At 46.7% G+C, this 57,366-nt stretch carries 59 protein-coding genes and 1 pseudogene (2 of these 60 running past the window's edge); 29 read left to right on the forward strand and 31 right to left on the reverse strand.

Features of this window, described 5'->3' with window-relative positions; all coding sequences use genetic code 11:
• Positions 1–689: the 3' portion of a CapA family protein gene (locus tag AC4EHB_RS11225; protein ID WP_490981537.1), read on the forward strand. Its footprint begins 454 nt before the window's first position; only the last 689 of its 1,143 coding nucleotides appear in the window; the start codon falls outside the window, past its left edge; its stop codon occupies positions 687–689.
• Between the two features lie 85 nt (positions 690–774).
• Here the strand turns inward: AC4EHB_RS11225 and AC4EHB_RS11230 are convergent, their stop codons facing one another.
• From AC4EHB_RS11230 to AC4EHB_RS11240, 3 genes are read right to left on the reverse strand one after another with little or no spacing between them, the layout of a single operon-like run.
• A complete protein-coding gene (locus AC4EHB_RS11230; RefSeq protein WP_490981538.1) occupies positions 775–1,992 on the reverse strand; it encodes a dihydrolipoamide acetyltransferase family protein in 1,218 nt (405 codons plus the stop codon).
• A 25-nt stretch (positions 1,993–2,017) separates the two neighbouring features.
• Entirely contained in the window at positions 2,018–3,037 is a 1,020-nt protein-coding gene (locus AC4EHB_RS11235) for an alpha-ketoacid dehydrogenase subunit beta (RefSeq protein ID WP_490975969.1), read from the reverse strand.
• 23 nt (positions 3,038–3,060) lie between these two features.
• Positions 3,061–4,020: a thiamine pyrophosphate-dependent dehydrogenase E1 component subunit alpha gene (locus AC4EHB_RS11240; RefSeq protein WP_490976024.1), complete on the reverse strand. Its 960-nt coding sequence runs from the start codon at positions 4,018–4,020 to the stop codon at positions 3,061–3,063.
• Between the two features lie 369 nt (positions 4,021–4,389).
• Here AC4EHB_RS11240 and AC4EHB_RS11245 point away from each other — a divergent pair, with 369 nt between their 5' ends.
• Positions 4,390–4,929: a hypothetical protein gene (locus AC4EHB_RS11245; protein WP_490975968.1), complete on the forward strand. Its 540-nt coding sequence runs from the start codon at positions 4,390–4,392 to the stop codon at positions 4,927–4,929.
• 49 nt (positions 4,930–4,978) lie between these two features.
• Here AC4EHB_RS11245 and AC4EHB_RS11250 read toward each other — a convergent pair whose 3' ends face one another.
• The 4 genes from AC4EHB_RS11250 to AC4EHB_RS11265 form a co-directional block, all read right to left on the reverse strand.
• The gene (locus AC4EHB_RS11250; protein ID WP_490981755.1) at positions 4,979–5,179 is read right to left on the reverse strand and encodes an FAD-dependent oxidoreductase; all 201 of its coding nucleotides are present in this window, start codon (positions 5,177–5,179) and stop codon (positions 4,979–4,981) included.
• A gap of 224 nt (positions 5,180–5,403) precedes the next feature.
• Entirely contained in the window at positions 5,404–6,264 is an 861-nt protein-coding gene (locus AC4EHB_RS11255) for a PPK2 family polyphosphate kinase (RefSeq protein WP_490981539.1), read from the reverse strand.
• A 173-nt stretch (positions 6,265–6,437) separates the two neighbouring features.
• Complete coding sequence (locus AC4EHB_RS11260) at positions 6,438–7,022, reverse strand: MEDS domain-containing protein (RefSeq protein WP_490981540.1); 585 nt, start codon at positions 7,020–7,022, stop codon at positions 6,438–6,440.
• Positions 7,023–7,230: 208 nt separating this feature from the next.
• Positions 7,231–8,049: an alpha/beta fold hydrolase gene (locus AC4EHB_RS11265; protein WP_490981541.1), complete on the reverse strand. Its 819-nt coding sequence runs from the start codon at positions 8,047–8,049 to the stop codon at positions 7,231–7,233.
• A 622-nt stretch (positions 8,050–8,671) separates the two neighbouring features.
• Between AC4EHB_RS11265 and AC4EHB_RS11270 the strand changes: the two genes are divergently transcribed.
• The gene (locus AC4EHB_RS11270; protein ID WP_490981542.1) at positions 8,672–9,889 is read left to right on the forward strand and encodes an EAL domain-containing protein; all 1,218 of its coding nucleotides are present in this window, start codon (positions 8,672–8,674) and stop codon (positions 9,887–9,889) included.
• Between the two features lie 81 nt (positions 9,890–9,970).
• Here the strand turns inward: AC4EHB_RS11270 and AC4EHB_RS11275 are convergent, their stop codons facing one another.
• The 7 genes from AC4EHB_RS11275 to AC4EHB_RS11305 form a co-directional block, all read right to left on the reverse strand.
• Positions 9,971–10,354, reverse strand: a complete 384-nt coding sequence (locus tag AC4EHB_RS11275; RefSeq protein ID WP_490981543.1) for a hypothetical protein — start codon at positions 10,352–10,354, stop codon at positions 9,971–9,973.
• Positions 10,351–10,554, reverse strand: a complete 204-nt coding sequence (locus tag AC4EHB_RS11280) for a helix-turn-helix transcriptional regulator (protein ID WP_490981544.1) — start codon at positions 10,552–10,554, stop codon at positions 10,351–10,353. The genes AC4EHB_RS11275 and AC4EHB_RS11280 overlap by 4 nt, the downstream gene beginning before the upstream one ends.
• Positions 10,555–10,799: 245 nt before the next feature.
• Positions 10,800–11,252: a putative immunity protein gene (locus tag AC4EHB_RS11285; RefSeq protein WP_490975963.1), complete on the reverse strand. Its 453-nt coding sequence runs from the start codon at positions 11,250–11,252 to the stop codon at positions 10,800–10,802.
• 27 nt (positions 11,253–11,279) lie between these two features.
• Positions 11,280–12,026, reverse strand: coding sequence for a phosphatase PAP2 family protein (locus tag AC4EHB_RS11290; protein WP_490975962.1), 747 nt, complete (start codon positions 12,024–12,026; stop codon positions 11,280–11,282).
• Positions 12,027–12,089: 63 nt separating this feature from the next.
• On the reverse strand, positions 12,090–12,653 hold the full coding sequence (locus tag AC4EHB_RS11295; protein ID WP_490981545.1) for an MFS transporter: 564 nt from the start codon (positions 12,651–12,653) through the stop codon (positions 12,090–12,092).
• Complete coding sequence (locus tag AC4EHB_RS11300; protein ID WP_490981546.1) at positions 12,650–14,080, reverse strand: FAD-binding oxidoreductase; 1,431 nt, start codon at positions 14,078–14,080, stop codon at positions 12,650–12,652. The genes AC4EHB_RS11295 and AC4EHB_RS11300 overlap by 4 nt, the downstream gene beginning before the upstream one ends.
• A gap of 110 nt (positions 14,081–14,190) precedes the next feature.
• A complete protein-coding gene (locus AC4EHB_RS11305; protein WP_490981547.1) occupies positions 14,191–15,129 on the reverse strand; it encodes a hypothetical protein in 939 nt (312 codons plus the stop codon).
• Positions 15,130–15,281: 152 nt separating this feature from the next.
• Here AC4EHB_RS11305 and AC4EHB_RS11310 point away from each other — a divergent pair, with 152 nt between their 5' ends.
• Entirely contained in the window at positions 15,282–15,815 is a 534-nt protein-coding gene (locus AC4EHB_RS11310) for a DinB family protein (RefSeq protein WP_490981548.1), read from the forward strand.
• Between the two features lie 62 nt (positions 15,816–15,877).
• Here AC4EHB_RS11310 and AC4EHB_RS11315 read toward each other — a convergent pair whose 3' ends face one another.
• On the reverse strand, positions 15,878–16,150 hold the full coding sequence (locus AC4EHB_RS11315) for an RNA polymerase sigma factor (RefSeq protein WP_490975957.1): 273 nt from the start codon (positions 16,148–16,150) through the stop codon (positions 15,878–15,880).
• Between the two features lie 1,446 nt (positions 16,151–17,596).
• On the opposite strand from AC4EHB_RS11315, the gene AC4EHB_RS11320 reads away from it, so the two are divergent.
• Positions 17,597–18,463: a GNAT family N-acetyltransferase gene (locus AC4EHB_RS11320; RefSeq protein ID WP_490981549.1), complete on the forward strand. Its 867-nt coding sequence runs from the start codon at positions 17,597–17,599 to the stop codon at positions 18,461–18,463.
• 58 nt (positions 18,464–18,521) lie between these two features.
• On the opposite strand, the gene AC4EHB_RS11325 is transcribed toward AC4EHB_RS11320, so the two are convergent.
• On the reverse strand, positions 18,522–18,980 hold the full coding sequence (locus AC4EHB_RS11325; protein ID WP_490981550.1) for an SRPBCC family protein: 459 nt from the start codon (positions 18,978–18,980) through the stop codon (positions 18,522–18,524).
• A 672-nt stretch (positions 18,981–19,652) separates the two neighbouring features.
• Here AC4EHB_RS11325 and AC4EHB_RS11330 point away from each other — a divergent pair.
• A complete protein-coding gene (locus AC4EHB_RS11330) occupies positions 19,653–20,564 on the forward strand; it encodes a DMT family transporter (RefSeq protein WP_490975954.1) in 912 nt (303 codons plus the stop codon).
• A gap of 55 nt (positions 20,565–20,619) precedes the next feature.
• Here the strand turns inward: AC4EHB_RS11330 and AC4EHB_RS11335 are convergent, their stop codons facing one another.
• The 3 genes from AC4EHB_RS11335 to AC4EHB_RS11345 all read right to left on the reverse strand — a co-directional run bounded on the left by AC4EHB_RS11335 (position 20,620) and on the right by AC4EHB_RS11345 (position 22,192).
• Positions 20,620–20,775, reverse strand: a complete 156-nt coding sequence (locus AC4EHB_RS11335; RefSeq protein ID WP_490975953.1) for a hypothetical protein — start codon at positions 20,773–20,775, stop codon at positions 20,620–20,622.
• A 149-nt stretch (positions 20,776–20,924) separates the two neighbouring features.
• Positions 20,925–21,356 (reverse strand): VOC family protein, encoded by a 432-nt coding sequence (locus AC4EHB_RS11340; RefSeq protein ID WP_490975952.1) that lies wholly within the window; start codon positions 21,354–21,356, stop codon positions 20,925–20,927.
• Positions 21,357–21,592: 236 nt separating this feature from the next.
• Entirely contained in the window at positions 21,593–22,192 is a 600-nt protein-coding gene (locus AC4EHB_RS11345; RefSeq protein ID WP_490975951.1) for a YdcF family protein, read from the reverse strand.
• A 360-nt stretch (positions 22,193–22,552) separates the two neighbouring features.
• On the opposite strand from AC4EHB_RS11345, the gene AC4EHB_RS11350 reads away from it, so the two are divergent.
• Positions 22,553–24,367, forward strand: coding sequence for an LTA synthase family protein (locus AC4EHB_RS11350; RefSeq protein ID WP_490981551.1), 1,815 nt, complete (start codon positions 22,553–22,555; stop codon positions 24,365–24,367).
• Positions 24,368–24,421: 54 nt separating this feature from the next.
• Here AC4EHB_RS11350 and AC4EHB_RS11355 read toward each other — a convergent pair whose 3' ends face one another.
• Positions 24,422–24,868: an SRPBCC family protein gene (locus AC4EHB_RS11355; RefSeq protein ID WP_490975949.1), complete on the reverse strand. Its 447-nt coding sequence runs from the start codon at positions 24,866–24,868 to the stop codon at positions 24,422–24,424.
• 518 nt (positions 24,869–25,386) lie between these two features.
• Here AC4EHB_RS11355 and AC4EHB_RS11360 point away from each other — a divergent pair.
• The 4 genes from AC4EHB_RS11360 (at position 25,387) to msrB (ending at position 29,001) form a co-directional block, all read left to right on the forward strand.
• Positions 25,387–26,226: a DUF4097 family beta strand repeat-containing protein gene (locus AC4EHB_RS11360; protein ID WP_490981552.1), complete on the forward strand. Its 840-nt coding sequence runs from the start codon at positions 25,387–25,389 to the stop codon at positions 26,224–26,226.
• A 15-nt stretch (positions 26,227–26,241) separates the two neighbouring features.
• Positions 26,242–27,081 carry an alpha/beta fold hydrolase gene (locus AC4EHB_RS11365; protein ID WP_490975947.1) on the forward strand — a complete coding sequence of 280 codons (840 nt, stop codon included), beginning with the start codon at positions 26,242–26,244 and terminating at the stop codon, positions 27,079–27,081.
• Between the two features lie 258 nt (positions 27,082–27,339).
• The gene (locus AC4EHB_RS11370; protein ID WP_490975946.1) at positions 27,340–27,846 is read left to right on the forward strand and encodes a TlpA family protein disulfide reductase; all 507 of its coding nucleotides are present in this window, start codon (positions 27,340–27,342) and stop codon (positions 27,844–27,846) included.
• A gap of 18 nt (positions 27,847–27,864) precedes the next feature.
• Complete coding sequence (gene msrB, locus AC4EHB_RS11375; RefSeq protein ID WP_490981553.1) at positions 27,865–29,001, forward strand: peptide-methionine (R)-S-oxide reductase MsrB; 1,137 nt, start codon at positions 27,865–27,867, stop codon at positions 28,999–29,001.
• 187 nt (positions 29,002–29,188) lie between these two features.
• Here the strand turns inward: msrB and AC4EHB_RS11380 are convergent, their stop codons facing one another.
• Positions 29,189–30,091 (reverse strand): hypothetical protein, encoded by a 903-nt coding sequence (locus tag AC4EHB_RS11380; RefSeq protein ID WP_490981554.1) that lies wholly within the window; start codon positions 30,089–30,091, stop codon positions 29,189–29,191.
• 42 nt (positions 30,092–30,133) lie between these two features.
• Positions 30,134–30,319, reverse strand: coding sequence for a hypothetical protein (locus AC4EHB_RS11385; protein ID WP_490981555.1), 186 nt, complete (start codon positions 30,317–30,319; stop codon positions 30,134–30,136).
• Between the two features lie 596 nt (positions 30,320–30,915).
• Here AC4EHB_RS11385 and AC4EHB_RS11390 point away from each other — a divergent pair.
• Positions 30,916–31,314 carry a hypothetical protein gene (locus AC4EHB_RS11390; protein ID WP_490981556.1) on the forward strand — a complete coding sequence of 133 codons (399 nt, stop codon included), beginning with the start codon at positions 30,916–30,918 and terminating at the stop codon, positions 31,312–31,314.
• A gap of 141 nt (positions 31,315–31,455) precedes the next feature.
• Here AC4EHB_RS11390 and AC4EHB_RS11395 read toward each other — a convergent pair whose 3' ends face one another.
• Both AC4EHB_RS11395 and AC4EHB_RS11400 read right to left on the reverse strand, forming a co-directional pair.
• Positions 31,456–32,517, reverse strand: a complete 1,062-nt coding sequence (locus AC4EHB_RS11395) for a ketopantoate reductase family protein (RefSeq protein WP_490981557.1) — start codon at positions 32,515–32,517, stop codon at positions 31,456–31,458.
• A gap of 82 nt (positions 32,518–32,599) precedes the next feature.
• Entirely contained in the window at positions 32,600–33,100 is a 501-nt protein-coding gene (locus AC4EHB_RS11400; protein ID WP_490981558.1) for a VOC family protein, read from the reverse strand.
• Positions 33,101–33,584: 484 nt separating this feature from the next.
• On the opposite strand from AC4EHB_RS11400, the gene AC4EHB_RS11405 reads away from it, so the two are divergent.
• From AC4EHB_RS11405 to AC4EHB_RS11435, 7 genes are all read left to right on the forward strand, one after another.
• Entirely contained in the window at positions 33,585–33,929 is a 345-nt protein-coding gene (locus AC4EHB_RS11405; RefSeq protein ID WP_490981559.1) for a hypothetical protein, read from the forward strand.
• 273 nt (positions 33,930–34,202) lie between these two features.
• Positions 34,203–34,856, forward strand: a complete 654-nt coding sequence (locus AC4EHB_RS11410) for a hypothetical protein (protein ID WP_490981560.1) — start codon at positions 34,203–34,205, stop codon at positions 34,854–34,856.
• 192 nt (positions 34,857–35,048) lie between these two features.
• Complete coding sequence (locus tag AC4EHB_RS11415) at positions 35,049–35,948, forward strand: oxidoreductase (RefSeq protein WP_490981561.1); 900 nt, start codon at positions 35,049–35,051, stop codon at positions 35,946–35,948.
• A 158-nt stretch (positions 35,949–36,106) separates the two neighbouring features.
• Positions 36,107–37,000: an oxidoreductase gene (locus AC4EHB_RS11420; protein WP_490981562.1), complete on the forward strand. Its 894-nt coding sequence runs from the start codon at positions 36,107–36,109 to the stop codon at positions 36,998–37,000.
• Between the two features lie 148 nt (positions 37,001–37,148).
• Positions 37,149–38,036 carry a fructose bisphosphate aldolase gene (locus AC4EHB_RS11425; RefSeq protein ID WP_490981563.1) on the forward strand — a complete coding sequence of 296 codons (888 nt, stop codon included), beginning with the start codon at positions 37,149–37,151 and terminating at the stop codon, positions 38,034–38,036.
• A gap of 344 nt (positions 38,037–38,380) precedes the next feature.
• Entirely contained in the window at positions 38,381–38,824 is a 444-nt protein-coding gene (locus AC4EHB_RS11430) for a BsuPI-related putative proteinase inhibitor (RefSeq protein ID WP_490981564.1), read from the forward strand.
• 584 nt (positions 38,825–39,408) lie between these two features.
• Positions 39,409–40,146 (forward strand): YqcI/YcgG family protein, encoded by a 738-nt coding sequence (locus AC4EHB_RS11435; protein WP_490975932.1) that lies wholly within the window; start codon positions 39,409–39,411, stop codon positions 40,144–40,146.
• 77 nt (positions 40,147–40,223) lie between these two features.
• On the opposite strand, the gene AC4EHB_RS11440 is transcribed toward AC4EHB_RS11435, so the two are convergent.
• Positions 40,224–41,438, reverse strand: a complete 1,215-nt coding sequence (locus tag AC4EHB_RS11440; protein WP_490981565.1) for an aminotransferase-like domain-containing protein — start codon at positions 41,436–41,438, stop codon at positions 40,224–40,226.
• A gap of 412 nt (positions 41,439–41,850) precedes the next feature.
• On the opposite strand from AC4EHB_RS11440, the gene AC4EHB_RS11445 reads away from it, so the two are divergent.
• On the forward strand, positions 41,851–42,405 hold the full coding sequence (locus AC4EHB_RS11445) for a sigma-70 family RNA polymerase sigma factor (protein ID WP_490981566.1): 555 nt from the start codon (positions 41,851–41,853) through the stop codon (positions 42,403–42,405).
• The gene (locus tag AC4EHB_RS11450; RefSeq protein WP_490981567.1) at positions 42,402–43,382 is read left to right on the forward strand and encodes a DUF4179 domain-containing protein; all 981 of its coding nucleotides are present in this window, start codon (positions 42,402–42,404) and stop codon (positions 43,380–43,382) included. The genes AC4EHB_RS11445 and AC4EHB_RS11450 overlap by 4 nt, the downstream gene beginning before the upstream one ends.
• An 80-nt stretch (positions 43,383–43,462) precedes the next feature.
• Here the strand turns inward: AC4EHB_RS11450 and AC4EHB_RS11455 are convergent, their stop codons facing one another.
• Positions 43,463–44,077 (reverse strand): TetR/AcrR family transcriptional regulator, encoded by a 615-nt coding sequence (locus AC4EHB_RS11455; RefSeq protein ID WP_490975928.1) that lies wholly within the window; start codon positions 44,075–44,077, stop codon positions 43,463–43,465.
• A gap of 162 nt (positions 44,078–44,239) precedes the next feature.
• Between AC4EHB_RS11455 and AC4EHB_RS11460 the strand changes: the two genes are divergently transcribed.
• On the forward strand, positions 44,240–45,022 hold the full coding sequence (locus tag AC4EHB_RS11460; RefSeq protein ID WP_490981568.1) for a glucose 1-dehydrogenase: 783 nt from the start codon (positions 44,240–44,242) through the stop codon (positions 45,020–45,022).
• Positions 45,023–45,157: 135 nt separating this feature from the next.
• On the forward strand, positions 45,158–45,664 hold the full coding sequence (gene mug / locus AC4EHB_RS11465) for a G/U mismatch-specific DNA glycosylase (protein WP_490981569.1): 507 nt from the start codon (positions 45,158–45,160) through the stop codon (positions 45,662–45,664).
• 43 nt (positions 45,665–45,707) lie between these two features.
• Here mug and AC4EHB_RS11470 read toward each other — a convergent pair whose 3' ends face one another.
• On the reverse strand, positions 45,708–46,253 hold the full coding sequence (locus AC4EHB_RS11470; protein ID WP_490981570.1) for a DUF1697 domain-containing protein: 546 nt from the start codon (positions 46,251–46,253) through the stop codon (positions 45,708–45,710).
• Between the two features lie 31 nt (positions 46,254–46,284).
• Positions 46,285–47,238, reverse strand: coding sequence for an Abi family protein (locus AC4EHB_RS11475; RefSeq protein ID WP_490981571.1), 954 nt, complete (start codon positions 47,236–47,238; stop codon positions 46,285–46,287).
• A gap of 226 nt (positions 47,239–47,464) precedes the next feature.
• Here AC4EHB_RS11475 and AC4EHB_RS11480 point away from each other — a divergent pair, with 226 nt between their 5' ends.
• The 5 genes and pseudogenes from AC4EHB_RS11480 (at position 47,465) to AC4EHB_RS11500 (ending at position 52,749) form a co-directional block, all read left to right on the forward strand.
• Positions 47,465–47,980 (forward strand): DUF2798 domain-containing protein, encoded by a 516-nt coding sequence (locus tag AC4EHB_RS11480; protein ID WP_490981572.1) that lies wholly within the window; start codon positions 47,465–47,467, stop codon positions 47,978–47,980.
• A 391-nt stretch (positions 47,981–48,371) separates the two neighbouring features.
• A complete protein-coding gene (locus AC4EHB_RS11485; RefSeq protein WP_490981573.1) occupies positions 48,372–49,703 on the forward strand; it encodes a sigma 54-interacting transcriptional regulator in 1,332 nt (443 codons plus the stop codon).
• Positions 49,700–51,029: pseudogene (locus tag AC4EHB_RS11490) on the forward strand (aspartate aminotransferase family protein). Before AC4EHB_RS11485 ends, AC4EHB_RS11490 begins: the two are co-directional and overlap by 4 nt.
• Positions 51,026–52,390 (forward strand): YjiH family protein, encoded by a 1,365-nt coding sequence (locus AC4EHB_RS11495; RefSeq protein ID WP_490981574.1) that lies wholly within the window; start codon positions 51,026–51,028, stop codon positions 52,388–52,390. The pseudogene AC4EHB_RS11490 and the gene AC4EHB_RS11495 overlap by 4 nt, the downstream one beginning before the upstream one ends.
• A 152-nt stretch (positions 52,391–52,542) precedes the next feature.
• A complete protein-coding gene (locus tag AC4EHB_RS11500; protein WP_490975911.1) occupies positions 52,543–52,749 on the forward strand; it encodes a TM2 domain-containing protein in 207 nt (68 codons plus the stop codon).
• 108 nt (positions 52,750–52,857) lie between these two features.
• Here AC4EHB_RS11500 and AC4EHB_RS11505 read toward each other — a convergent pair whose 3' ends face one another.
• A complete protein-coding gene (locus AC4EHB_RS11505) occupies positions 52,858–53,154 on the reverse strand; it encodes a hypothetical protein (protein WP_490975910.1) in 297 nt (98 codons plus the stop codon).
• Positions 53,155–53,337: 183 nt separating this feature from the next.
• Here AC4EHB_RS11505 and AC4EHB_RS11510 point away from each other — a divergent pair, with 183 nt between their 5' ends.
• A complete protein-coding gene (locus AC4EHB_RS11510; protein WP_490975909.1) occupies positions 53,338–54,729 on the forward strand; it encodes a bifunctional metallophosphatase/5'-nucleotidase in 1,392 nt (463 codons plus the stop codon).
• A gap of 86 nt (positions 54,730–54,815) precedes the next feature.
• Here AC4EHB_RS11510 and AC4EHB_RS11515 read toward each other — a convergent pair whose 3' ends face one another.
• Together AC4EHB_RS11515 and AC4EHB_RS11520 are read right to left on the reverse strand one after the other, a co-directional pair.
• Positions 54,816–56,435, reverse strand: coding sequence for a glycoside hydrolase family 13 protein (locus AC4EHB_RS11515; protein ID WP_490981575.1), 1,620 nt, complete (start codon positions 56,433–56,435; stop codon positions 54,816–54,818).
• A 516-nt stretch (positions 56,436–56,951) separates the two neighbouring features.
• Positions 56,952–57,366, reverse strand: the final stretch of a protein-coding gene (locus AC4EHB_RS11520; RefSeq protein WP_490981576.1) for an SPFH domain-containing protein. It continues 575 nt past the right edge of the window; only the last 415 of its 990 coding nucleotides appear in the window; its start codon lies off the right edge, out of view — the gene reads right to left on this strand; it ends in the stop codon at positions 56,952–56,954.

Here is a 57,366-nt window from a genome sequence, read left to right on the forward strand (position 1 = left end):
AAGCAATCGAAAACGCGGTGACTTATTGGCATTCAATCGGCATCAAACACACCGGCTCATATCTGTCCGCTGCGCAACGCAATGAAATCACCACTATTACGAAGAACGGCATCACTTTCTCGTTCCTATCGTTTACGTACGGCACCAACGGCGTTTTGACGCCCGCAGGCAAAGACTACTTAGTGAAGCGCATCGATAAGAACGTTATCCAACAAGACCTGGCGCAAGCACGAGCCCAATCGGATGTCGTTGTCCTCAGCCTGCATTTCGGTGTCGAATATGAAAATATGCCGAACGCTGAACAAATTGACTTGGCGCATTTTTCAGCTGACAATGGCGCGGATATCATCATCGGTCATCACCCGCATGTTTTGCAGCCGGCCGAATGGATTGAGGCAAGTGATGGGCGGAAGGTATTCGCCGTTTACTCGCTCGGCAATTTCCTTTCCGGCCAGGACATACTCGAACGAAAAATCGGCGGCATCCTTCATCTGGAAGTCGAGAAGAGAGAGAACGCCGACGGAAAAATAATCACCTTGAAAGACCCGGCATTTACACCGACATTTGTGCGCAATACCAATTTGCAGGATTTCGAAGTTGACCTCCTGAAAAATGTCGATGCTAACTTGAATGGCGCAGCAAAAAAACATATGTCGATTTGGGTGCCGGAAATGAAATTCATTGAGTAATAAAGCAGCTGCGGCTGCTTATTTTTTTGGCATTTTATTGCTTCAGCCACATAAAAAAGCCGTCCAAGCGGACGGCTTTCTTCTACTATTCTTTTTTCTTCTCCAGAAACAACTTCGGTTTTTCCAGCAATGAAATCAATTCGTCCAGGAATTTCGCAGCCGGCGCGCCGTCAACAGCGCGATGGTCTACAGTCAAACTGAGCGGCAGCCGTTTCCGAACATGTACCTTGCCTTTTTCAAGCACCAAATGATCTTCAATCCGTCCGATGCCGAGAATAGCAATTTCGGGCGGATTGATGATTGGCGTGAAAAATTGGACGCGGTATCCGCCCAGGCTAGTGATGGTGAAGGTACTGCCGCTGCTTTCCGTGTTGACAAGCTTTCCGCCACGTGCTTTTTCCGCAAGCTCCACAAGTTTTGCATGCAGTTCAGCAGTTGGCATTTTATCGCTTTCCTGCACGACAGCCACTTGCAGCCCTTGCTCCGTATCGACCGCAAATCCAAGATTGATCTCACTTCTCGGCTCGATTTTATTGTCTGTGATATGGGCGTTCATGTGAGGATGTGCACTTAATGCTTGAGCAACCGCCTTCGCAAGGAGCGCGGTCCAACCGACAGCGTCGCCAAGCTTTTCTTTCTTGGACACCAGTTTAGTAACGTCCGCCCAAGCCGTTTCGGTAAGCTGCGCACTTTGCTGAAGGCTTTCCATCATCCGGCGCGCAATCGTTCCCCGAATTCCCGACAGCGGAATCGTACCTTCTGCCTCCGCTTTTTCAGCGCTCGCTTCTGCTGGCGGGCTAGCCGCATTGCGGATATCATCCCCGGTTATGTTGCCGTTTCTGCCCGTGCCGCTGACTTGGCCGAGGTCGACTTCGAGGTCCCTCGCCAATTTCCGGAGGCCTGGTGCGATACGCACCATCTTCGGCACTTCTTCACCAGCACCCTCTTCTTTTTGGGGCACCTGCTTCGTAATTTTTTGCACTTCCGGTTTCGTGCCTTTAGAAGCATCCTGCGCCTCCACTTTTTTCACTGCCGCTTTCTGTTTCACAGGAATCGGCTTTGGGCTGCCTTCCGTATCAATCAATGCCAGGACCTCACCCACTTTGGCCGACTCTCCGCGATTCACCATAATCTCTTTCACCTTCCCGCTCTCTTCCGCATCCAGTTCCGAGACCTCTTTTTCGGTCTGCACCTCTACCAGGCGATCGCCTTTTTCAACGGCATCACCTTCGGACACAAACCAGACGACGACCAGGCTCTCCTCTACATCATCCCTTAACTTCGGCAGCTTCACTTCAAACATCCCAACGCCTCCTGTACCTATGTTGTTATTCGTTCATCAAATCCTTCACTTGTTCATAGATTTTGTTCGCATTCGGCAGCACAAATTGCTCAAGTGGACGGCTGTATGGAATCGGCACATCCGGATTCGCCAACCGGCGGATCGGCGCTTCAAGTTCATAAAACGCTTCCTCCGCAGCGATTGCAGCTATTTCTGCTGTCATGCCGTATGATTTATAGTCTTCATCGACGATAAACAAACGGTGAGTTTTCTTGACCGAATCAATGATCGTCTCTTTATCGATTGGCGCAATCGACCGCAAATCGATCACTTCGGCGTCGATGCCATCTTCGGCGAGGCGTTCAGCCGCTTCCATAGCTTGATGCACCGTCATCTGAATGCCCACAATCGTCACGTCCTTGCCTTCGCGCACCACTTTTGCCTTGTTAAGCGGTACCGTGTAAGATTCTTCAGGCACGTGCGCCGCTGATACATCAAGCTGTTCCATCCAGCCCAGGCCCTGCAGCGATTTGTGGAACATGAACACAACTGGGTTGTCGTCTTGAATCGCCGAAGTCATCATGCCTTTTAAATCGTATGGATTAGACGGTGCGACCACTTTCAAGCCTGGCATATGGCCGAACGTCGCGTACAGCGTCTGCGAATGCTGCGCGGCATCGTTATAGCCGCCGCCTACTGCTGTCATCAGCACCATCGGCAATTTCACATTGCCTCCGGACATGTATTGGATTTTGGCCATATGGTTGTAGATTTGATCCATACAGACGCCAAAAAAGTCCACGAACATCAGCTCAACAACCGGACGCATCCCTTCCGCCGCCGCGCCGATTGCTGCTCCAATGAACGCGGTTTCGGAAATCGGGGTATCGAGCACACGTTCCTTTCCAAACTTCTCAATAAGGCCTTGTGTCGAACCGAAAATCCCACCGTAATTCCCAATATCTTCGCCTAGTACAAAGACTTTCGGGTCCCGCTCCATCTCAAGCGCGATTGCTTCAGCCATCGCCTTATTGCCCGTCAGTATTCTTTTTTTCGCCGTTTCCATTCGGAATAGACCCCTTTCTGAATTTAAGATGAGAACACATCATCCAGTGCGGCTTCAGGCGCTGGATAGTTGCTGTCGCGTGCAAATTTATAGGCTTCGTCCACTTCCTGTTTGACCCGTTTTTCGATTTTCTGCAATTCTTTTTCAGTTGCGCCTTTCGCTTCGACGAGGCTATTTCGCAGTTTCAATATTGGGTCCTGGTCACGCAACCCCGGCACTTCTGCCTTATCACGGTACAATTCCGGATCTCCTTGGAAATGGCCGAGGAACCGGTACGTTTCAATTTCGATAATCGTCGGTCCCTGTCCGTTGCGTGCTCGTGCCACAGCTTCTTCAGAAACTTTATACATTGCAATTGGATCATTGCCTTTGACATGTGCCCCTGCGATGCCATATGCATGAGCGCGAAGATCATTCGTTTCAACCGCGGTTGCCGCCTTTTTCGCCACAGAAATTCCGTAAGAATTATCTTCGATGACAAGAATGAGCGGCAAATTCCAGACAGCCGCCAAATTCAGCGATTCGTGGAACGCTCCGGCATTTGCTGCCCCTTCACCGATGAATGCGACAGCTACCCAATCCTTGCCTTGCATCTTCGCAGCCATTGCGGCTCCGACGGCATGCGGAATGCCCGCGGCGACAATTCCGCCACAGGAGAATTTCACGGCAGGGTCGAACAAATGCATGTGTCCGCCTTTCCCTTTGCCCAGCCCCGTTTCTTTGCCGAACATTTCAGCGGTCATTTTCTTCAGATCGACGCCTTTTGCGATGGCATGGTGGTGCGGACGATGCGGCGCGGTCACTGTATCCTCCTTCGTCAAGTGCACGCAAATACCTACAGCCGCAGGCTCCTGTCCAGTCGATAAATGCATTTCCCCTGGCACAGGTCCTGCACCGATATTAAAGACTGGCGTCTTGCCCTCAGTGTAGACTTCCACCATCTGATCTTCGAAATAACGGCTCTTTGCCATCATTTCATACATCCATTTCAATTTTTCCACAGACACGGCAGGCTGTTTTTCTTCGAAAGTAGTCAAATCTCTTCCTCCTTTTCAGATTAATGAGCCCTATTCCTTTAAAATCCGATGTCTTAGCCAAAGTTTTTTCTACTTAATATAGTAGCCTTTTTCACTATATTGTCAATATTCCGATAAAATGAAATGCTCATGCCATGCGCTTTACAAGATATTTCAGCTCTATCATTTCAATTAAAACAACTTTTTTTGCTTTTTTTTTAATTTTTATTGGCTCTCTGTAGTAATTATATGATAAGATAATAGTAATCTGAATCTTCGGAACTATCTAACGGTCCTTCAGGCACAGTTAATCAGGATTCCAAGGAGGCAACGATCATGGATAAAAACAACCCTTTCACAGATGAAAAGATTCGCCGGAGACGGCCATCTAAAATGGGAATGAAGATTCTGCTCGCCTCTTCTTTAATGTTCGGTATGAATTTCGCGGCTGAACCCGCAGCTGCGCATAACGGAGAAGGCAATTGGCCATCCCATCAAGTCCGCGGAATTTCCTGTGCAGGCGCTTATAGCAGCGGCAAGGGGATTGTACGGGCCTATACGCCAAGATCGGCAGTTGCGTGGGATGGCCGGTCCACTGATACGGTGTTTTGGAATCCAATTCTCTACCGCTTCAACGGCCAGCAATACGTCCAATGGTCATCGATGAATTATCCAGCATATGCTTACGTCACGCCTTACGGTTTTAATCCGAACCTGAAAGCCGGTTGGCGCAGCTCGTCGACCAATAACATCATTAGTTCAGTAGCATTCAGCAATTTGCCACCCGGCTCTTATAAAGTCCTGAACCAAATTCACTGGGCGAGCACTGGCATGACCCATGCCGAATGGGGACCCAATGCATGCGCCGTTAAATAACGCCAAAAGGCGGATCCAAGTCCTTGGAATCCGCCTTTTTCTATGTACATCAACGTCCGATTTTCAATAACCAGGCAAGCGGATTCGATCCACCGTGGAGCATGATGGCGTTGGAGTCTGGCAGCAGCCCTGTATTCGCTGAAGTGCGGCTGTGGCCGATTTTGTCCTTATCAATCAGCGCGAGTGAAAGCCCTTGTTTTTTCATCGTATACGCGCTGAGCGCTCCCGACATCCCGCCGCCGACTTTAATGACATCGAACTTAGCCGCTGGCTTTTTTTGTCGTTCTTGCGCATTTCTTTATATTCGGTCGTACTCCAATACATTTCTCCATTATGTAAGTTTACGCGATTTCCCCGTTTCATCGATTTCCTTTCCATTTACCTTCTTTATTCTCTATACAAAACCTACACAAAAAATTTACAGCAGCCAACAAAAAGCCACCGTATCCGAGGATAGGGCGGCAGTTCTCAAGCTTATTCCTGTTCCAGTTTTTTAATTGCTTTGTCCAACTTTTCACGCTCTTCGCCCGAAATTTCCGGGAATTTCGGATCGACGTTCTCCAATACCTTAACCATCGCTTCTGCGACAATATAGCGCGAAAACCATTCGTTGTCAGCAGGGAGCGCGTACCACGGCGCATGCTCGGTAGACGTATTGTTCAACATTTCCTCAAAAATGTTTTGGTAGCCGTCCCAATGCTCCCGTTCCTCTACGTCGCTAAAAGAAAACTCCCAGTTCTTTTCCGGATCCTTCATGCGTTCGAGCAATCGGTTTTTCTGCTCTTCTTTTGACATGTTGAAAAAGAATTTTACTACCGGGAAGCCATTTTCCGTCAAATATCGCTCAAAGTCATTGATTTGGCGGTAGCGCGTCATCCAGATATCATCGTCTATCAAGTCGTTCGGCAACGGGGTATCCCGCAGCAAATTGTGGACGCGCGGCGCAATCACTTCCTCGTAATACGAGCGGTTAAAAATACCGATCTGCCCTCGGGAAGGCAGCCCTTCGCGGAATCTCCACAAATAATCATGCGCCAGTTCCTTCTCGCTCGGCTTTTTAAAAGAAGAGACTTTCAGCCCTTGAGCCGTCAATTTTGAAAAAATGTACGTAATGGCTTCGTCTTTGCCGGCAGCGTCCATGGCCTGCAGGACAACAACAATCCCTTTCTCTTCCTCTGCGTGCATTTTCATATGAAGCTTTTTCATTTTCTCCAGTGTTTCCGGAATGAGGCGGTCGCATAATTCCTCATCGCTGAATCGCGTTTCTTCAGACGTCGGATATTGGGACAGTTCTACATTTTCGTTCTGTTTCACTAAGTATTTCTCTATATCCATGATCATCCTCCATTCTTCCTATATCCAAGTACTAATTAGTCTTGGCCGATGTATGCCTATAGACTAAATACCCCTTCTCCTCCCATACAAACGAACGGACCGCTGATAATTCAGCTTACATTTATGGACAGCCTTAAATTCGACATAAAAACACCTTTTGAAATCCTAAGATTTCAAAAGGTGTCCGATTTTTGAGTTCTATTCAAAGCCAGTGCATGCACTTTTTCATCAGTCATATACAATCCATGGACTGCCATCAATTTAGTCTTTAAAGAATCAGAGACTTTGGAAGCGTTGTACGCGCAAACGGACACTGCATCCTTCTCATTCACGATCGTGTCCAATTCTTTTTCGTATTCCACAATTTCACGTTCGATGTCTTCTTGCACACCCCATTCAATATGTCCCCACGTCCGGATTTCGTTGCCGCTTTCGAGCAGCGGGCCCGCTACTTCGTTGAAATGATTCATGATGGTCCGCGGATGGAAATTGTTGTTGCGCCAATAAAATTCGAAATTATCGATGTACAGCACCTTTTCTAGTTCCGCTATTGTTAGACGGTGTTCCAACTCCTTGCGGATCAGCGGGTAAATACGCGTATTTTCGACTAACAGCACATAATCCCCTTGTTTGATGCCAAAAACAATATATGAAATTGCATTCTCAACGTATTTATCCAAATCATTGGAATAATAAAATATGTGTCCAGTCTTTTTACGCTGCAATCCTTCGCTCATTTCTTTTGCATTTTCTTTCATAATCGAGGTCCTCCTCAGCTAGTCTCATAAGCTATTCACTTATGGGCATCAGAGAAATGCAAATAAGAAAAAAGCTCTTCATCACTATACAGGTTCCTCCTTGCTTATGATACTTTTTTGAGTTGGCGGTTTGAGAGCTGATGTTTTTTTGCCAGCCAGCGTCTGATTTAGACATAAATAAAAGGCAGCTAGTGAGCTGCCTTACATTTTACGCGACGCCGCTGCTTTTCAGGAACTTGATCATTTCTGAATTGAATTTGTCAGGTTCATCAGCGTTTATGCCGTGTCCGCTGTTTTCAAAAGGTACAAGTACAGAATTCGGAATTTCTTTTTGTAGGACTTCTGCCAGTTCGAACGCGCAAATTTTATCTTTTTTGCCATGGAAAATGGCTGTCGGCAAGGAGATGCCAGCGATTTCATCGCGCAGATCTTCATCCCGCAAGGAAATTGCAGAAAGGATAGTGGAATGCGCACCGGCTTCTAAGGCCAAGGTCTGGAACCAATGAAGAAACTCCGGTGTTTTTTTCTGTTCAAAAAACATGTCTGCAAATTTTGATATGAAAAGTGGGCGGTCAGTTTTCAGCTGCTTGATGATATCGTCTACACCTGAAGGGGGCATGCCGATTTTAAAATCGTCCCGTTGTGTAAACAACGGCGCTGCCGGACCCATCAATAGGAGCTTATCGACATTGTCCTGGCCATATTTCGTCAAGTAGCGGATTGCAATCGGCGCACCCATCGAAAATCCTGCTAGCACGAAATTGTCGAGTTTCAAATGATCGACGACCGCTTTGACGTCGCTTGCCGCGGTATCGTAATCATAACCGGACCAGGGGGTGTCTGACTTTCCGTAACCACGCAGATCGATGCCGATAAAACGGAAATTATTGACCGCCAGTTCACCGACTTGGGATTCAAAAGACTTGCTGTTTAATGGCCAGCCGTGGATAAAGACCACTGGCTGTCCTATGCCAATATCTTCTGCATAAACCTTTACGCCTGCTTCAACTTCAATGTAATGTCCCAATTTGAAATTCCTCCTCATTTTTTCACCTTGTTTTTATCAATTCCCTTGTCCGTTATTTTTAAACAATTCACTTTCTTCAGAAGTCAATTTTAATATCACCCGTTATTTCAGGATATACGGCATCTGTCACTTTTGTTTCCCAGTCCGTCCTCTTGCATAAGCTTTGTCGCAATGGCACAATTATTAAAATGCATATTAGGGAAAGGAGCGGAACAGATGGCACGGCGTTCAAATCCAGAACGGATAAGCCAGCCACTTTATACCCAGCAGCATCTTGCGAATGAACGCACCTACCTTGCCTGAATCCGAACGGGGATTTCCATCGTTGGTGTTGGATTTCTAGCGACAAGCCTTCATTTTACAATGAGAGTTATTCGCAACCAGTTTGTTGATCTCTTTACGATTGCCCTCGACATTTTTGCTTGTATTTTCGAGCTGGCAATCATCTTTTTCCGCTACCCAAAACTACAAGAAATAAAGTCTGCAAATTATCAATGAAAACTTTTATCCATCAAATCTGCACATTACATTAATTTTTTCTATGCTCGCTGTGATGATCATCAGGGTAATCCTTTACTTGTTCATAATCATGTAATGCCATTGCCGCAAAGGAGGATGCGATTTGGATCCACTATATATTATTGAGAATCCCCAAAAATTAAAGCCGGCTTTTCAACCTATCATCAGCGCAGTCACGCATGCGGTCATCGGCTACGAGTTGCTTGGCCGGTTTGAGGAAAATGACGAATGGCTCAGCCTTGCGGAATTTTTCAAAGACGCAGACGTGCCGGACGACTTCAAAATCGACGTCGACCGAAAGCTGCTCCAACAAGCAGTCGGCCAAATGCTCGAAGCCCGGTCTGACGGTGTATTATTCATCAACCGCAATGCGAAGCAGCTGCTGGCCAATGGCGGAGAGGATTTTCTCAACAGCCTGCATGAATTTGAAGCCAAAGGATTTCCAATGGACCGCATCGTGCTGGAAATCACCGAACACGACTTTGACGAGGATTTCGATGTGCTGAGCCATCTGCTCCTTTATTACAAAACCTATGGTATCCAAATTGCGGTCGACCACGTCGGCGCGAAAAGCTCGAACATCGACCGCATCCGGCAGCTGCGTCCGAATATCTTGAAAATCAATACCGGCATCACCCGAAATAATAATCCAGACATCTTTGAAGACATCATTTATTCGTTGTCGCTACTAGCCCGGCGCATCGGGGCGAAGTTGGCATATGAAAACATTGAGGATAAGAACCAGCTCTATTTTGCCTGGAAGCATGGCGGCCATTATTACCAAGGCTTTTATCTGGCAAAACCTTCTTTCAGTCCCCTTCCGACAGGTGCTTTGCAGCTCGATGTCGGAAACAATGTGTGGGAATTCGTTCAGCGTGAAAAATCACTGATCGAAGGCCGTTTCCGTTTCACCGCCGAATGTGAGGAAAAAGTGAAGAAGCTGCTGCCAAAATGGCAAGGGCCCGAACAATCCGAAGGGTTTATCGAATCGCTGCTCGAACCGTTCACTACAGAAAGTTTCCGTATGTACATCTGTGGCAGCGATGGCCTGCAAGTGTCTTCAAACTTCAGAAATCGCGGCGGCACTTGGGAAATCGAACCTCAAGTGCAAGGTGCAAACTGGGCTTTCCGCCCGTATTTCCTAGAGAACGTCATGCACATGAAGACTTGGCATAAAGGCATCTTATCTGACACCTATTCAGATATCGAGACAGGCCAAACTGTCCGGACATTCAGCTACCCACTGCCAGGCGACTATTTCCTGTACATCGATATCAGTTATTCATTCATTTATGAAAACGACTTTCTTTTTATGCAATAAAAGCGCAAAGGGCATCATGCCCTTTGCGCTTTTTCAATGTCAAAATAAATCGCCCAGTCTGCTGAAAAATCTGATCGATTCCTATATCTTGTTTGCATAAAAAATCATTGTTAACGGTATTGAAGTACACATAATGCAGAATAAAATAATCAAGACTTGTGCTGCTGTTAACACAACAGGTGCGAAAGAAGCCGTCAGAATAAATAATACCGTAATGGTACCGAATAGCACGAAGTAGTTTATACTCATGCTTTTGCCAATAATTTCAGTTGATCGCTCATCTTTAGGAAATAAATGCGGCGATAAATACGACATCATCAACGAACTCGTTCCCAAAAAGAAAATCATAATACTTTCCGGAAATGCCAGTTGGATTATATAACGATAGTTTAAATAAATGCCCATCGTGACCATCAATATGCCTGTAAATAAATAAGTGAGCTGATTTTCACGGGCTTTTTTCATTCTGCACCTCCTTCATATATAAAGATATCTTCAATGCTGCATTTGAAAACTTCGGCTAGTTTAAACGCAAGCATTATCGATGGATTGTATTTTTCTTTTTCCAACGATATGATTGTCTGCCTGGAAACCCCTAAAACTTCGGCTAATTGATCTTGAGTTAAACTATGTTTTACCCGTAACAATTTAATATGATTTTTCATTTAATTCCCACCCTGCCAGTAAATCTCGCTCCACTTAAAGTAAAGCATACTTTACATTACTTTCGAATGTCAAGCCTACTTTACATTACACCAAATTTTTAGCCTTTGTTAAAAACAATCAGTTCATATGCGAAAAAATGACGATCAAATTGATTTCTCAATTTGATCGTCATTTCCAAATAAATTTCTATTGTTTGCGATAGGAAAAGAGCACGCTGCAGCTCACAAGCTTTGCGCTTTTTCAATTATTTCTTTTGCAATTCAATCAAGCGGTCACGCTGCCAATTCCGTTCATCAGCAATGGCTTGAGCGTCAAATCCACTGGCACACGCCACAGATTTCACTGCATATGTAGAAGCATGTATAGCATGGCCAAACAGGTGGGCTGTTGAAATCGCTTGCCCTGCTGCACGCGCTGCCGCGATTGCCGCTTCATTTCCACTCATACGCGCTGCCGCATGGGTATCAAACGCTGCACTCCTGGCTTCACGCACATTAATACTGCCTGCTACCCAAGCGCGGCATGCCTGAGCGGCTTTTCTGGGGCGCTTATCTTGCGGATGCAGCTCTTCAAAATTCTTCAAAACGTGCTCTGCACAGTCCGCTGCCCAGCCGACAGCTGTTTGGTGATCTGTCTGCTCAAGCAACTTCTCAATTTCCTCTTTGGTTTCTGTATCTGTAAATTGTTGCTGTGACATATCCATTCCACCTTAGGATTGATTTTGTTATTTAAGGACATTGAATTTCTTCAATGTGCCTTTGAGCATTTTTGCCAGGAAATCCCGGATATCGTGTACTGGCCTCACCGAGCTCATACTTTGCCACTGGATCCACTCCAGCGCCAAGATGCTCAAAATCAGCCAAATGGCTCCGGCGATAAAGCCAGCCATTACGTCGCTCGGGAAATGCGCCCCAAGGTAAATGCGGCTGATGCCGATTAAAACGACGAGCACACCCATCATGCTAATGGCGAGCCCTTTGAACAGCTCGCTCTTCCGGCTCCGCAAAACCAAGTATATGACGAAGCCGTAAAAGATGACCGAGCCCATCGAATGGCCACTTGGAAAACTGAAACCAATTGCATCTATTTCCGGATTGATCGACGGCCGTTCCCGTTCGTATAAATTCTTTAGCAATTTGGTCAATAAGCCCCCGCCGCCTACCGCAATCAGGAAAAACAGAATCCCCCACTTATCTCGCTCCTTGAACCACAACAAACTGATCACTACTAACGAGAATGCCGTCAAGAACCACACAGATCCCATTTCAGTCGTGGCAATCATGGAGCCATCGAGTACAGAACTTTCAATTGACTGGAAAAAACCGATGATGGCTGAGTCGAATAGCCAGGTTTCCTGTTCCATCGCTTCTTCTGCTATTTCGGAAAACAACACGATAAATAAAGTTGAAAATCCAAGCCCCGCAGCAAGCAACAGCACCGTGATACCGATTTTCGTATTTTCATTTATCATCTGATCGCTCCTAAATTTTATGTGAACTGATTAGTATATACCCCGCCAGATAAGAGATATTCGTTATTTTTCCAAAAACGCCGGAGCCGTTTCAGCTGCTGGCATTTTCAACGCTAACAACCCGCTCAAAGCAAATGCAACCGAAGCGATATAAAATATGCTCGCGATGGTCATAAAGTCTACAAGATAGCCGGTTCCGATCACTGCAATAGCTGCCGCAATCGATGTCCAAGTATGATAATTGCCGATTTGTCTGCCCGCTGTCTGCTTATCGACATAGCGCGCCAAAATGGCCTTTTCCGAATTTTTCTGGACAGCTCCTAAAAGCCCCATCACCACTTGCAGTCCATAAACATGCCATATTTCTGTGGCCAGCGGGAAAAACAGCAGCGTTAGTGCCATTCCCCACGAATAGACACTAAGCAGTGTTTTGTCGCCAATCCGGTCGCCGGCTTTGCCAATTAGCGGATAACTGATAGCAGCTGTGAGCGCGAAGAGCCCGTAAGCCCAACCGAATTGGGCGTAGCTGGTGCCAGCATTTTTCAGCAGCAAGATATAGAACGGGAAAATCATGGTCGATGCCATGCCGACCATGCCTTGGTATTGAATAAATTTTTTATAGTTCATTGCCGATACTCCTCATAAAACATATTTAGGAAGCGGTGCTCCGGATCAAAGCGGTCTTTCAAATCAAAAAATTCTTCCGCCCGGGGATAGGAGCGCGCCATCTGTTCTTGGGTCGGATAGCCGTAATACGGCAAATAATAAGTTCCGCCATGGTCCAGCGTAAGGTCTATCATCTCGCGGACGACACGTCCCGTCTCGGCTATGCCTTCGGCGTCCACTTCCTGGTTGACCAGCAGCACCAGCGAGAACATGTCTTCCCTCGCATACGACAGCACGGCCTTATCGTTCTGGCTGGTATAGCGGATTGTGACATTGAGCAGATTGAAGTTTTCTTCCTGCTCGAGCAGTGTTTTCAGTTCTTCGATATAGCTGGCAAACTCGTCCACAGGCACAAAGTATTCCTGCAGAATCTCGGTTTTTGCAGAGTTGCTGTATTCCATGAATTCGGAATCAGAACGCATTGCATTATTGCGAGATATGAGTTTGCCATCAATTGTCCGGATATAAGTTTTTTGTGAATTCCAAAATAATTTCTTGCCTTCGCTATTCAAGCGGGAAATCCCGAGCAGCAGCTTCGGCGCTGCAATCAGCTTTTCCTCTTTCAGTGCGCTGTACTCCGAAAGTTTATCTTGTCCGTCAGCTAAACTGTAATTGATGGCATACATGTCTTCCATTAAGCCTTCAGGTGAAATCGAAATCCGCGCCAAGTGCATTTTGGTTGCCGGATTCCCCAGTACTTGTTGCTGAAAATAGCGATTGTAATCCTTGTAATCGAACAGTTCTGTACTGACCTCGTATAATTCGTCATCCACAAGCTCTAATGTAACATCAAGTATGACGCCGAACAGGCCGTAGCCTCCGATGACGGCTTGGAACAATTCCGGTTTTTCCGAGGCGCTCAATTCAATGATGTCGCCTTCTGCATTCAGCATCCGCAGCGATACGACCGAGTCCATCATGCCGCCATTACGGATATCGAGCCCGTGTGCCTGGACGCTTAGCGAGCCGCCAATGGTGAAAATGTTCTGCGATTGGCTGACTTTCAAGGACAGGCCGTGCGGATTGATGTGGTGCTGGATATCATTCCACGTCGCCCCGCTTTGGACGGTAATCGTCTTTGCCTTCTTATCAAAACCAAGGATCCGGTTATATGGTTTCATATCAAGTAGAATCCCATTTGGGTATAGCGTTTGTCCGCCTTGGCTATGCTGCATCCCCGCAATCGAAATCTTGTCGCCTTTCTTATTGGCGTCCAACACAATCTCGCGGATGCCTTCTTCGCTGGTCCCTGCTTTTACAGCTTTGATTTCGACCGGCAACAGCCGGTTATGGCTGCTGGTCTCCGTTCCTTGCAGGCCGCTGAAATAGATGAACGCCGACAAGCCGAGCACGCATAGGTAGATGCCGGCGATTAAATAAGTTTTCATGGTTGCTTCGACCGTCTCCTTCCCGCAAAATCCTTACTCTCTATTTTACACAAATCTCTACACCTTAGTTAAGGCATCAATAAAAAAACGGCATCTTGAAAGATGCCGTTTCAGTCCATAATCCATTTGTCCAGCTCTTGCAGCAGGCTTTCCGCCAGTTCCGCTGTTATAGCCGTATTAATCGCTTCGAAATCCGCTTCCAGCTTCGCCGTTATTTCCTTCGGCAATTTAGCTCCAAGCTTTTTTGGCAGCGTATACGCCTCGTAGCTGAGAAAAGCCAGTATAACGGGCAGCAGTACATAAGCCGCCGGAATACTCGCTGTCACAGCACCTACACCGATGATTACCGATAACGCCTTGGCGACAGCTGCTTTCGCAATGGCTGCGATTCCGACTTTCGCCAGCACTGCCAGCACAATCGGTTTGATGAAAGATACGATTCCCGATGAAAACACAGCCTTGCCCATATTTGCGATCACTGCCTTATAGGATGCTTTTTTCAATAGCGACAGCACTTGTTTGATCGCACCCGCCAATGACTCTGCCGAAAACTCGCCAAGCGCTGATTTCACGGTGCTGTCTGCCTGCCCAGAACCGCCGCGCAGCTCCATGACTTTTTGCATGTCCAAGTTGTCGTATAGACCATCATGCATTTTAAGTTCGTCCCGGATTTCGCTAAGCCGCTTCTCCATGCTGTAGAGCACCTCTCCCACCCTGCCGGCGTTTGAGTAAAAAGCGATGAATTCATCTTCTACAGTCTTTGTGATCAATGGCGTCAAAGAGCTGTCGATTGACAAGCCGTCCATTTCTTTATTCGCTATAAATGCCAGCAGCGCTTTAGCATACTTCTTGTTCGCTTTCGGCTGCAAGGCCTCTTGCACTTCACCGCCCCTCACACTATTGAGCATAAGCAAATCTTTGTGGCTAAGCCCCTCAAGCTGTGCCGCCAGCGATTGCTTGATCCCTTCGAACAGCAAATGCTGGTCTTTCGAATAAAGGCGGCTGATTTCATCCGTATCCACCAATGTGGCAAGAATCACATTCCGCATATTTTCCCTTCTCTCCGTTGCCATTTTCGGCAGCTAGGCATTCAAAGCCTGCTGCGATAGCCGCATGAAAAAATTGAAAAGCAATAGGTTTCCATTTATCATTTTATCTATTAAAATCATATCAATCATAGATGAAGAAAGGGGACATTTACATGAATTTTGATTTTGAAGAAGCAATCGAAATACTTGAGCGCACGCCACGCACATTGGAAGTTTTTTTATCAGGACTGTCTCAAGATTGGCTCCAATGCAACGAAGGCGATGCGACGTGGAACACTTATGAAGTCATCGGACATTTGATTGAAGCGGAGATTTCGGACTGGATGCCGCGGTTGGAAATGATTTTGGAGAAAGGCGAAAGCGAGCCTTTTCCGCCGTTCGACCGATTTGCTCATCTCCAGACCCCCAAAGCCCATTCAATCGACGCCTTGCTCCTGGAATTCCAAACGCTCCGAAAAGACAATATTCAAAAACTTTGGGGCCTTGTCGATCCGGCGCAGCAACTTGAACTTACCGGCATGCATCCTGAATTTGGACCAGTGCGCTTGAAAGAACTGCTGGCAACATGGACCGTCCACGACCTCACTCACATTTCCCAAATTGTCCGTGTCATGGCAGAGCGCTACAAAGATGACGTTGGTCCTTGGTCCGCTTATCTAGGTATCTATCGAAAAAGGACAGACTGATGCCAGCCCAAAAATGCAGCTTTCCGTTTTTAGGGAAGCTGCATTGCCTAACTATTGGCTGTCTAGCAGCATTTTTTCATTTTTTGCTCGATGGCCATTTTCGACTTGCAGCATTCAATCAGCAAGATTGCCAGCTGCCGTCCGTTTTTGAATTCTTCAGGCCTTGCCCAAAGGTGGTTGAAAACATGATGGACCAGCTCTTCACATGCAGCTTGGTCAGCCTGGTTCCGCCGCGCGAAATTCCAGACTAGCAGATGGTAGCGATCATAGATTTCCGATAAGGCTTGTTTATCGCGTTCCGCAAGCCTGCGGATCCATTGTTCATCTATGCTCATATCTGCCACCCCCAGTATTTCTATTTTCTTATACAATATCTATATAAACATAAATATCATCTATATAAACATAAATATCTCGAAATAAGGGTATTTTTTGAAATAAAAAAATAAATTAATGAAAATGTTCATAATTATATAACTAAGTGGTTCTTTATTATTATTTTAATTATCCAGAAAAAGCCAGGGTAGGCATATCCTGTTTACGTTAAAATTTTGAGTTCGATACTTTTAGCTGTTGCCACAATTTTTATACACCCCTACGAAACAAGTTTCCATTAAACTATTAATCTGCGATTTAATGCTTCGGATTCCCTGTCCGCCTTTTCGATGAGCATATAAAACGCTTCTTCTGAGCCGCCGTCTTCCAGCGCTTTATAGCCCTTCCATAACGGCGAGCCCTACTTCTTCTCGATTTCCGCATACTCCGCGCAGCCGATGTGCACTAACTTTTCCGTAAACTGAGAGGGAAAAACAGCCGGGGCAATCCTTTCAATGTTTTTTTCGAACGAATTCAGGAAACTTTCATGCACTCCGCTCTCCATGGCCGAATGAAGCTGGAACAGGAGAAAAGCTTCATCTTTGGCAGAATCGCCGGTTGGAGAATCCAAGCTGCTTATCAGATCAACCATTGCATTCTAGATGTCGTCTGTATTCATTTTACCCTCTCCTTTGGGCAAATTGCGCTATTTGTTTGATTCGGTTCCAAAACAGGTAAACAGAAACCATAACTAAAAAGGTGGGATTTCTATGCGCATGTCTTGTATGGGCAGCATCATCATATCCATTATTCTGTCAATTTTGCTCACCATCATCTTGAATCTGATGTTCTGGTGACCTATCAGAGCCTCTTCTAAGTATTTGGAAGAGGCTCTTTTTCGATGTCTACAACGCATCCCGATTATGCTGGCTCCATAATCCCCAATATCACCCACAATGATTTCAGCGCGTCTTCGCCAGTGACCAGCGGTTCTTTGTCCAATCTCACACAGTTGATAAGTGCATTGGTGACGCCGCCGGAATCTGGTTTTCATTGGTCTACATAGCTTTCACCTTGTATAAAGCTCATTCGCCTTTCGCTGCGATGATTTCAACCCGGTGCTTACCGCTGTGATAAATTCTCAAGATGTCTTTTTTTACAGTACAGAATTGTGCTATTGTCTTACTCGCCGTATTAGGTCCAGGAAAATGACGCTGTGGCGAGGCTGCCTTTTGCTGTCTTTTATGTGCACACCAGATTGTCGCATACTTCAATCACTTCGCCATTCTCATCCAGTTGGCGCATGGTGAATTTTCGTGATTCCGTTGAAGCCACTGATCCCTAATTTGATCCCCATTCCAATTCTCCTATCCTTATTAAACGCCTCTAGACCTTTTCAAATTTGTGAATTCCCACGAAAATATGCAATTATAGAATTATATTGAGTTAGACAGGAGTGTCCGCACGTGGAACCGATCATTCGAAAATTATCACCCGAAGATTTCCCAGCTTTTGACGCCATGGAGTCAGGAGTAGAAGACGATTACGTCAAACGCATTTTTAAAGACATCGCTTCAACAGAACGCCACCAGCTGTATGGTTTGTTCATCGAAGGGCAATTAACGAGCCTATGCGGGCTCTCGGTTTTTGCTGGCAGCTACGCAATGATCGGGCGGATCCGCAGCGACATCCGATTCCGCGGCCAAGCATTTGCCACCCGCTTGACGGCTTATGTAATCGAAGAAGCCAAAAAACGGCCAAATGTCCGTTGGATCGGTGCAAACACACAAGAGGAAAACTTGCCAGCGCGGCGAGTGCTGGAGAAACTCGGTCTAGAGCCATACAAGCCGATGATCGGCGCTATCGGTACAGATGTTTCCATGATGGAAAAAGGCGATGCTCCATGGAGCGAAGTGCATAGCCTTGAGCGCAAAAAACAATGGATCGAGAAATTGTACACAAAAACCGGCGACTTGTTTCCCTATGAATGCTATTACCTTTTTCCGGCTTCGGAAGACCTGTTTTCCGATAATAAGCTTTCCAAATGGTCTTTTTTTGAAAACAGAGAGGGCGACCGCGTGCTGATTTTGCAACATGACTTTAAAGCCCATTATCACCTCCATACCATTTATCCGTGGAATGACCTTATGGAGCAGGATGGCTTATGGGAAACGGTTTCTACTGAATACCGGAAATTGAAAGCGGAACACGGCGAAGAAACAGACATTTGGATGGAGCTGACGAAAGACCAGGCGGCTCTCCTCCCTGAAGGGCATCGATTCGACTTTCCTTCTGCCTGGGTTTTGTACGGTATAGAAAACAGCCCACTGTAAGAACAGTTGCAAACAAAACGAATAACAGCCAGTCCCTTTTAAAGGGGGCTGGCTGTTTTCAAGCACTTATTTTATTGGCTTCGCAGACATCCTTCAGGTTCTTAAATGTCTGTTCCATCGCGTTGTCCAAAAGCTTGCGGATGATCAATTTATCTGCCACTTTCCGTAAAAGGCTGCTCGGCATTTCGTATGCTTCGGTGTATGAAACTTTTGTGCCTCGCCCTTCCTTCATGTAAGTCCAGTGCTGATGAGATGTGATCGATCCGGTGACTTCGCCTTTCCAAGAATAGCCTAATCCGCTTTGCTTGTTCTCGCTCACTTCAACAGTAATCGGCATATGCATTCCCATCATGGTGTAAGTGAAATCCGCTTTTGTGCCAAGCTCACCTTGACCGTTCATATTTTTCGGTTCAGACAGACCAACATACCATTGATACCAAAGCATTGGGTTGCTTCCGTATCCATAAACCTCTTCAATCGGACGGTCGATAATTATGCTCTTTTCAAGCGTCCACATGATGTTTGCCTCCTCGTTTCAGATGCAGAACCCTAGGCATAGAATTATCCTTCCCTCCTTTTCATCTCTGAATCCACTGGCTGCGCCAGAATAAGGATGTAATCGTAACTACATAAGTTGAAATAATAGCTGGATACCTGAAACTCTCTTAATTTCTTATAGAACTTATCCAGTGAAGTCTAGTTAAGGGGCTAGGCAAGGCACTTTCATGTCTCGAAGCTAGCGAAGCGTTGCAACGTTTTTTCATGTCCCGAAGCTAGCGAAGCGTTGCAACGTTTTTTCATGTCCTGAAGCTAGCGAAGCGTTGCAGGGACAGGGACAGGGACAGAAGCAGAAGGTTTTCAGCTATGAGACAGGTGTTCTTCCCGGCTCATTATGAAAGCCATGCCCAAAGCGGCCGAAGCGGTGTTCAACAGGTTTTTTTGATTTCAACTTAATATAGTATGTATGTTTTGTGTATATTCATCTTTATATTAATACGCAATCCATTAAAAGTAAAAGGAATGACACTGCAATTGTCGAATAAAAAACACGAAATCCGACTATTTATTCATTTCCAATGCCATAAGGAGGAGCCCACTAAAGCTTAAGACTGACTCTCCTTCCTGAAGACATTTCCGCCAATTAGGCATATAATAATAGCTGGTTGTTTTTAACTAGGAGGTAGATTTTTTGAATGCAAAAGCTTTTTCATTGGCCTTATTTTCGATTTTAATCTGGGGCTCTTCGTTTGCGGCAATTCGTGTTGGCCTTCAAGGCGGCTACGATGCCGGACAGAATGTTCTCATGCGTTTCCTTATCGCATCGCTATTATTCCTGATTTACGCACTTTGGCCAGGAACGGCATTCCGGTTGCCTTATAAGAGCGACATCATCCGCATTCTAGTGCTGGGCTGGATCGGCATCAGCATTTATCATATTTTCGTGACTTTCGGTATGGAAAATATTTCGGCGGGCACTGCCGGTATGCTTGTCGGTTCCGGACCAATATTCACTGCATTGATCGCCTACTTTGTCTTGAAGGAACGCCTCACCGGACTAGGCTGGTTTGGTTTAGCAGTCGGCTTTACGGGAATTTCCATCATCGCGCTCGGCTCGGCTGGCGCATCACTAGCAATGTCGGGCGGTGCGCTGCTTGTCATTGTGGCTGCTCTGGCTTCAGCTGTGTTTTTCGTTTTCCAAAAACCATTATTGGCACGATATTCTGCGATTGAACTCACCGCCTATTTCACTTGGGCTGGCACATTGCCATTCTTGTTGTTCTCACCAGGATTGCTGGATACGTTGCAAAACGCTTCGGCAGAAGCTCATTTCGCAACGCTATATGTCGGCATTTTCCCAGCGGCAATTGCCTATGTCACTTGGTCAGCCGCATTGTCGATAGAGAATGCCAGCTCCGTTTCCAGCCTCATCTACTTGGAACCGGCTGTCGCCATTGCTGTTGCCTGGATTTGGCTTCATGAATTACCAACTGGTATGTCGCTTGCAGGAGGCGCAATTGCCATCAGCGGCGTTTTGATTGTCAGCCTTCTTGGCAGAACCCGCCGCAGCGCTTCCCGGAAAACAGCGGAATCAGCCGCTTAGCATTAATTCAGAACATGACAAAAGCTCCCGCAGCAATGCGAGAGCTTTTGTTTTGCTAGTACTTGAAAAGCTTATTCAAAATCCGATTGGCTGCTCTGCCTGCCATTCTCCGTGCTAACCGGCGGCCAATCGACCCGTTGCGGACCGCCCTTGCATCGCCGAGAATACGATCCGTTTTATAAAGGATGCGCTGAACTTTTCTAATGACCATATTTGCCCTCCAACCTTGGGTGATTTTTTATTCCATGCCCGTTTTTATTATTTACGGAACAGGCCGTGAAAAGTTTCAGCAAAGACGCTTTTTTTAGATAAATAAAAAGAAAGCCGGATGGCTGCAACGCAGCTACCAGGCCTCCACTTTCAACTTGGAGAATTGGTTCCATCATCGAAGCTGAACTGCCAATCGATTCCGAACTTGTCCTCGACCGCGCCATAAGCGGGGCTCCAGAACGTTTTTTGCATTTCCATCTGCACTTTGCCGTCCTGACTGAGCCGATTGAACTCTTCGGTCATTTGTTCAAGATTGTCGGATACCACCGTAACGTTGATGTTTTTGCCGAAATTCACCGGTGCATCTCGCATGGTATCGGAAAACATCACTTCGCTGCCATGAATCTTCAAGCTCGTGTGCATGACTTTGTCCTTCATTTCTTCAGGCATCTCCCAATCTGGATCAGGCGGCATATCGCCAAACAGCATAATCTCCGGCTTTCCAGTTTTGAAAACTTCAGCGTAATACTCCGCGGCTTCTCGGCAATTGCCATTGAAAATCATATACACATTTACTGACACGTTAAATGCTCCTTTCTTAAAGAAATTTTATATGTAGTATTCAGTACAAGCTTCCATATTCGACTCTTTCAAACACCACTAAAATAAGAACGCTTGTTCCTTTTAATTATAACCTGTCTTTCTCAAAAAGAAAAGAAGTAATTTTAATTTTCAGTCTTTTTATCGCGATTTTGTATTTTCAAGAAAGCTAAAAAATATAATAAGTGCGACCCGGCATCCGGATCGCACTTGACCTTTTAATCCAAAAAATTAAATGTCAGCACATAACCTATATAAGCACCGATTTCACGTGCAAAAAAAGGCAACTGGCTGCTTAAGGATTGATAAACTGAACTCGTCGTCGGCGAAGAATGCGCATCAATTCCTGCAACATGTGCCAACAATAAAGCGCGCTTCATATGTAAAGGATCGCTGACAACAAGAAAACTGTCCAGTTCCTGTTCAGCGGCAATCTCACTAGCGTATAAAAAGTTCTCCTCCGTGATCATCGATTGGGTTTCGATCAAAATATCTTCCGCAGGCACATTCATGCTTAGTGCGTAATCACGGGACACTTCAGATTCGGCGAAATCTGCTCCATCCGTCTTGCCGCCAGTGAAAATGATTTTCTCCACATAGTCGTTCTCGTATAGCCAAATCGAATGGTTGATGCGTTCCTTCAGCACAGGCGAAGGTTGATCGCCGATGACTTTCGTGCCTAAAACGATGGCGGCGTCGGTTTTTATAAGTTCAGATTCTGCAGCAAATGTCCAAATGCCATATGCCGTAAAAATTGTAAAAATGAGCAGCGATACAAAAATCAAGCGCGTCACTTTCCGTGTGATTATTTTCGTCAATATCCGTCTTCCCTTTTATATACTTTTTTCTATACAATCTATGGCGTTTCTTTCCTTCCCCATTATCAACCCATGTTCGCTCAATGAAAAGAGGAATTCCGAAAAAACATTAAATAATCACATTCTACATTTTCCAAGTCAAAAGCGATACCTGTCTAAAAAAGCGAATTACGTCTTACAACGGTATGCGCTATCGTCCCAATAAACCTTCAACTTTTCTTTTATAAAAACTCTATAAATATTACATATTGTTAATTTTTCGTCACATCTTATCAATTTTATAACGTTTCTTTGCCCCGTATTAAAGGTAAAGGAATACAAAAATGCTTATTCATTTTGCATTTGGTTCGGAGGTTCCTCATGAGAGATGCTGATTATTGGCTTTATTTGGCTTTGTCGCTGTCTAAAATCTATTTGTTCAGCGTGTTTACCGCGAGCGCTTTTGACTTCAGTTTCTTTGTGATTAATCTCGCGGGAATCCTGGTACTGACGAGCTGGTCACTTGCGCTGAAACCACAGCTGCGCCGATGGATTTTACTGGCATCGCTATTTCTTCATAGCACGCTGCTCATTTCAGACATGTGGTATTACCGCTATTTCGAAGACCTGCTGTCTATTTCGCTGTTATCCGATATCGGTCAGATGGGCGATGTCGGCGGCGGCTTCATGACCTTGATCGAAGCGAAGGATTTCCTATTCTTTGGGGACCTGCTCCTCTTTGCTCTCTTGATTTTCTTTACACGCAATAAAGTGAAAAGCCCGTCTCTACGAAATCGGCGCTTATTGGCCGCCGCTGTTACGACCTTGGGCCTTGTACTTTTCATCGCTCCGCTAGCCTCCAGCTATGCCAATGAAGAAGAATGGCTGGTAGAAGGTTCGATTTCCAATATGCGCGAGTATTATCAGCTTGGTTTCTGGGGCTACCACGGCACCGACATAGCGAAAGGCCTCGCTGCTGCCACGGGTTTCAGCGAAGAAATCACCCAGGCGGAAAAGTTGGAAATCGAAGCTCTTAGACCGGGAGAACCGGTGGCGGTATCAGCCAAGCAGCCGAATGTCATCATGGTGCAGCTCGAATCTTTTCAGGCTTCCGTCATCGATCAGCAGATTAACGAGCAGGAAGTAACGCCGAACTTGAACCGCCTGAAGCAAGAAATGCTTTACTTCCCGTCATTTTACCATCAGACCCATGAAGGGCGTACGTCGGACGCCGAGTTTATCACCAATAGCTCGCTGCATCCCGTGAAATCCGGTTCGGTATATACCCAATACGCGGACAATGAATTCGAGGCGTTGCCCGGGCTGTTGGCAAAAGCTGGCTACGAAACGGCAGCCATGCACGCATTTGAAAAAGATTTCTGGAACCGCGATGATTTTTACAAGAACATCGGTTTCAATCAATTCTTTAGCAAGAAGGACTTCCCCGATGATGGCGTCATCGGCATGGCGTTAAATGATAAAGAGTTCTTTAGCACTTCCGTGTCTTTGATGGAAGGCTTGCAGGAACCATATTATGCGTTCATGGTTGCACTGACGAGCCATACGCCTTATGACATTCCTGTTAAAGAAAAACGGCTGGATCTCGGCGGCTACGAAGATGAGCTTTTGCAGAATTATTACCACACCGTACATTATGTCGATGCAGCTGTCGGATTGTTGGTCGAAGACTTAAAGGAAAAAGACATGTGGGACGATGCATTAGTGGTATTTTACGGTGACCATGACAGCGGATTGAACGCACCAGACGGTGAACTCGCACAAAAAGCTGGCGCTGAAACAGCCGCGGATTCCTTACGCCTCGACCGGCAAGTTCCGCTATTCATCAAACCGCCGAACTTGAAACAAGGAGAAGTAGTCCAAGCGAGCGGTGGACAAATCGATATAGCACCGACCATTCTCGACTTGCTCAATATCAAGCCCGCCTACATGCTTGGACAGTCGCTGCTGGATGAAGAATCCAACGTCACTGTTTTCCGAAGTGGTGCTTTCCAGTATGAAGACGTCTACTACGAACCCGACTTGACACAAACCGCTGGTGAAGGCACTTGCTATTCCCTTGAAACCGGGAGCCCGACAAATTTTGCAGACTGCGAAAAAGGGATAGAACAAGCCGCCCAGCAGCTTCGACTTTCGGATACGATCATTGAACGCAACGCGCTGGAAATAGTGGAATAAGAAAAGGCAGACCTGCAAATCATGTCACTGATTTGCGAGTCTGCCTTTTTGGCATCAATCACTTTCACTGATATCTTTCAGGTTCTGCAATGTCTGTTCTACTGAATTGTTCATCAACTTTTTGACATAAAACTTATTGGCCACTTTCCCAAGAATGCTGCCGTGCAGTTCATAATCCATCTCAAATTGGACTACAGTGCCTTCCTCTGCCGGCAAATAACTCCAAGTTTGAGTCGCGTCGATAGCACCGGTGATCAGGCATCGCCAAATATAGCCACCATTTACCGGCGCATTTTCCTCAACGAGCACGTGCAAACCCAGGTGCCTTCCAAGAAAAAAATACTTCAATTCCAGGCTTGTGCCTTTGCCGCCTTTTCCAAGCAAGTTTTCAGCTTCCGATAAGCCGGCGTACCATTGATACCATAGCGTCGGATTCGTTGCGAATTGATGGACTTCCTCCACCCTGCGGTCGATATAAACAGTTTTCTTCAAATTCCACATGACGGCATCCTCCTCTTGCCTTAAAATCTCTGCATCACTTCGAACGGTTCCGAAAAACGAAAAAGACAATCAATCCGATTACTACCACTGCCGCAGCCATTAGAACAGGTGAAAATGCGAAGACACCTTCCACAAAATCACTTCCTTTATTTAATAGTACAGCATGCGAGAATTTAAATAAACTGATTTTTCTGATATCTATGAAATTTTATGGTAAAATCAGTAGCATAGAAATGCTGGTGGAAAATGCAGATCATTTGCTATTCCTTTTTACTTATATCTGCAACCTTGCCTCTGCTCGCAATTACCAGATAACAAAGGCCTTAATCGAGCCGCTAGTTACCAGACAATCCTTTCTACCGCAATCGAATGTCTGCTCTGCACGGGTTCCATGATTCCCTTCCTTTGGCTTGCCTTTTTCCTCTTTTTCTTATTGTAAGTATTCAACAAACTTCGGAAATACCCTGTTGCCTTGTATAATGCCGCACATGTTTTGATGGAGAAAGGAGAGTCCAGCCATGAAAACATTGATAAAGGGCTTGCTCATTGCCACTGCGCTCCTTTTAATCGGTGCCATTGCAATCCTATACACCATCTACAATTCAGATTCGGCAGAACAGAAAGTGCTTGAGGAAAAAACCTTCGATGCAGAAATCGCAGATATGGAAATCTTGGTGGAAAATTCCCGCGTGGACTTTCTGCCAAGCGATGACGGCACTTCCCGCATCGTGCTGACAGGAAATAGCGATGCTTTCATGTTGAAAACAGATATTTCTGGTGGTCGCTTGGTTATTGAAGTTGAGGATAGGTCTCGAATTTTCGTCTTCGGCTTCCACCGATCTTACTCGCTGCAAGTCTATGTACCCGAAGATGGCTTGGAATCGCTCACTGTAGACAGCAATAACGGAACGATTCAAGCGAAAGATGTCCAGGCCGCTGAACTATCGCTTGAAGCGGACAATGGGCGCATCGATTTGGAAGCGGTCGAAAGTGATATAGTCAATATCGAAACCGATAACGGCGCAATCGATTTGACTAGAATGGACGCTGACATGAACGTCCGCTCATCGAATGGACGCATCATTTTCACAGATGTGTCAGGTGAGCTGCGGGCCAAAGCAAATAACGGACGCATCGAATTGACCACTGATACGCTCGATTTCCCAGTCGACTTTGAAACGAATAACGGCCGCATTGAAATCCGCACCGAAATCGAACCGGTTAACGCCCGCATTCAGGCGAGCGTCGATAATGGAAGCATTGATGTGTTCGGACGCGATTCCAGGCAAGTCAGTTTCGGCAACGGTGATGTGCTGATTAGGCTCACTACGAAGAATGGCCGCATTTTTGTAGAATGAAAGGAGTGGAATCTATTGGTCTCAACACTGAAAAAAATGCTTTTGCCGAATAACAGGGAATTTTCTTATATAGAAGCCGGTGATCCTCTCGGCATTCCGATGATTTTACTGCATGGACTCGGTGATTCCTGCCGGACGTTCGAAGGACTATTCGAACACTTCCCCGGCCGAATACGCGCAATCGCTTTTACGCAGCGTGGACATGACGGCATCGATCCGCCAGAAGCGACGTACAGGACCCAGGATTTTGTAGCAGACCTGCTGCTGTTCATGAATGCTGCAGCCATCCAGAAAGCGTTTATCCTTGGAGCTTCCAGCGGCGGATTTGCCGCCAGGAAATTTGCTGCGCGTCATCCGAAACGGGTGCTTGGCCTTATCCTGGTCGGCGTCCCTTCCGCACTCGGCAACAAACCGGATATCGTTAAAATACAGGAATCCACTTTGTCCCGTTTAACCGACCCAGTTAGCCTGGCGTTTATCAGAAGTTTCACAGAGGACCTGTTCATCAAACCCGTGCCTGCTGATTTTCTTGAGACGATGTTCAGTGAATCGCAAAAAGTACCTGCACGCGTATGGAGAGAAACAAACGAAGCCTTGCTGAAAGAGAATTTTCCAGATCAGCTCCATCTAGTAAAAGCATCTACGCTCATTGTTTGCGGCGGCAAAGACACCATCGCTTCACGCAAAGACCAGGAAAAACTGTCCATCGCCATCATGGATGCCCGCCTTACTGTCTTCCCGCAGCTGGGTCATATGCTGTACTGGGAAGACCCCAAAAACGTGGCTCAAGAAATTACCTCATTTGTCGATGATGTCTGGATGGGGCCCGAAGCAGCGAAATTCGAATACGAATAACCCCTGCCAACCACTCGATTCAAGCAAATTTCGAAATCGATTAGCTGGCCTTTTAATGATCTAATTTAAGGTTTGCTGCGTTTAACAGATAAGCATTATCTCTCTTTAAGAAGGGAAATTTCACTGTTTCGCCTTAAAGCGGCACCTCCTTTTATTTTTTTAAGGGTCTTCAATGTATTTTCTGACAATTCGGCTATATGATAAAAGTAAACTACGAAGCTGCGGCCAATCGGGCTTCTTATAAAGAGGATGATCGAGATGAATAGACAGATAAAAATATTGCTGCTGGCGGCGTTCGTTTTGGCATTAGCGGGCTGTTCATCGGCACCCAGCGCAAATAACGGCGATGCCGCCCCTGATTTCGAGCTTGTCGATATAAATGGCAAAAGCCATAAACTCTCGGAATATGAAGGCCAAAAAGTCTATATTAAATTCTGGGCTTCCTGGTGTTCGATATGCCTTGCCGGCATGGGCGAATTGAATGAACTGGCTGGTGAAGAAAACGACTTTGCCGTATTGTCTATCGTTTCGCCAAGCTCCAATGCTGAAAAGAACAGCGAATCATTCAAGAAATGGTTCAAGGGTGTTGAAAACACCGAAAATGTGCAAGTCCTTTTGGATGAAGGAGGGCCTGTCTTTGAAGATTACGGCGTGCTGGCCTATCCAACCTCCGTCTATATCGGCTCGGACGGTGTGCTTGTAAAAAGCTCTCCGGGCCATTTCAGCAACGAACAAATACGTGAAACGTTCGATACGATCCAATAACGAAAGGCGGACACCCTAATGAATATCAAACGTTTATCAGCCCTTCTCATCTTCCTGTTTTTGCTCCTTGTATTGGCCGGTTGTTCGAATCCACTGACTGAGATTGGCAGCACAAGCGGCAGTAGCAGTGGCTCGGATTCTGCACCTGCCTCTCCTTTTCCCGAAAATCCGAATGAGGACTTGGAATTTGATACCGGCAATTTGAAGGAAATTTGGCTCGCTGGAGGCTGCTTCTGGGGAGTCGAAGCTTATATGGCAAGGGTTTACGGTGTATATGATGTCACTTCCGGCTATGCCAACGGCGACACGGAAAACCCCTCATATGAAGATGTGACGCGCCGGAATTCCGGACACGCGGAAACGGTGCATGTACGCTACGACCCGGAGCGTGTCGATTTGGAGAAGCTGCTTTCGCATTATTTCATGATCATCGACCCGACGCTCTTGAACCAGCAAGGCAATGACCGCGGCGAACAATACCGCACCGGTGTTTACTATAAAAATGAAGCGGACCGCGCTGTCATTGAAAATGTCATGGCTGGCGAAGTGGACAAATACGATGATCCGATCGTTACGGAAGTCGAGCCGCTTGTTCATTATTACCTTGCGGAAGAATACCACCAGGATTACCTTGAGAAAAATCCCGACGGTTATTGCCACGTCGAGTTCGACTCGCTTGAAGACCAGGAAGTTCCGGCCTTGATTGACCCGGCACTGTACCCTAAACCAAGCGATGAAGAACTGAAAGCGGAACTGACTGAAATACAGTATAGCGTCACCCAAAAAGATGACACTGAAACCGCTTATTCCAATGAATACTGGGATAATTACGAACCTGGGATTTATGTGGACATCACAACCGGTGAACCACTGTTCTCTTCAAAAGACAAATACGATTCGAAAACCGGCTGGCCAAGCTTCACAAAACCGATTGAACCGGCTGTCGTGACTGAACACGAAGACAACGGTTTTTTGGGAACACGGATTGAAGTCCGAAGCCGCTCCGGCGACAGCCACCTTGGCCATGTTTTCGACGATGGCCCGGAAGACAAAGGCGGTTTGCGTTATTGCCTCAACAGCGCATCGCTTCTTTTCATCCCAAAAGATGAGATGAAACAGAAAGGATACGGCTATTTGGAAGGCATGCTGCAATAACACAATAAAAATAACTGCCCGGTAAATAAGGGGCAGTTATTTTTTGTTGAGGCGGAGTTTCTTCAGGCAATTCTTTTAAATAGGGGGAATCTTTTTCCTTACTGGATTCCATGTTGATTTCTTCTCGAAATGGCTTCACTCTAACTTAAACTATACAGAAAAAACGGTTGAAGATTTTAAAATCGATTCAACTCTCAGGCCATTTAAACCCATCATAATAATACTTTTTCTTGAGTTGGCTAAGATCGTATTCCCATTCTGCGATAGCGTGCTGGTATTTCTGTTCACCATTCTTCTGTCTTTTTCTTAGCCTTACATTTGCACTAATGATATTGACCACTTTCTTTAGTCCTAATGCCGGTATCGCTCTTCGCAGAACTTCCCATCGTTCATCTCTTGTGATGCCACTAATCCGGTATCCCATTTTATTCAATTCACTTTGCTCGCTGAACAGCGAATCTTCGATTGAATCATTTGAAGAAGATGGTTTCGTATCAATTGAACCCCATTGAATTCCTTCGGTTTCCACACTTTGTTTTTCTCGGACAGGGTGCTTTATATTTGTAAGTTGCCTATGTTTAAGAACCAGTGGTGCGTATCTTGCCAGCAGTTTATCAAACTCATCCTTGACCATGTATATCTCTTTGAGCAATAAATCGATAAAGATGGTTTCTACTTCTGTATACAAGTAAATCTCCCGTGAGTTTTTCGTTTCGTAAAGCGGCAAAATAGCTTCCCTCTCGACTAAATTATATTTTCGTATGAATGTCTCAAGGACTGTTAGATCAATGACATTCACTTTATAGCGATAAATGGAAGGCTTTAAAGAATTACTCAATGCAGTAAGGTCAGTTGCTGCAGATGAACTAATGGATGTTGAATTTTCATAATACGTCTTTTCCCGCTGTTTCTTTTCTTTTGCCACTTCTAAATCATTTCTTACCTGCAGGAGCGTATCCTCCCATTCATCTTCGGCGTCACGCTTATCCACTGCTTCCTGTGAAATTTTGGTCAGCGGTTTTTCTTTGACTGAGGGCTTTATAGTCTCAGAGAAGAGTTTTTTCTTTTCTTTAGCTGCTTCTAAATCCAAGCGGACCTGAAGCAGTAAGTTTTCTCCTTCACTAACTCTCAGCTATTTTCTTAGCTCTTGAATATCTTTTTGCAGCCGCTTTATTTCTTCTACCTGATTAGCGTATTTCCGAAGCTCTTCTATCTCTTCATTTTGACGTTTAATGGTTAATTCATGTCCAGCCACTACCCGCTTAATTTCTTTTTCAGCTGAAGTAGCTGCTTCAATGATTCTTGATTTAAAATCCATAGCTAATCCCTTTCTGCACTCAAATGGATATATTATACAACTAGTTATATAATAGCATAATTTCAGGAATTGCCGATCTCCGCAAAATGAAATTCAAATCAATAAAGAGTAGGTTTCATTTCTATCGTTATTTTCTTATTCAGATACTTTGCTAGGTCTTTAGCTCCCCAAAACTCTCTCTAGAAATGCAAAATATAGTGAAGCACACTGAATGTCGTTTTAAACTCAATTTTTGCCCAACATGGCCCTTTCACCTCGAAAATTTCTTTCCCATTAACTTTATTCCTGTATATAAATTTCAGGGACAAAACTGCATTATACAAGCAAGCTTTATTTTTCTGTAATACTTAGAGAGATTTATTTTATTTAAATACTCTAAAATCTATAGTATTTTTTTGATATTTATTATAAAATAAGTTCAACTAACATCATATTCCTACCTTTTCAGCAATGAACCCACCAAATAACTACACATTTAAACAACGGATAAAGGAGGTCCTATTCCCTCAAAGTGCATATTAATGAAAGTTTAAGACTCTATGCTCCATCGACTAGAGGACAAACCAAAATCTAATTATGAAATGGAGAGAGAGAATATGAAAAAGTACTTCACAATCCTAATGGCGCTTTTCTTGATCTTTGGCGCATCTTCTGCCGCGCTTGCGAACGATGACCATAATGACGATCGCAAAGACGGCTATCATGACAAAGACAGAGACCGGGACTTTGATAGAAAACGCCATCACGATGATGATGACGACGATAAAGACAGAAAACGCTATCACGACGATGATGACGATAAAGACAAAAAACGGTATCATGACAAAGACAAATACAAACACAACGGCTATTTCAAACATGGCAAATACTATCACAAAAACGGTAAATTCTTTTACAAACATGGCGACCATTTCCACAAACTTGGAAAATACGTTTACAAACACGGCAAGTTCCATTATTTCTTCGACAAAAAACACCATTACAACCGTCATTAATGGAATTTAGCAGGAAAGAACCAAACCCCTAAAAAGGAGTTTGGTTCTTTCTCAGTTTTTATGGTGTATATTTTCTTCATTTCCAATAAAAAAACGCAATAAAACCCGCTCCCAGACTCAAATCCTTGAAAGCGGGCTTATTTAATTTTTCATCCATTTGTAAATTCCGACAGCCGCTGCTGCTCCGCCTGCAATGGCGTATGCACCTTTCCAGTGAAGAGGATATTCCTTCAAGCCATAAGGAAACGGCGCTTTATCCGTATAGCTGTAACGGGACAGTATATTCAGCGCAGGCGTCTCGATGCCGGCCGGTTCGATCAACTCGTAAAATTCATCGGTCAGCTTTTTGACTTCGTCGGGCACGGATTTCAAGTGGCCCAAGCTGTTCTCGAACATTTCGCTCCGTGCCAGTTTGGCGAGCATCAGCACCAGCAGCGGCTCGGGAATCACTTCGAATGCACGCAAGCCTCGCGGTGTAATCTCTACCCCTACTTTGCGAAGCCCCTCGAACGCTTCCCGCAGTGCACGGACGCACAGTACACGGGCGTCACGGGTCGCGGCAAAACGCTCCAAATCGGTACCACATGCGTAGATGGCTTGCGCCAATGTCGGAACAAGCAGCGCGACATGCGTTTTCAGCCAGTCGTCGATGTCATTCCGTATCTCCACCTTGAACCCGCGCATCGACTCCAGCACAGCCTTGACTTCAAGGGTTCTCGGCAGCGTCCGCCCATCGACTTCGCCGATTGGCAAGGTCCACTTATGGTGTTCATCGACCGGGAGCATGCGAATTACGTGCCCTTGCCGATAACCTCCAGGAAATGGGAAGCCGGAAACCACACGCTCTTGTCCCAATGCACTAACTAGCCGTTCCTGCCCTTCTGCATTGTTCATCATGAACAAGAAAGTAAGAACTTTTTTATTCGCCGCCAATGCCGGAAGAATTTCAATCACTTTGTTCTTTCGCATCGGCACGATGACAAGGTCGTAATACGCCTCTGGATCGAAGCTGTCAACAACCCGCACTTTGGTAACCGTTATTTTCTCCGTTTCAGTATTTTCGATAACGACGCCCAAGCGTTTCAATTCCCACTGCCGCTCACCGTGGTCAAGCACCGCGATGTCGTGCCCCGCTTCTGTCAGCCGCTCCGCAAACAAGCTGCCAAAAGGCCCAGCGCCATAAATCAGTATTTTCTTTGCCATGGAAATCACTCCTGTAAATAACGGATTCCATTTTCCTGGCTGCGGTTCAACCCAATTAAAAACAGCCGCTCCTAATTGCCCTTTACCCTTCGAACGCTTTCTGCAATTCCAGCAAGTCCAGTTTACTCATCTGCAGCATGACTCGGGTGACACGCTCCACCCGTTCTGAATCTTTGTCTTCAAGCATATCATCCAACTGGACAGGCACTACTTGCCAAGACACGCCGAATTTGTCTTTCAGCCAGCCGCAATTCTGCGCTTGCTCGTCTCCTCCCACAATGAGCCTGTCCCAGTAATAGTCGATTTCCTCCTGCGATTCGCAATTGATGATGAACGACACCGCTTCAGTAAATTTGAACGCGGAATCGCCGTTGAGCGCGATGAATTTCTGGCCTTCTAGGGTGAATTCGACCGTCAGGACGGTCCCTTCCGCCATGCCATGGAGGTCAAAGCCTTCTTTTGAATAATAAAGGATACGCCCAATGCTCGCGTTTTTGAAAATGGATACGTAATAGCGGACTGCTTCCTCCGCCACTTTCTCGAACCATAGATTGGCTACAATTTTCTGTATTTTCTGCTCCATTCCAATACCTTCTTTCGATTAGATTTAAGAGCGGCTATGTATTTTCACTCCCATTATACTATGTAGATGAGTCGAATTGTTTATATTTATTTAAATATTCGAAAAACTATAGTATTTATTTGATCGATGTTATATACTGACTTCAATGAATAGCATATTTATATCATTTTACATATTTTTAAAAAATAATTCTAATTTTTAGCTATGCTAATCTTCGTTGTCGGTTTCGCCTACCGATTTGCTGGGCATGGACAGCGGGGCTCTAAACAGAAAGCAGCGCAGCAATTGCCCTGCGCGTGCCTAGCAGACAGGCAAAATGGTTTTGTGAAATCTCGACGAAGTTATTAGCGTAGCTGGAATATAAAACTCACACAAAAAAAGGGGGTCCTAATCTCTAAAAGGACATATAGATGAACGTTCCAGCTTCTATGCAGTCAACAGCCTAGACAATGGACAAAATCTAAATGGAATGGAGAGATTGACTATGAAGAAATACTTTATGATCCTGATGGCGGTTCTTTTGGCGTTTGGATTCTCTTCTACTGCATTAGCTGGCGGCGGAGACCATGACCGTGATCACGATGGATACCATCATGACTACGACAAAGACAAAGATGATGACAGATACAAAGACCGTGACGACCACTACGACAAAGATGATGATAGATACAAAGACTATGACAAAGACTACGACAAAAAATTCAAAAAGCATAAAAAGAACAAACATTACCACAAACATTACACTAAACACGGCAAATATTATTACCATTACCACAAACATGGCAAACGCCATCACCACCATAATCACAAAGGCCACCACCGCCATTAACATGAAAGGATCGGGCAGTTCCAATAGCCCGGTCCTTTTCTATTGTTAAACTGCTCCAGATTTCATTAAAATAAAAGTAAATTTAACATTCTAAATTATAGTAATTTTTTGATATTTGTACTATACTATTTACATAGAGTTACATACACAAGGAGGCGCATATGAAGAAAAATGAGTGGATTTTTGAGTAGCGGTCAACGTCTAGATACTCTGGCCCGTTTTGAAGTTATTTGCTCAGCTAATAAAAATCTGCTTTTAAAGGAGAAATAGAAAATGAAGAAGTTTGCTATGATCTTAATCACCCTATTATTAGCATTCGGATTCACTTCTGTATCATTTGCGCACGACGGCCATCATGGAGATGATGATTCCAAAAAAGTCACTTATCGCGATGGCGTCACGACCATTGTAAAAACGAAACACGAAGTCACTTATGACAAAGTGGTCAAACGCGAAAAATCTTCTGAATATGTAACTGAGAAGAAAGCCGAGAAATCCACTTATCGCGAAGTCGATGTGAAAGTGAAAAAAGAATACCATCCTCAAAAAGACTGGTATCGCGAAGTGAAAACCCGCACCACGTATAAAGTGATTAAACGCGTCACATGGGATGAAGTGACACGCTACGACACCATTAAAATTTTCACAACGCCAGTGAAAATTACGAAAACCACTGTCACTACCATCAAACATTACGGCAAACCGGGCAGCGGTGGTAAAGTTTTCTATAAAGACACTGAAGTTTACCGCGACAAAGAGTTTGGAAAAACTGAACGCAGAGTCGTCAAAGAAACACACGTTGAGAATAAGAACTACAAAACGACTTACAATAGAAAAGTGATAAACGTTGAAGTAAGCAAAGGCAAATGGATTAAAGACGATCACGGAGAAGACGACGACGATGATAAAAGAGGCGACGACGACTGAATACCGGGGGCTTTCCCAAAGCCATGGACTATGGCTTTCCGGGAAAGTCCTTTTTCTATGTTTCACATTCGGCTAATGCAGTTCCTAATAGCCTTCCACAGCTCCCCTTCCTTTCTTCATTGTCCCTGCTGGCCTGACGTGGTACGTTAAAGCAAGCAGAACTTTGAATTTAGAGAACCGGGAGCTGATTTTTTGAGACAGAAAAGTTTGAATGGAAAAATCGCCATCATCACTGGTGCGAATAGCGGAATCGGCTTTGAAGCGGCCAAAGAGTTGGCCACCCGAGGTGCACATGTCATTTTAGCGGTACGCAATATGGAAAAAGGCTCAAAAGCCAGAAGGGTGATCATTGCCCTTACCCCCCATGCGAAAGTCGAAGTAATGCATCTCGATGTCGCCGACCTGGAAAGCATCCGCTTTTTCAGTGAACAAATCAAGAGCCGGCTGCCTTCACTCGACTTGCTGATCAATAATGCAGGCGTGATGATGCCCCCTTATTCAAAAACGAAAGACGGCTTCGAGCTGCAGTTCGGCGGAAACCACCTTGGCCATTTCGCTTTGGCTGGACGTTTGCTGGCGCTTCTTGAGAAAACACCGGGCTCGCGAATCGTCACCATCGGCAGCCTCGCCCACAACCGTGGCACAATCGACTTCGACAACCTTGATGGCTCAAAAGGCTATAAAGCGAAAAAGTTCTACAACCAAAGCAAGCTTGCCAATATGCTGTTCGCGATAGAGCTTGATAAGCGGCTCAAACGAAATGGCTTCCAAACCATCAGCGTAGCTTGCCACCCGGGGATTTCGGCAACAAATATCTTCAAAGTCGGCAAATGGGACGCGCCGAAAGTATTTCGGAATTACGCCAATCGTTTCTTGCAGCCGCCCCACATGGGCGCTCTGGCGACTGTCTACGCAACTGCAGGCGAAAGCTTGAGCGGCGGTGAATACATCGGCCCCGACGGAAAAGGCGCGAAAAAAGGATTTCCTGCCTTGGAACTGCCTCACCCTTCAGCATTGGATGAAGCAGTTGCACGCAAGCTATGGGACGCGTCCGAACAATTGACTGGCTTGAAGTTTGATTTCACAAAATAAAATAGATTCATATCGCAATCAGGCTGCCGTGAAATTTACGGCATTTTTTTGTGTCGCTGCTGAATCGCGAAGCTTAAAGAAAAGCCGTTCTGTTTGTTCCTGCCTGAAACTAATGATACGTTTAAGGAAATCTTTCTACCCATTCAGGAGCTGAAATCATGGAACAACATTCATTGTATGGAAAGACGGCCATCATCACCGGCGCCAACAGCGGCATTGGCCTCGAGACGGCAAACACCTTTGCTGAACAAGGTGCCCGAGTCATTATGGCGGTACGGAATATAGAAAAAGGCCATGCAGCACGCGATTTGATCAAAAAGGATCATCCTTATGCGGAAGTTGAAATCATGGAACTCGATTTGGCAGACCTCGACAGCATCCGCTTTTTCGCTGAACGCTTTCAGGACAAGTTTCCTTCGCTCGACTTGCTGATCAATAACGCCGGGGTCATGACGCCGCCCTATGCCAAAACAAAAGACGGCTTCGAGCTGCAATTCGGCAGCAATCATTTGGGGCATTTCGCATTGACCGGACATTTGCTGCCGCTCCTTTCGGCTACTCCCAATTCACGCGTTGTCACCGTCAGCAGCCTCGCTCATAAAGGTGCTGATATATTCTTCGACAACCTCGACGGCACAAACGGCTACAAGGCCATGAAATTTTACGGCCAAAGCAAGCTTGCCAACCTAATGTTTGCGCAAGAACTCGATAAGCGTTTGAAACAGCATGGCCAATCGACAATCAGCATCGCTTGCCATCCCGGCATTTCTGCAACAAACCTGTTCAAATTCGGCGGCAAGGACGCGCCGGGCTTCCTGAAAGGGATCTTGTATAAATTCCTGCAGCCCGCAGACATGGGCGCATTGCCGACAATCTTTGCTGCCACGTCTCCAGCGTTAGCTGGCGGCGAATATATCGGCCCGGATGGCAAAGGGCAGCGCAAAGGCTACCCCGCTATCGATACACCACATCCGGATGCGGATAACAAAACTGTTTCCAATAAACTCTGGGATATTTCGGAGCAATTGACCGGCGTGACATTTAATTTTTAATTAACGGCACATCCAATCCCTTTACATTAAAAAGCTACAGCGTTCAGAATTATTTTGAATAATCCGTCATTAATTGTTAAACTATTCAATGAAAGGCTTTCTGTTAGTTTAAATTTTCACGATAAAATTTATCTAAGGAGCTGGGATGATGAATCAACAACAATTCGACCGTGTGAAGAATGAAAAAGGCTTTGTGGCCGCACTTGACCAAAGCGGCGGCAGTACGCCAAAGGCGCTGAAGCTTTACGGAGTTTCAGAAGACCAATATTCAAATGAAGAGGAAATGTACGACTTAATCCACGAAATGCGGACGCGGGTCATGACGGCCCCTTCCTTCAATTCCGACTCGATTTTGGGTGCGATCCTGTTCGAACAGACAATGGACCGTGAAGTTGAAGGCAAGTATACACCGGATTACCTCTGGGAAGAAAAAGGCGTCGTGCCTTTCCTGAAAGTCGATAAAGGCCTCGCTGACGAAGAAAACGGTGCGCAATTGATGAAGCCGATTCCGAATCTTGATGAACTGCTGCAGCGGGCAAACGAACGCCATATTTTCGGCACGAAGATGCGTTCGGTCATCAAAGAACCGAATCCAGCGGGCATCCGCAAAGTCGTGGAACAGCAATTCGAAGTGGCTAAGCAAATAATGGCTGCCGGCCTGGTGCCGATCATCGAACCGGAAGTTGATATCCACAGCGCAGACAAAGAAAAATCCGAGGAATTGTTGAAGCAGGAACTTCTGAACTTTCTCGATTCACTGGGTGAAGAAGAAAATGTCATGCTGAAATTGACGATCCCGACCGTCAACAACTTCTATAAAGAATTGATTGACCACCCACGTGTAATTCGTGTGGTTGCGCTGTCCGGCGGCTATCCGCGCAAAGAAGCCAATGAAAAATTGGCGGCCAATAACGGCCTCATTGCCAGCTTTTCCCGCGGCTTGTCCGAAGGCGTCAGCGCCAGCCAATCCGAAGACGAGTTTAATGCGTCCATCGAGGATTCCATCCAGACCATTTACGAAGCGTCGATTACCTGAACGATATACCCATCAAAAAAGAAAGGCGATTCCGTTGTGACCGGAATTGCCTTTCTTAGTTTGGGTGAATTCAAAAACAAATAGATTATTTACAGCGGCATCAAGAGAGTTGTCATGTACTTCAGTAAATACAGCGAACTGGTGGACAGGCATTTCATCTTTGATATCAATGCATCTTTAAAGTCTTTTGCGATTGCAGGCATAGTGTCTGCCACCTTCTTTAAGTAAGATTAGTATAATGCAGCGGCGGCTTCAATGGTATGTTGCTATTTCTGCATCGCGTTGTAACTTTTATCCACATTCAACGGTCTAACTTGTAAATCGCTTTATAAGGAGAGAGAACCATGCGGACATGGACAATTTTATTGCTCGCAGTGCTGGCACTTTTGCTTGGCGCTTGCGGCACACCCGACGAAGGCACAAATGGAGGGAAATCAGAAGGAGGCAATGAAGGCGAAATGGCCGCAACACTCGAAAAGTCAAATGCCGGCTACCGCTATACCCTGAAAAACGGCACGGATAAAGCAGTGACATTTAACTTTACAAACAGCCAGCGCTTCGATTTTGCACTTTACAACGAAGCGGATGAACAGGTATTCCTGCATTCCTCAGTCAGCTCATATGCTCAGGTGCTCGGTGAGGAAACCGCAGCAGCCGGCGGCGAACTGAGCTATGAGCTGGAGGTTCCGCCACTTGACCTTGAGCCTGGCACCTATAAGATTGAAGCCTGGTTCACACCGCAGCAAGGACCTGCTTATCCAGCAGAGAATGAGTATGTAGTGGAATAACTATATAAGTTGAATTAAAGAAGTAGCATATTGAAAACCGCTTCGGTCGCTTTGGGCAAGGCTCTCGCCATGAGCCGAGAAGAACACTCATCTCATAGCTAAGACCTTTCTGCTTCTGCATCACTTCGCCTAGCTTCGAAGCAAAGGAAACAGTCCAAATTCCATTTGGCCATTTCCTTGCCTAGCCCCTTGACGCGCCGTCGCTAAGATATCACTCGATATGGAGCAAAATAGCGGAGAAAACCGTACTGCTCCTGTCCCTGCATCGCTACGCTAGCTTCGGGACAAAAAGTACGTTGCAGCACTGCGTGCTTCGTCGCAAAGACTTGCCCTCGCAGGCTTCGGTTAAGTCTTGCCTGCGGAATAGCGAGACAGCCGATACCCCGCTAGGCGCGAAGCGACTGAGGAGGCCTGGCGCTCGCCCGCGGCAAGCGCAGCTGTTTTGCGGAATATCGATTATTAACTATAAATCCAACTTATATAGAAACCCCATTTGATCAAATAAAGCGATTGCCCTAGTTTCATTTATGCGCCGACAGGGAAATTCCCTTAGAGAGAGTTATTACTTAATTGGAGGAATTTCAGTGAACTTGACAACACATGCTTTATTAACAAAAGAAGATTTCCAAACCCGTACCGATCTGCCGGAATGGCTGCTGAACGAATACCAGACTTTCCACAACACGGTCACCGATAAAACCTTCCCCTGCTATTTCGGGATGAGTGGTGAATTGAAAGGCGAACTCCGTTATGCTTATGTGACGCAGGATGATTGGAGTAATTTGCCGGCAGCGGTTTCCAGTTTCCTGGAGCTGTTCGACGACCCGAAACACAAACGCCACGGCTTGTTCGTCTTTGTGGAGCCGTTTGAAACGGAAGGGTCGATTGAAGATTACCGTAAGCAGTTCTGGGACTTGCTGCAGTATATGCACGATGTCGACAAAACGGAATGGCCCGCTGAGGCACCGCGCGACCCAGACCATTATTTATGGGACTTTACGTTCGACGGCGAACCGATTTTCGTTTTCGGCAACACCCCTGCATACAAGCAGCGCAAGACCCGCCACCTCGGTAATGCCATGGTGCTGGGCTTCCAGCCGCGCCGCATATTCGAAGGTTTGAAAGGGACGGAAAAAGGCGGCGTCATGTCGCGGGATAAAGTCCGCACCCGTGTTGAAGCGTGGGATCATTTGCCGACGCATCCGGACATCAGCCATTTCGGCGACCCGACGCATAACGAATGGAAGCAGTTCTTCATCGGTGACGACAGCGAGCCGATCCAAGGCAAATGCCCGTTCACGCATAAGGAAATGAAAAAGTGAAGATGCAAAAAAGAGAGCGTTCCGTTGAGGATAGCTCTCTTTTTATGCATTCATTTAATTTAGAAAAAGCGTAGGTTTCATTCGCCTTCCGGCTCTTGCTGCGGTAAGTTTGCGCCGACTACTTCTGCTAGTTTGCGGACACCTTCGACAATCGCTTCCACGTCGGCATAGCTGAACGAAAGCCGCAAGTATTCGCAGCGTCCTTGGTCGAGATGAAAATGCTTGCCCGGAACGTACGATACGCCGGCCGCTAATGCGTGCGGCAGCATTTCCGCTGTATCGATACCCGGAAGCTGGAGCCACATGAAGTAGCCCCCTTCTGGTGCGTACCATGTAACTGCGGGTGGCATGAATTGCTCAAGCGCCTGGATCATCGCCGTGCTTTTCGCGCTATACACACCCGTTAGCGACTCCAGATGCGCGTCGAAATCAACGGCTTCCAGAAACGACGCCATGACCGACTGCGCAAATGGATGGTTCAGGTCTTTCTTGAACCATCCTAAGGTGCTGACCAACTTCTCGCCGCCCGCTACCCAACCAATGCGCATGCCGGGTGCGACGACTTTTGACAGCGACCCGATATGGATGACGCGTTCACTGTTGCCGTCCATCGCTTTCAGCAATTCAGGCTTATCACCAAAAGTTAATTCGCCGTATGCATCGTCCTCCAGGATGAGGAAACCAAATTCTTCGGCCAGCTCAAGCAGATGGCGCCTGCGTTCCGGCGACATCGTTGTGCCTGTCGGATTTTGCGAAGTTGGGATCGTATAAAGGATGCGCGGCAGCGTTAACCCTTCGCGTTTGCGGTTTGCCAGCATTTCTGCAAATCTTGCGGTATCCATGCCTTGCCCATCAACGGGGATATTCATAAAATGCTCCGTGTAATTCCGGAACACTTCCAGCGCTTCCATATATGTCGGAGATTCGAGCGCGACGACCGCCTTATCGTCTAATAAAACACGAGACACCAGGTCAATCCCCTGGCACGCACCGGAAGTCACAAGCAGCTCCTCGTCCGTCAGTTCCACGCCCCGCTTCGCCATCCGCTGGCGGAGAAATTCTTTCAATTGCGGAATCCGCGGACTGCCGATGTATTGCAGCGGCAGATCCTGCTCTTCATCGAGCAGCCGGATGGTAGCGGATTTTATGGCTTCAGCTGGTACTAATTTAGGCTCCGGATAGCCTGAACTCAATCGGATGCAGCCTTCAGGCAATGTCAGTAGCCATTGCCCCGGTGGATCGTTTTTGAAGGCCAGGCTGATATCTTTTGAAAATGGAAATGTTTGCGTCACAAAGTCGTGCCCCTTTCGTTATCCAGTTTGCTTTGTCTCCATTCTACAGATTATTGGCGGCTTTGAATATCGTGAACTGACATTAGGCTAGCGAATCGGTTACACAACAGTTGGTATTCTGTCTTGGCGGAATGCCTTCTTTTAATCGCAGGAACCTTTCGCCCAAGCGAAAGGCTTTTCATCATTGCCTTTTTGAACATTGGAATGATGCTTAATTTGCTAGTGCAATTTAATTTTCCAGAAGTTCATGTTACCGATTGATTAGTGCATGTTAAAGTGGGATTAACTCATGCTGACGCGAGACTTGTTCATGTTAACGCCAAAACAGTGCTTGTAAAATTTTATCTAGAATGCGCGAGATTTTATTCGCATTCGTCGTTGTATACAGTAACAAGGGAACGGAGGGATTCCAGTGGAGGATTTCATCGCTCGGTTGAAACGGCAAGACGAAGCGGCGCTCAACTACATGATTGATACATACATGCCGTTTCTGAAAGGGATTTGCCAGCACATCCTCGTGAAAAACTGCGGCCGACAAGCTGCGGAAGAATGCCTGAACGATGTGTTCATGACCATTTGGCTGCGTGCTAGGCAATTTGACGGGAATGCCGACGATTTTCGGAAATGGGCCGGCATGGTGGCGAAATACAAAGCGATCGACAGCTACCGCCGCCACATGAAGCGGCTCGAGCGCGAATCGGTCACTGACGAGGTGCGGGAAGCAGGCATTTCCAATAACACAGAAGAAACGGTGCTTGATAAAGAAGCGCGGGACGAAGTGCTGGCCGGGCTCCATAGTTTGCCGGAAGCGGACCGCGACTTGTTCTTGATGAAATATTTCCTCGGTTTGCCAAACGCAGAAATTGCCGAAGCCTTAGGCATCACCGTATCAGCTGTCGATAACCGGCTGTACCGCGGGAAACGGAAATTGGCGACCTTATTCGGTGGAAAGGAGAGGTTTATATGAGCGACTTGAACAAATGGCTGACAACGGATATTGAAGACATTCCGGAGGCCGACGTGTCGGAACTTGAAAAGAAACAAATGAAAAAGCGCATTCTTGGACAGCGCCGCAAATCGCCTTGGCTGAAAAACTTGGCGCTCGCAGCGGGTATTGCCGTCGCTGTTTCAACTACTACATTCGTTGCATTCCCTTCCTTGGCATCGCAAATTCCGATTCTGCAAGACATCGTTTCCTATTTCGATGGCGAAGAACTCATTTTCAACCATTTCAGCGAAGTGGCTCAGCCGATCGTTTTGGAAGAAACAAGCAATGGATCTACGATAACGATTGAAGAAGCGGTATACGACGGTACTTCGGTGACAGTCGCTTTCGCTTTGCAGACGCCAACAGATCTCGGAGCCTCTCCAAATGCCGACGGATTGCTTGAAGCGCCTTGGACGCGCGGTTCCGGCTCCTTCACTTTGATGAACAAAGTGAACGACACGACGTATGCAGGCATGATTACCATGGCCCCGGATTTCCTGTGGAGAGCGCCGCAAACCGTGAAGCTTACTTGGACGCCCGAATCGTTCACCGACATGGAAACCGGCGCTAAAGTCGACGGCGACTGGGAATTTGCTTTCAAATTGAATGCCCTCAACAGCGTTAAGATTCCAATCAGCAAAACCGTTGATTTTGAAGGCGGCTCGTATAAGCTGGACAAACTGCGCCTGACAAAATTGTCAACGGTGCTGACGATGCATAAAAAAGACATCGATGAAGATCGTTACATCACCGATTGGCAGCTCGTAGACAACCTGGGCAATGTGTATCCGATGCATTTCGGCACAGGCAATGAATCCCAATTACAGTTCACTTTCGAAACGCTGGATCCGCAAGCTTCTTCTGTCCAAATCGTGCCGCTAATCAAGCGTATCGAAAATGCTGAAGATGACGGCGTACCGGTTAAAGCCCGCACTATAAACGTCGAATTGCGTTGACGCAAAAATCCCCTTCCGCTGCAAAAGCCGGAGGGGATTTTTTTGTTTGCAAGTATGGAATTGTCCATGCAGCCTTTGCTTTACGCCCGGGAATCACTAGACGCAATCGTGAAGCCATTAGCAAATGCCTGCAAGATGCCGATCAGCAATTGCGTGATTTCAGCCGGCGACTGCTGGTAGCCGTTTCGTGCCCAGTCGAGAATAATGCCTGTGGTGCCATGGGCCATGTACATTTTAAATTGGGATGAATTGATGTCGTGGTGGCCGATTGCGCTGAACGTGAAATTCTCGTCGAGCATTTCGAAAATCGCTTTCGGCAAATCCTGGTACAGCCCTGGAATCGTATCTTCCTTCAAATACAGATTGAAAAAAGAACGGTTATCATAGATGAAACTCACCAGCTCGAACGATTCCGCATCCATCTGCCTGACATTGACCCGTTTGCCTGGCTGGTAGCGTTCCATTCCCGTCCGCTTCACCTGCTGGAACATTTCCCGCTTGAGGTCTTCCGTGATATCCGGCTTGTCCAAATAATGCAGGTAAAACGTTGCCCGGTTGTATTGTGCCCGCTCCACAATATCCGTGACAGACACATGGCTCAAGCCTTTTTCATTGATCAACTGGACAAAAGCCTGTTTTAACTGATGTTTTGTCCGTTCATTATGCGGGGTATTTTTTCGTTTATTTTCCATCATTGCCTCTGCCTCCAATGAAAAAATCGACACTTCGTACTAAATTGTCGATTAATTCGACAATTGCTGTTTTTCTACTGATTGAGCCAGCTTTTGCAACCGGTTACACTTAAGGAGTCTATTACTTACAGTTTAGCATACCTATAAATAGAGGAGAGATTCATAATGATCGATTTTACAGACAAAGTTGTATTGATTACAGGCGGCGGTTCAGGACTTGGGCGCGCAGCGGCATTGTCAATCGCCAAACAAGGCGCCAAATTGGTGCTCGTTGATATGAACAAAGATTCTCTGGAAGAAACGAAAAAAGAAGTTCTTCAAGCAGCTCCAGAATCGGTAGTCGAACTGGTCGAAGCAAACGTTACGAATGAAGAAGAAGTGAAAAATTACGTACAATTCGCAGTCGACACGTTCGGCAAAATCGACGGTTTCTTCAACAATGCCGGCATCGAAGGTAAACAGAACCTCACGGAAAATTACGGCTCTGACGAATTTGACAAAGTGGTCAGCGTCAACTTGAACGGCGTCTTCTACGGTATGAAACATGTCTTGAAAGTCATGAAAGAGCAAGGCTCCGGCTCGATCGTCAACACGGCTTCAGTCGGCGGCATCCGCGGCGTCGGCAACCAGTCCGGCTATGCAGCAAGCAAACATGGCGTCGTCGGCTTGACCCGCAACTCTGGCATTGAATACGGCGAATTTGGCATAAGCATCAACGCTATCGCACCAGGCGCCATCATGACGCCTATGGTCGAAGGTTCGCTCAAGCAAATCGGCGGCGACGATTGGGAGGCAGTAGGCAAAGAATTTGTCAGCGTCAACCCGATGAAACGCTTCGGTAAACCTGAAGAAGTCGGCAACCTTGTCGCTTTCCTGCTGTCTGACAGCTCACGCTTTATCAATGCTTCTGTCATCAACATCGACGGCGGTCAATCGTACAAATACTAATTTTCCCACTAAACGTTTCCCCTTAGCCCAAGTGGCTAGTGGGAAACGTTTTTTTAATGTTATCTCTAAATGTGTAATTCCCAATAAAAAAGGGAAACTTCGTTATACTGTTCTTAGAATAAGGAGTGACCGATCATGCATTTAGAACCCATCCCAGACCATTTAGAGGCGGGATTGAAAATCTTGTTTGTCGGCTTTAACCCGAGCATCCGCTCATCCGAAACCGGCTACCATTACGCGAACCCGACGAACCGTTTCTGGAAGATCCTCCATGAAGCGGGATTGACGCCGAGGAAATTCGCGCCGCACGAAAACCGGGAATTGCTTGAACTCGGTTTTGGCCTGACGAATATCGTTGAGCGCCCAACCCGTGAAGCTGCGGATATTTCAAAAGAGGAATACCAAGAAGGCGCTGCCCTGCTGCGCGAGAAAATCGAAGCGTACCAGCCGAATGCCGTGTGCTTTGTCGGCAAAGGCGTTTACAAAGAGTTCAGCAACAAGCGAAAAATCGATTGGGGTGTCCAAGCAGACCCGGTCGTTCCCGGAACCATCGAATTTGTCGCCCCTTCTTCGAGTGGATTGGTGCGAATCCAATTGAACGACATCGTCGACATTTATAAAGGATTGAACAAATTTCTTTAACGAACAAAGAACGCCACCCTTTCTAAGGATGGCGTTCTTTGTTTTATTTCTTCAGCTCCTGCATCAGTCCGTATATTTTCCGCACCGAGTTTACATTGCGGATCGTGATGAGCTTGTAGAGATTGGTTCCGACAATCTTGGACATTCCACTTTTCGTCACCTTGTCGCGGTCTACTGACCAGAGGATAGCCCCAGACACATAATGCGCGCGGTCCACTTCCGGTTTCAAAGGCAATTGCTCCAGCACGGATTCGTCATCGGCTTCTTCCCATAAAAACAGCACATCGCTTTTCAGCTTATCGTCATTGGTCCATTCTTCCGGAACCGCTTCGGCAATGAGCGTGTATTCATCGATGGTATAAACCAGCACCTTAATGTGCAAGCCAAAATGTGTGAAGATTGCCTCTTCCAAAATAGCCATGACTTCTTGTTTCGTCCGGATTGCATCCTTAAAAACGATATTGCCGGAATTGATATACGTCTTGACAGCGGTCATGCCTGCTTCTTCAAAAACCTGCTTGAGCACTTTCATATTGACTTTATTATTGCCTCCAACATTAATTCCTCTGAGCAACGCGGCGTATATCACAGACATCATCTCCTATTCCAAGATTGGACATTCAATTTTCACGGAATCCGGTATCTCTCATGACTTCGCCATAGGCACGCCTTGGCAGCTCCGCTTTCAAGCCATCCATCAAGCGCTCCAGTTCAACCCAAAACACTTCGTATTCCTCTTTTGCCAGCAACAGCCGCAGCAAGCACGCCATCGAATACACTGTCCCTTGTCCGAGGCTGCCCCCAGACAAGCGCAGCATCGCTTCAACGCCGTCCAGCTTTTCCGGATGTGTGAGGCGGAACCTGTATAGCACTTCCTCGTGCGCAGACTTGTTGCGATACGGAAACACCAAACGCAAAATCGCATCGAGCTCTTCCGCCTGCAGCTGGGCCGGTTCGTATTCTTCGCTGAACTCTTCGGCGATATCGCGTGCAATCCGCTCCCGCAGCTCTTCATCCACAACGGAATAAAAATTTAAAATTTGTCCGAGCGAAAGGAAATTGACCAGCACCCAAAGCGGTACATTCTTGTGCTTGTCATAGAATTCACGGATAGCGGGATATCTTACCCGGTCCCGCTTCTTATGGCTCTTGATCAGATTTGCCAGCGTCGAAATGATGCGGTCGCGCTCGTGATGCCGCTCGGCTTCCAGACTGTAATTCGCCGTTTCCAGAAAACTATCCGTCGCCTTAAACTTTTCCGAGAACCGGTACGCTACTTTCGATTTGATGTTCTTTTCGAACTTCAGCAATTCATTGAGCATCAGCATCCGCAGCTCTCGGTCAAACCGGTACAGCGCATACACATGGCCGAATTCCGTGCCCGCAGCGTAGCGTTCTAGGCCGTATGGGTTCAGCCGTTCATCCCGCTCCAAGAACGGCTCTTTATAGCCATCGATCAGCGCGTAATAATTTTCGCGCGACAAAATCCGTTTCGCCGCCGCTTCGTCCGCTACCGTCATCCCGCGCTGGCGCAGGATTTGTATCTGTTCGTCGTGTGATGCAAAAACCTTCATTCTTCTCATCCTTGTCTGTCGTTCTTATCCTCTACTGTAAGCTACGCACGGCTTTTTAGAAACCATTTACCAAAAATAAACCGACACAATTCAGACACTTACACACAATACATAAGGTTTGCTATAGTTACTTGCAGCCTCGAAAGTACCGTGTTTCCTGCCAGTTCCCACTGCAATTTTCCGCGTATCGATAGGCCAGTATAAGCACGTTGAAAAGGAGATTCCCATGCATTTAGAAAAAAGACTGCCGCAAAACGCCAAAGAAGGCCTTCTCTACGGCGCCCTAATCTCCACCATGACCGTCTTGTTCATGACATCATTCAGCATTATTTATTTCGCCGGTGACTTCAACCGCGACATCGCATTCACCATCTTGAAAACATTGCCGATCATGTGGATTATCGTCATGATTATTGAGCCGGCCATTTTCGGCCGCCTCGCTGAAGCCTTGACCGCAAAATTCACCAAGCCGACCGACAGCTTCAACGCCAAAATCCTGTTCCGGATCCTCTTCACCGTGCTCGGCATGTCCGCCGCGATGACATTCATCGGCGACCTTGTCGGCAACGGATTCCACAGCCAACTCTTTTCAAACTGGCTAACAAACTGGCCGCGCAATTTTCTCATCGTCCTCATTGCCGAAAGCCTGGTCATCCACCCGATTGCCCGCTTTGTGATGGTGAAGCTGCACGAGTCGCAAGACAAAAAAACAGAGTTAGCCGCGAAAACAGCGGCACAATAAAAGGCTACTAACCACATTCTGATTTGGATGTGGTTTTTTCATGCACTCGCTCTATCTTCTTAAAATAAATTATGATTTTATGACGATATTCCGCAAAATAGCTGAAGGCGCTTTTATTTCTCGTAGCTATTGAAAAATTTCTTAGCGCAGGCGCGTCAAATGGCTAGTCAGGGAAATGACCAAATGGAATTTGCACCATTTCCTTTGCTACGAAGCTAGCGTAGCGATGCAGAGACAGAAACAATCGTCTTTGCTCTACCCAAAACGACCGAAGCGGTATATATATTAACTCCTGTAGATATGATAATTATCTGAAAAAATAAAATTATCCTTGTAATCATATTATTCAATATTGTATAGTCTATACAAGAATGAATAAAGGAGGCCAGGCGTGAATACTTTATTTTTACTTCCTAATACGGAAGAAGAAATCATGGACTCGTATGACGAAGACATCATAGTCACCTCGCGGGAAGGAAAAATCATCAAAGTATCCCAAATCAGCGGCGAGCATTACGGCGTCGGCCCTAAAGACCTTCTCGGAAAATCCGTCTACGACTTGGAAGCACAAGGGATTTTCTCTCCTGCTGTGACGCCGCTTGTCGTTGAAAAAAAGAAAAAGATTGTGACGCTGCAAAGCACTCCATCCGGCAGAAAAGTATTGATAACCGGAATCCCCCTCTTCAACGAAGCCGGCGAAGTGGATTTTGTCATCAGCTATTCCTACGAAATGTCAGAACTGCTGTTGATGAAAGACTACCTGCAGACTTTGGAATCAGAGATGTCTAAAGTGAAAAGTGAATTGGCCTATTTGCGTGACCAGCAGCTACAGGTCGCGGGCTGCATCATGGACAGCAATTCTTCACAGCGCGCTGTAAAATCAGCTGTCAAAGCCGCTCGACTCGAAGTGCCCATCGTGATCCAGGGAGAACACGGCACCGGCAAGACCGCTCTCGCGAAGTTCATCCATTCGCAAAGCAGCCGCAGCGACGAAGCATTTATTGAAGCGGACTGCAGTTCCATACCGGAATCGGTTTTTGACATCAGTTTTACAGGACTCGAAGAGAATGGCTACCTGACTTTAGCGGCTGGCGGCACACTCGTGCTGAATGACATCGACCAGCTCTCCCTCGCTTCACAGGCGATGCTTTTCAAGATTCTGCAACGGCAGCATGACGTTCGCATCATTGCCATCAGCGAGACGCTTTTGGAGAAAGCGGTTACAGAAGGCCGTTTCCGCGAAGACCTATTTTACAGCCTGCATCTCGCATCGATCCAGTTGAAGCCGCTGCGTGAGCGGCCGGAAGACCTTGACCGTGCCATCAGCAAGCTCCTCGCTGAGCTGAATGAAAAATACAGTGAAGAAAAGCACGTCACGGACGACTTGTATTTCCATCTACTACAGTTACCGTGGGAAGGCAATTTCCGTGAATTGAAAAACGTCCTGGAACGGAGCTTTATCGAAAGCGAATCGAACCTCATAACGCTTGATGACCTGCCGGTGAAATACCAGCCCGACGCCAATGAACGCATTGGCATCGAACTTGATGGCCAGACGCTGCCGCATATCCTCGATTCCGTCGAGAAAAAAGTGCTGCTGAATGCGCAGAAGCGTTACAAGACCACAACTGAGATGGCGAATGTCCTTGGCATCAGCCAGCCTTCTGTGGTCCGCAAACTGAAAAAATACTCAACAATACCGTTAGGAGATGAAGCCGAATGACAATCGCCAAAGAACAAGACTGGCAGCACTTAGTGGGATCGATCGGCAATTTCCTCGCCCCAAGCATGGCGAAAGACCATCCGAATCTGCCCGTCGTTAAAGCTGAAGGCTGTTATTATTACGGCGCCGACGGCAAAAAATACTTGGATTTCACTTCCGGCATCGCGGTCGAAAACGTCGGCCACCGCCATCCGAAAGTGGTGCAAGCGATCAAGGACAGCGCCGACCATCTGGTGCATGGGCCATCCGGCGTCATCATCTACGAATCAATCTTGAAATTGGCTTACGAATTGCAGCAAATCATGCCGCCGAAACTGGATAATTTCTTTTTCGCCAATAGTGGCACAGAAGCGATTGAAGGCGCCATCAAACTAGCGAAATATGTGACAAAGCGTTCCTTACACGGTTTCATTCACCGGCTGCTTCCACGGCCGTTCAATCGGTGCGCTCAGCGTCACGACTTCCAAGAGCAAATACCGAAAATTCCTGCAGCCTTCATGGCTGACCTATCAATTGCCTTACGCGCATCCGGATGATTTGCCGGAAGGCGCAGCGCCGGAAAATTTCTTTCCTGACAAGCTTGAACGTGACGTCGAAAAGCTCTTTGCGCATCAAGTGACTCCAGAGGAAGTGGCGTGCATCATCCTTGAACCTGTACTGGGTGAAGGCGGCTACATCATCCCGCCGAAAGAATGGCTGGCAAAAATCCGAGAAATCTGCGACCGCCACGGCATCCTGCTCATTTTTGATGAAGTGCAGACCGGCTTCGGCCGCACCGGCGACTGGTTCGCTGCCCAGACCTTTGGCGTAACGCCGGACATCATGGCGATTGCCAAAGGCATTGCCGCCGGTCTTCCGCTCAGCGCTACTGTCGCTTCGAAAGAATTGATGGCGCAATGGCCGCTCGGTACGCACGGTACAACTTTCGGTGGCAATCCCATTTCCTGTTCGGCAGCGCTCGCTTCTCTTGAAATCATCAAAGAAGAAAAGCTTCTCGAAAACTCGCGCAATATGGGGACATACGCGGTCAGCCAGCTGGAAGGGCTGAAAGACAAACATAGCGTTATCAAGAACATCCGCGGTGTCGGCTTGATGATCGGCATCGAATTGTATGATCCCGCTACCGGAAAACCCGACGGCGATGCGGTCATGAAAGTGCTCGACGGCTGCTTGCAGCGCGGTGTCCTGTTTTATCTTTGCGGCAATTCAGGCGAAGTGATCCGCATGATACCGCCGCTGACCATTTCCAAAGAACAAATCGACCACGGCATCGACATATTGGATCAAGCATTAACTGCATACAAACTAAAGGGGGAACACATATGACAATGATTCAAAGCGACAAAAAGGCGATTTCGCCATCCGCTACATGGAAATTCTTGATCCCTTCGCTGATTGGGGCACTCTTATTTCTTTGCCCGATTTCCTATGACGGCCAAATCACCATCGGCGTCGGCATCTTGGCGTCATTCCTGCTGAAGACTTTCGGCTCCGTAATACCCGCATTCATATTATTCCTGCTTGGGCTGTCAGCTGTCGCAACTGTGGTGGCGACTGTGGCCAAACCGGCATTTGTCAAAAACTCGCATTTCCTGCGTTCCCTGTTTATCACTGGTCCGTTCGGATTGGCCGTTCGCGTACTTGGCTTTGTCTTCGGGTTGATGGCATTCTTCGAAATCGGGCCAGAAGCGATTTCTTCCCGCAACACGGGCGGCGTCGTGTTATACGATTTGGCTCCGGTCCTCTTGACGTGGTTCTTGTTCGCCGGCATACTGTTGCCGCTGCTGGTGGAGTTCGGGCTGATGGAATTCGTCGGCGCTTTGGTCAATAAATTCATGCGCCCTGTCTTCACATTGCCGGGCCGCTCTTCGATTGACGCTATGGCCTCTTGGATGGGCGCTGCGCCGGTCGGCGTACTTGTCACCATGAAGCAATACGACGAAGGCTATTACACAAAACGCGAAGCGGCAGTCATCGCTACGACGTTCTCCATCGCGTCGGTTGCGTTCAGCCTCGTTGTCGCAAATGTTGTCGGCATCGGACATTTATTCCTGCCGTTTTACATAGCCGTCTCGGTCGCCTGCTTGGTCGCAGCTGTCATCATGCCGCGCATTCCGCCGCTGTCTTTGAAAACGGATGAATATTATGAACCCGTCGGCAAGCAGATCGATGATACAATTCCAGAAGGCGTATCATTGGTGAAATGGGGCTTTGATGAAGCACGCCGCAAAGCGAGCAATGCAGCAAGCCCGAAAAAGCTTGCCCAGACTGGTGCAGAAACCGTGCTGGATATCTGGCTCGCATTAATCCCGCTGGTTATGGCGCTCGGCACGATGGCATTGGTCGTCGCGGAATACACACCATTGTTCAAAATCATTTCGTATCCGTTGATTCCGGTGTTGACGCTTCTTGGTTTGCCGGAAGCCGCTGAAGCCGCGCCGACATTGCTTGTCGGTTTTGCGGACATGTTCCTGCCTGCTGTACTCGGCAGCGGCATCGAAAGCGAATTAACGCGCTTTGTCCTTGCCGGTGTATCATTGACGCAAATCATCTATATGTCGGAAATCGGCATCTTGATCTTGCGCTCGAACATCCCGGTGAAATTCTGGGAACTGGTCGCTATCTTCATCCTGCGCACCATTATCACATTGCCAATCATTGTGTTATTCGCGCATTTATTCGTTTAAAATGTGTTGAACTTCATCAGTTGGCCAGCTAAAAAATCCGCTCCCAGGAACGTTTCATTTCCCGGAAGCAGATTTTTTCTTGCTTAGTAAATTGAGATTAACTTTCAGTGAGAAGGGAAAACAGAGAACAAAGACTGAAAGGATGATCGGATATGAAAAACAAAACAGTTGCAGGCCTTCTCGGTATTTTCCTCGGGGATTTTGGCATCCATAAATTCTATTTGGGCAAGCCCGGTATGGGCATCTTGTATCTGCTTTTCTGTTGGACAGCAATTCCTGCAGTAATCGGCTTTATTGAAGGCGTGATGTATCTCATGTCTTCCGAAAGAGATTTCCAAGCAAAGCACGGCAGACGCTAATATTTTTTGAGCATGCACCCGCTTCCAGCGGCGTGCATGCTTTTTCTATTTTCAAGGCAATAAAAAAATGCTGCAATCGCTCGCAGCATTCTGAAGGATGGGCCTCAGTTAAATGAAATAGCTTTGATAATGGATGAATGTCGCAATGGAAGCGACTAAGAAATACGTTCCGGCAGCAAGTAGTGGAATTTTCCCAAACTTTGCGTGTCGCTCCCCTTCTACTTCGATAAACGGATTGGCATTGAATGCATCGCTCAACGGGTTGTTCGGAGCCGTAATTAATATTCCCAACAATCCGAAGGCGAAGGCAATATCAATGATTTGAATTTGAAAAACATATGAAACTCCAATATTGAGTAAAAAAAGAATGGTAATAGTTGTTAAAAAGGTAATTAATTTGACCATGAGTATTTCCTCCTGTTTCCATCTAAAAAGAGCATAGCAAGCGTCCACGTTTTATGCAATAAGATTTTTCAACCTTCTTTTATCCTTTGGCCAGGTTCACCGAAAAAAGTTCCAGACTATTGAAACTTCGGAAGCAGAAATAACGTAATACATAGAAAGGAAATAACTTACAGGAGGATTCCCATGAAACTTAAAATTATACATACGAACGATGTCCACAGCAATTACGACAATTTTGCACGGGCAGCTACGTTAATCAAAGAATTGAAAGACGAAAACACACTTGTGCTCGACGGCGGTGATTTCGCCGACTTCAAGAGCATTGAACTGCAGGGTACCCGGGGCATCGCCGCTCTTGAATTGCTCGAATCGGTCGGCTACGACGCCATGACAGTCGGCAATAACGAAATGTTCAATGGCATGGATACACTTGAACACATGGCAGCGGCAAGCCCATTCCCGTTCATCAGCAATAACCTGCTCAAAAAAGACCGAACGGAAATTCAAGGCGTCGTGAAGAGTACTGTTCTGCATAAAAACGGCTTGCGGATTCTTGTCACCGGCTCTTCGCCCGACCTTGACGTCTTCAATGACGGGCTCGGCATCAGCGTTTTGGATTATACCGCAATGGCGCAAAGCGAAATCAAACGTCATGCCGGCGAGTACGATTTGTGCATTTTGCTCAGCCACGTCAGTACTGTTGCAGACGAAGGATTGGCTCAAGTTATCCCTGAAATCGATGTGATCATTTCTGCGCATGACCACAAGCTTTACCCGCAGGCGAAAATCGTCAATGGTACCATCATGAATAGCGCTGGAAACTTCGCCGAGCATATCGGAGTCATTGAACTTGAAGTGGCTGGCGGCAAAGTGGAATTACTCCACTCGGCTACTCTTCCGACAAAAGAAGTGGAAAAAGATGCGGCCATTCTGGAAATCCTGAAACGCAATAAAGTGAAAGCGATTGCCGCTTTAGGCAAACCGCTTTATAGCCTGCCTCAGCCGCTGTGGCACGACGTCATTGAAGAAAATCCGCTGGCTAACCTGATCGCAGACGGCTTGCGCGACATGATGGACTGCGATATCGGATTGATCAACAGCGGCATCGCCAATGCAGGTTTGTTCCAAAACGTGTCCCGCCAAAAGCTGATTGAAATCTGCCCTTCTCCGCTGAATCCGACATCTTTTGAAATTCGAGGCAAGCATTTAAAAGAAGCGCTCACGCAGTCGCTGGATGCGCAAGTCTGTCTCGCCGATGGCCGCGGTCCTGGATTCCGCGGAAAATTCGTCGGCCGTCTGCACGTTTCCGGCGCTTTTGTCATACGTGAAGGCAGCCAGGTCCAAGAGATTTTGATCAACGGCGAACCGCTGGACGACAGCCGCTGGTACAAAGTCGCCAGCTCCGATTACCTGCAGCGTGGCTCTGGCTACCCGGTACTGGCAAACAACCGGAACGATATTTACATGGCCGAAGAAATCAAAGACGTCATTCAACTTTACGCCGAAAAGCTGGAATTTGTCGAACAGGCTTTCGAAATGCGCACCACAGCCCAAACGACAGCATTGATTCCGTAAGCAAGATTCAAAAAAAGCCGCATTCCCCTAAGAATCTAAGGGAATGCGGCTCTTTTTATTGAAAATTTCAACTGCCTTGTTCAAGGCTAGTCTCGGATCAACTCGTACACACGCGCTTCGTATGGCAGCAATTGTTTCGGATCCAGCCCCTGGTAATTTGCCAACAAAATGGTACCGTCTTTCGGCTCATCCCAATAACATGGAAATTCCGTCAAATTCACGGCCACCAATACAGTCCGCCCTTCGAAATGACGCTTATAAGCGTAAATCGAATCATGTCCCGCGTTCGCCAGTTCGTAGCGCCCGTAGATCAACACATCGTTATGCTTGCGCAGCCAAATCATCTGCTTGTAGAAAGACAGCACAGAATGGGGATCCTGCAGCTGCGTTTCCACATTCAAATGCGTGTAATTCGGGTTGACGCGCATCCACGGCTCGGCATCCGAGAAACCGGCATGCGCGTTTGCGTTCCATTGCATCGGCGTCCGTGAATGGTCGCGGCTTTGTGGGCGGATGAGCGTCATCACAGCCTCGTGTTCCATGCCTGCAGAGCGGTTTAAATGGTACATGTTTTTTGTTTTGACGTCGTTATAATGTTCAAGTTCTTCAAATGGCGCATTTGTCATGCCGATTTCCTGGCCTTGGTAGATGAACGGCGTGCCTTGCATGAAGAAATACATGCAGGCGATCGCCGTCGCGCTTTCGCGCCAGTATTCACGGTCATTGCCCCACGAAGACACGATGCGCGGCTTATCATGGTTTTCGATGAACAATGCGTTCCATCCGTGGCCTTCGACGCCGTTCTGCCATTTCGTCAATACTTCTTTCAATCGGGGCACGTCAATGCCATGGATGCTTCTGCTCCACAAGCTCATGCTTTCAAACTGAAACACCATATTGAATTTGCCGTCGTCTTCGCCGATCCATTCTTCAACGTCCTCGATTTTGACGCCGTTCGCTTCGCCAACGGTCATGATGTCGCGGCCCGCGAATGTCTTGTCGCGCAGTTCCGTAAGCATCGGTTGAATGCCGTCGACATTCATCATTTTATGCCAAGCTTCGACATAGAGATTTTGTTCCGGGTCGTGGACATCGGTCAAATCCTTTTTGATGTGGCTGATGGCATCAACACGGAAGCCATCAATCCCTTTGTCGAGCCACCAATTCACCATGTCATAAAGCGATTGGCGGACTTCTTCGTTCTCCCAGTTCAAATCTGGCTGTTTTTTAGAGAACAGGTGCAAATAATATTGTTTTGTCTCCTGGTCGTATTCCCAAGCAGAACCGCCAAAAATACTTTCCCAATTCGTCGGCTCATCGCTCCAGATATACCAGTCGCGCTTATCGTTATCCAAGGAAGCACGTGATTCCATGAACCATGGATGTTCATCGCTCGTGTGGTTGATAACGAGGTCGATGATCAACTTCATGCCGCGTGCATGGACTTCAGCCAGCAAGTGGTCAAAATCCTCCATAGTGCCGAACTCTTCCATAATGCCTTGGTAATCGCTGATATCGTAGCCATTGTCGTCATTCGGCGATTTGTACATCGGGCAAATCCAGATAACATCGATGCCCAGGTCTTTCAAATAATCCAATTTGCTTGTGACGCCGTTGATATCGCCAATGCCATCCCCATTCGAGTCCATAAAACTCCGCGGGTATACTTGATATGCGACTGCTTCTTTCCACCATTTTCTCTTCATAACTGATCCCTCACAAAGACCTTGGCCAGATCCACGTCCAACTCATAGGCCGCAGCCCATGTTTCTATGCGAATATGCCCATATGTCTGTTCTATATAATAGATTATTTCCATCGTCCAGCAGCAATTCTAATAAAAAAATAAATTCCAGTTGCCAGTGTAGCAGAATTCGCCAGGAACACCAAGACATTTTACTAATATTTCTTTGTGAGAAAATCTGATGGTGAAGAAACACCTCTTTTCGTTTTTGATTTCCTATTGTATAACCCTTTTCAAGCTTTGAAAACCTCATATCAAAACTATTTTTAGATAAATCTGAAATAATATTTTGAAGCCGCTTTCATTTCCATTTTCATGGTTTTTCCTGTCTTAATCAAAAAAAAAACGGTGGCAAACCCGAATCCCAGAAACACTACCTAGGACCTATATGGAAAAAATCCCAATCCATGGCAACGTAAATTGCCACGGATCAGGATTTCTGTTTGCTTTATTCAATTAGCCTTGAAAAGATGCGCGGTTAATACAGCTTCTGCCCGCAATTCGAACAGAATTTCGCACCTTCGGTTTTCTGGCCGCAGTTCGGGCAGAAATTCGGGGCTTTGCCCACGGACTCTTCAGCCGCGCCTTCATCCGCTGCCGGGGGCGGGTTTTGCGGCTGGCCGCCATCCTTCATGCCTTCCATCATTTCCTTTGCCATACCCATGCCCATCATCATGCCGGCCATATCAGCTGCACTGCCCGCTCCGGAAGATTTCCCGGAAGCCATCGCATCGGTCATCGACACTTGCTGGTATTTCTTCATGTCGCCGACCATCCCATAGGAAGCGTTTTTGTTGATCATGTCCTGGATTTCCTTTGGATAATTAAAGCTCATAATTTGGAAGCCCATGATTTTCATGCCGTCATCCATCAATTCCATATTAAGGTCATCC

The sequence above is a fragment of the Planococcus sp. TJ-302 genome (assembly GCF_058268455.1).

Excerpts from the sequence above, each read along its gene's own strand:
- AC4EHB_RS11230 (WP_490981538.1), bottom strand. The coding sequence starts at position 1,992 with ATGTTTGAAGTGAAGCTGCCGAAGTTAAGGGATGATGTAGAGGAGAGC.
- AC4EHB_RS11235 (WP_490975969.1), bottom strand. The coding sequence starts at position 3,037 with ATGGAAACGGCGAAAAAAAGAATACTGACGGGCAATAAGGCGATGGCT.
- AC4EHB_RS11240 (WP_490976024.1), bottom strand. The coding sequence starts at position 4,020 with ATGTATGAAATGATGGCAAAGAGCCGTTATTTCGAAGATCAGATGGTG.
- AC4EHB_RS11245 (WP_490975968.1), top strand. The coding sequence starts at position 4,390 with ATGGATAAAAACAACCCTTTCACAGATGAAAAGATTCGCCGGAGACGG.
- AC4EHB_RS11255 (WP_490981539.1), bottom strand. The coding sequence starts at position 6,264 with ATGGATATAGAGAAATACTTAGTGAAACAGAACGAAAATGTAGAACTG.
- AC4EHB_RS11260 (WP_490981540.1), bottom strand. The coding sequence starts at position 7,022 with ATGAAAGAAAATGCAAAAGAAATGAGCGAAGGATTGCAGCGTAAAAAG.
- AC4EHB_RS11275 (WP_490981543.1), bottom strand. The coding sequence starts at position 10,354 with ATGAAAAAAGCCCGTGAAAATCAGCTCACTTATTTATTTACAGGCATA.
- AC4EHB_RS11280 (WP_490981544.1), bottom strand. The coding sequence starts at position 10,554 with ATGAAAAATCATATTAAATTGTTACGGGTAAAACATAGTTTAACTCAA.
- AC4EHB_RS11285 (WP_490975963.1), bottom strand. The coding sequence starts at position 11,252 with ATGTCACAGCAACAATTTACAGATACAGAAACCAAAGAGGAAATTGAG.
- AC4EHB_RS11290 (WP_490975962.1), bottom strand. The coding sequence starts at position 12,026 with ATGATAAATGAAAATACGAAAATCGGTATCACGGTGCTGTTGCTTGCT.
- AC4EHB_RS11295 (WP_490981545.1), bottom strand. The coding sequence starts at position 12,653 with ATGAACTATAAAAAATTTATTCAATACCAAGGCATGGTCGGCATGGCA.
- AC4EHB_RS11300 (WP_490981546.1), bottom strand. The coding sequence starts at position 14,080 with ATGAAAACTTATTTAATCGCCGGCATCTACCTATGCGTGCTCGGCTTG.
- AC4EHB_RS11305 (WP_490981547.1), bottom strand. The coding sequence starts at position 15,129 with ATGCGGAATGTGATTCTTGCCACATTGGTGGATACGGATGAAATCAGC.
- AC4EHB_RS11310 (WP_490981548.1), top strand. The coding sequence starts at position 15,282 with ATGAATTTTGATTTTGAAGAAGCAATCGAAATACTTGAGCGCACGCCA.
- AC4EHB_RS11315 (WP_490975957.1), bottom strand. The coding sequence starts at position 16,150 with ATGAGCATAGATGAACAATGGATCCGCAGGCTTGCGGAACGCGATAAA.
- AC4EHB_RS11325 (WP_490981550.1), bottom strand. The coding sequence starts at position 18,980 with ATGTGGACGCTTGAAAAGAGCATAATTATCGACCGTCCGATTGAAGAG.
- AC4EHB_RS11335 (WP_490975953.1), bottom strand. The coding sequence starts at position 20,775 with ATGGTCATTAGAAAAGTTCAGCGCATCCTTTATAAAACGGATCGTATT.
- AC4EHB_RS11350 (WP_490981551.1), top strand. The coding sequence starts at position 22,553 with ATGAGAGATGCTGATTATTGGCTTTATTTGGCTTTGTCGCTGTCTAAA.
- AC4EHB_RS11355 (WP_490975949.1), bottom strand. The coding sequence starts at position 24,868 with ATGTGGAATTTGAAGAAAACTGTTTATATCGACCGCAGGGTGGAGGAA.
- AC4EHB_RS11360 (WP_490981552.1), top strand. The coding sequence starts at position 25,387 with ATGAAAACATTGATAAAGGGCTTGCTCATTGCCACTGCGCTCCTTTTA.
- AC4EHB_RS11370 (WP_490975946.1), top strand. The coding sequence starts at position 27,340 with ATGAATAGACAGATAAAAATATTGCTGCTGGCGGCGTTCGTTTTGGCA.
- msrB (WP_490981553.1), top strand. The coding sequence starts at position 27,865 with ATGAATATCAAACGTTTATCAGCCCTTCTCATCTTCCTGTTTTTGCTC.
- AC4EHB_RS11385 (WP_490981555.1), bottom strand. The coding sequence starts at position 30,319 with ATGGATTTTAAATCAAGAATCATTGAAGCAGCTACTTCAGCTGAAAAA.
- AC4EHB_RS11390 (WP_490981556.1), top strand. The coding sequence starts at position 30,916 with ATGAAAAAGTACTTCACAATCCTAATGGCGCTTTTCTTGATCTTTGGC.
- AC4EHB_RS11395 (WP_490981557.1), bottom strand. The coding sequence starts at position 32,517 with ATGGCAAAGAAAATACTGATTTATGGCGCTGGGCCTTTTGGCAGCTTG.
- AC4EHB_RS11400 (WP_490981558.1), bottom strand. The coding sequence starts at position 33,100 with ATGGAGCAGAAAATACAGAAAATTGTAGCCAATCTATGGTTCGAGAAA.
- AC4EHB_RS11405 (WP_490981559.1), top strand. The coding sequence starts at position 33,585 with ATGAAGAAATACTTTATGATCCTGATGGCGGTTCTTTTGGCGTTTGGA.
- AC4EHB_RS11410 (WP_490981560.1), top strand. The coding sequence starts at position 34,203 with ATGAAGAAGTTTGCTATGATCTTAATCACCCTATTATTAGCATTCGGA.
- AC4EHB_RS11420 (WP_490981562.1), top strand. The coding sequence starts at position 36,107 with ATGGAACAACATTCATTGTATGGAAAGACGGCCATCATCACCGGCGCC.
- AC4EHB_RS11425 (WP_490981563.1), top strand. The coding sequence starts at position 37,149 with ATGAATCAACAACAATTCGACCGTGTGAAGAATGAAAAAGGCTTTGTG.
- AC4EHB_RS11430 (WP_490981564.1), top strand. The coding sequence starts at position 38,381 with ATGCGGACATGGACAATTTTATTGCTCGCAGTGCTGGCACTTTTGCTT.
- AC4EHB_RS11450 (WP_490981567.1), top strand. The coding sequence starts at position 42,402 with ATGAGCGACTTGAACAAATGGCTGACAACGGATATTGAAGACATTCCG.
- AC4EHB_RS11455 (WP_490975928.1), bottom strand. The coding sequence starts at position 44,077 with ATGATGGAAAATAAACGAAAAAATACCCCGCATAATGAACGGACAAAA.
- AC4EHB_RS11460 (WP_490981568.1), top strand. The coding sequence starts at position 44,240 with ATGATCGATTTTACAGACAAAGTTGTATTGATTACAGGCGGCGGTTCA.
- mug (WP_490981569.1), top strand. The coding sequence starts at position 45,158 with ATGCATTTAGAACCCATCCCAGACCATTTAGAGGCGGGATTGAAAATC.
- AC4EHB_RS11475 (WP_490981571.1), bottom strand. The coding sequence starts at position 47,238 with ATGAAGGTTTTTGCATCACACGACGAACAGATACAAATCCTGCGCCAG.
- AC4EHB_RS11480 (WP_490981572.1), top strand. The coding sequence starts at position 47,465 with ATGCATTTAGAAAAAAGACTGCCGCAAAACGCCAAAGAAGGCCTTCTC.
- AC4EHB_RS11495 (WP_490981574.1), top strand. The coding sequence starts at position 51,026 with ATGACAATGATTCAAAGCGACAAAAAGGCGATTTCGCCATCCGCTACA.
- AC4EHB_RS11500 (WP_490975911.1), top strand. The coding sequence starts at position 52,543 with ATGAAAAACAAAACAGTTGCAGGCCTTCTCGGTATTTTCCTCGGGGAT.
- AC4EHB_RS11505 (WP_490975910.1), bottom strand. The coding sequence starts at position 53,154 with ATGGTCAAATTAATTACCTTTTTAACAACTATTACCATTCTTTTTTTA.
- AC4EHB_RS11510 (WP_490975909.1), top strand. The coding sequence starts at position 53,338 with ATGAAACTTAAAATTATACATACGAACGATGTCCACAGCAATTACGAC.
- AC4EHB_RS11515 (WP_490981575.1), bottom strand. The coding sequence starts at position 56,435 with ATGAAGAGAAAATGGTGGAAAGAAGCAGTCGCATATCAAGTATACCCG.